The following is a 54,712-nucleotide window of genomic DNA, read 5'->3' as shown; positions in this document are numbered from 1 at the left end:
TTGGTCACGTCCAAAGATTACCCTCGGCGCGGAGGGCAGCGGGATAAGCTCGTCGAGGCCACCCGTTGACATCACGCACGAAGGACATCATGCCGACCGACGCTACTCCCGAGGCGACCATCGATCAGGGCTCCGAGGCCGGTTCGGGCGGCCGTCGAGCCGCCCTCATCATCAATCCGATCAAGGTCACCACCATCGACGTGGAGGGCGCCGTCCGGCGCATCTCCGCGGAGGACGGTTGGGACGAACCCCTGGTCATCGAGACCACGGAGGACGATCCCGGTCACGGCCAGGCCCGCCAGGCGCTGGATGCGGGAGCGGACCTGGTGATCGCCGCCGGCGGGGACGGCACGGTGCGGTGCGTCGCCGAGGAGCTCGCCGGGAGCGGCACCATGATGGCCCTCGTCCCGCTGGGCACCGGGAACCTGCTTGCACGCAACCTCGATATCGCCGTCGACGATCCGGACGCCGCCGTCGAAGCCGCCTTCCGTGGCACGGAGCGCAGCATCGACGTCGTGCACGTGACCGTGGACCGCGCGCAGGATGCACACGTCTTCCTCGTCATGGCCGGCCTCGGCTACGACGCGGCCATCATGTCCGACACCCGCGACGACCTGAAGGACAAGGTGGGCTGGCTGGCCTACGTCGACGCCGGCATCAGGAACCTGCCGGGCCGGCCCGCCCGTACCACCATCTCGGTGGACGGCGGCAAGCCCTTCGAGCGCAGGCTCCGCAGTGTCATGGGCGGGAACTGCGGCAAGATCATGGGTGGCCTCGAGATCTTCCCGGGCGCCAGGATCGACGACGGCCTGATGGATCTCATGACCGTGGCACCCAAGGGCAAGCTCGGCTGGCTCGCCGTGGCCGGCAAGCTGTTCGTCAAGGGCAGGGGCTCGAGCAAGGACCCCTCCCTCGAGTACTTCCAGTGCCGCACTGCTGAGGTCACCTCGCGGGAGCCGCTGGAGGTCCAGCTCGACGGCGATCCGCTCGGGAAGGCGAGGCACATGGCCTTCGAGGTGAAGCCTGATTCACTGCGGCTCCGGATGCCTCTCGGCTACAAGGATCCGGCCGTCGTGAGCGAGCCCCTGCCCTAGGAAGCGCGCGAATCCCGGCAGCGCGGGTGCCGGACCAGCGGGCGCCCGGGTGCCCGCTGGTCCGGCCTGCTGCTGTAGGGCGAGGCGCGCGCTACAGCCAAGGCTGCGGGTCGACCTTCTCGTCATTGACCAGGACCTCGAAGTGCAGGTGGCAACCGGTGGAGTTGCCCGTGCTGCCGACGGCGCCGAGGAGATCGCCGCGCTGCACCGCCGCGCCGACCGGCACCTCGAGGGCGCTCAGGTGGTTGTACGTGGTCTTGAGGCCGTCGCCGTGGTCGATAACGATGCGCTGGCCACCCCCGTACGCGTGCCAGCCGGAATCGGTGACCGTACCCGGGTCGGCGGCCTTGACCGGGGTGCCGCAGGCGCTGGCGTAGTCCTGCCCGGTGTGCAGCTCCGAATCGGGCCCGCCCATCGGGTTGACGCGGTACCCGAAGGTGGACGCGACGACCGGGCTGTCTACAGGAACGCCGAAGGCCTTGCGCTCCTGCGCTGCGGGTTCAAGGGAGGCAGAAAGAGCCCTGGCGGTGGCAATGCCCGGTGCGATGCCCTCGGCCGCCGGCCCAGCGCTCTCGAGGCCGAACGCGACCGTCGCTCCAGCGGGAGCGGTCACCGCCGGCGCGATCGCGGAGGCACGGGTGTGGGTGGGTGGCCCGACGACCAACTCAGGGGCAGCGGTCGACGCCGCGGGGACCACCGCTCCCATCAGCAGTCCGGCGGAGGCGAGCACCATCCCGCCGGTCGCCGCGTTCTCGCGCAACCGCTCGAACGGCTTGGGGACGCGTCCTGCCCGGCGGGCCGGCGCGGATCGGCGCGCACCGGGTGCCGCCTCGCCGCTCGCGGCCTTCTCCTGCTCGCGTAGCTCACGGCGCGTCAGGGACGGCGGAGTCGGTGACACGGCTCCGTCCTTCGACCGGGCAGCAGCGGACGCTGATGTGATCTCCGCACAGGAGTGCTCGACGAAGGAGGGAAGCTCCCGCTCGCGGAGTGATCGGCGGCTCGGCAGGAGGGTCTGGACCGAGGCGGAGGGGGCCGAAGGGGCGTGGATCGCCGATGCGTGGGCAGGGCGGTGTGGCAGCGGGTGCTGCTGGTGAGCGCGATCTTCGGACGCTCGACGGCGCCCCGACGTAACCGTCTGGGTCAACTGCTTACCTCTCTGAGGACGCCCGCGAAGTTAGCTGTCGGATTCGAGCAAGAGTTGACTCGGCCCCCTCGGCGCGGCCGAACTGCGGCAGACCGCAGGAAGACCGTGCTGATAAGCAATGCGTGAGGGCTTCACCCCGAGGCGGCTCGCACCGCCGGAATGTGGATCCTCCACCCCTGTCACAGATTGTTCAGGCGGTCCGCTGACAGGGTTAAGCGTGCGGACCTGGTTCAAGAAACGAGCTTCGACTGCTCAAACCCTAGGCCACGGAACACGATGTAACAATTCCGTTATCCCAACTGTGGATGATCCGTGCCATAATCTCTTCCGTCATCGGGAACCTGCGGAAAGGCATGGGAAAACCTGCGCCAGGTTCTCCGTCCCCCATCAGGCGAGCTCGGCCCGGCCCTTGCGCCAATAGCCCATGAAGGCAACCTGCTTCCGGTCGACACCGACGTCGCGCACCAGGTACCGGCGCAGTCCGCGCACTACGGCTGCTTCTCCCGCGATCCAGGCGTAGAAGGGTTGGGTGCCGGCAAGGCGCCCCGGGTTGACCGTCGACTCCACGATGGCCGTCTCGAGGCGCTGGGGCGTCTCCCACAGGATGGTCCGGTCGATGTCGACATCCTCCGGTTCGCTGCCGCCACTCGCGGCCCCCGATCCCGAGAGCGAGACCCAGCCCGGTACGCGGACGGCGTCGCGGACCGCGGCCTCGAGCAGCTCGCCGTGCGAGCGGCCACTCCGCGTCAGCCAGGTGATGGCCACCGATGATCGCGTCGCGATCCGCTGGATATCCCGCTCGTGGGGCACCTCGAGGAACGCCCGTCCGCTGATGTCCTCGGGAAGCGCCTCGAGGATGGCGCTGATCGCGGGCACGGCCGTCTCGTCTCCCGCCAGGAGGACGTGCTGCGCGAGGCCCGGGCTCCACTCGATGCCACCGTAGGCGCCCGCCGTCGTGCATTGCGCCGCCGACGAGTTGGGGCCGATGATGCAGACGCGGTCACCTGGCCGGACTGCAGCAGCCCACTCCGCCGCAGGCCCGCCGCGGCCGTCGCCGTCCAGGTGCATCACGAAGTCGACGTCGATCTCCGGGTTCGCACCACCGCACCGGAACTCGCGCACGGTGTAGGTGCGCATGGAACCGCGTTCCTCGGCGTCCATGCCGAGCCACGCCTGGTACCAGCTCGAGCCTGGGCCGCCGCTCATGATGCCGGCGATGTCCGGGCAGTCGTGACCCGGGGACGGGATGACGATCTTGATCCGGAGGTCCAGGGTGTCCCCTGCGACGCCGAACGATTCGAGGCAGGCTCCCCCGAAGGTGATGCGGCGGAAGGTCGCCGTGAGGTCCTGGACGGCGGTGACGACGACGTCGAACGCAAGCACCATCGGCTCGGTATCGGCGGCGGTCCGCCTCGCGGTCCGCTCTGTCACGTCGGTCATGATGCTGCCTCCACTCGTGCAGGAACCGTGTCCTGCGGATTGGGTCGGTAGCCCCGCACCGCCGCAGCGGTGGGGGAGGTCGGGGAAGGCATGGCGGTCCCCGGCCCGTGGTGCCTGCCGATGGGAACAACCATCGGTGTACGGGACACGGGGTCCTCGATGACGCGGCACTCGAGGTTGAAGACTCCGGAGACCGTCTCCTCGGTCACGACCGCCGACGGTGGCCCCTGTGCCACGATCCGACCGTCGCGCATGGCGATCAGGTGGTCCGCGTACCGCGCGGCCAGGTTGAGGTCGTGCAGCACCATCACCACGGTGGTGCCCGAGCGCCGGTTCAGGTCCGTGATGAGGTCGAGCACCTCGACCTGGTGCGTCACGTCGAGGAAGGTGGTCGGCTCGTCGAGGAGCAGGATGCCGGTCTGCTGCGCGAGTGCCATGGCGATCCAGACGCGTTGGCGCTGCCCGCCGCTGAGTTCGTCGACGTTGCGGTCGGCGAGGCCCAGCGTGTCGGTTGCCTCGAGTGCCGTCGCGACGGCGTCGTCGTCCTCCGGTGTCCACTGGCGGAACCAGCCCTGGTGCGGGTAGCGGCCGCGGCCCACCAGATCCGCGACGCTGATGCCGTCCGGGGCCACGGGCGTCTGCGGGAGCAGGCCGAGGACTCGGGCGACGGCCTTCGTGGACTGTGAGTGGATGTCGGAGCCGTTCAGCACCACTGTGCCGTCCACGGGCTTGAGCAGCCGGGCCAGACCACGGAGCAGGGTCGACTTCCCGCACGCGTTCGCGCCGACGATGACGGTCACCTTGCCCGCGGGCAGCTCGACGGTGAGTCCGTCCACGACCGTCCGCTCGTCATAGGCGAGTGTCAGCCCCTCGGCAGACAGCGTGTTCGCCGCCGTCGGATCCTTGCGTGGACCCATTTCAGCCTCCCTGGCCTCTGCGGTTGGCGGTGGCGAGCAGCCACAGCAGGAATGGTGCGCCGAGTGCGCCCGTCACGACGCCGACGGGCAGCGAGGTCCCCGGCAGGACGTTCGCCGCAGCGAAGTCCGCGCCGAGCACGATCACCGCACCGACCAGCCCCGCCATGCCGAGCGAGGGCCGGTGGTCGAGCAGGCGCCGGGCGATGGGTCCTGACAGGAAGGCGATGGACGCGACGGGGCCCGCGGCGGCCGTCGCGAAGGCAGCAAGGGCGACGCCGGTGAACAGGAGTCCCAGCCGCGACGCCTCGACCCGGACCCCGAGCCCCGCTGCGGCGTCGTCGCCCAGTTCGAGGCCCTGCAGGCTGCGCGACAGGATGACGGCCGCGGGCAGCAGGACGACGAGGGCGGCGACGAGCACGGTGGCGCGGTCCCAGTTGCTCGAGTTGAGCGAGCCGTTCAGCCAGAGGACGGCCTCCGAGGCGGTGCGGAGGTCGGTACGGGTGATGAGGAAGCTGACCAGGGCGTGCATGACCGCCGCGAAACCTATGCCCACCAGGATGAGCCGGTACCCTGCCACTCCCCCGCGACGCGAGATGAGGTAGATCGCCGCGGCCACCACCACGGCTCCGATGAGCGCCGACAACGACACCGCGGTGCCCGCGGCTCCGAAGAGGACGATCGCCGCCACGGCCGAGGCACTCGCGCCGTAGCTGATACCGATGATGTCCGGACTGGCCAGCGGATTCCGCAGCATGGTCTGGAACACCGCACCCGACATACCGAAGGCCACGCCGATCAGGAGGCCGATGACTGCGCGTGGCAGCTTGTTCTCCAAGACGATGAAGCTCGCACCCGGGATATCGGCGCCACCGAGGATGCGCAGGAAATCGGGGATGGTGACCGTATAGGTGCCGAGCAGGACGTTCACCGCGAACAGCACGACGACGACGCCCGCCACCGCGCCCAGGCGGGTCGCGGTGGTGCGACGCCGTCGGGCCCGGATGGCGCCGAGCCCCTCCCCGCGGTCGGGCGAGCTGCGGGGCACAGCGGGAACGCTCCTGACCGAGGTGCTCACAGCTGGGCCATGTTCCGGCGGCGGACGAGCCAGATGAATACCGGCGCTCCGACGACGGCGGTCATGATGCCCACTTGGACCTCGCCCGGCGGGAGGATGACGCGGCCGATGATGTCGGCGCCCAGCAGAAGCACAGGCCCGAGGAGGGCGGAGAACGGGAGGATCCAGCGGTAGTCGGCGCCGACGACGAGCCGGACCATGTGCGGGATGACGAGCCCGACGAAGGCGATCGGACCTGCCGCAGCGGTCGCCGCGCCACAGAGGATCACGACTCCGAGGGCGGTCATCGCGCGTGCGAGGCCGACGTTCTGGCCGAGGGAGCGGGCGACGTCGTCCCCGAGTGCCAGGCTGTTGAGCACCTTGCCCGTGGCGAGCGTGAGCACCAGGCCCGCGAGGAGGAAGGGTGCCACCGCCCCGATGACGTCCCATCCCCGGCCGGAGAGGGTGCCGACCTGCCAGAAGCGGAAGGCGTCGAGCGTCTCCTGGCTGGAGACCAGCACCGCATTGGTGAGGCTCGCGAGCCCTGCTGCCAGGGCCGCACCGGCCAGCGCGAGCTTGACCGGCGTCGCGCCCTCGCGCCCGAGGCTCGCTACCGCGTACACGGCGAGTGCCGCCGCGCCGGCGCCCGCGAAGGCGAACCAGATATAGCCGGAGGCGCTGCTGAGCCCGAACAGGTAGATGCCCACGACGACGGCGAAGGAAGCCCCGGCATTGATGCCGAGGATGCCGGGATCGGCGAGCGGATTGCGGGCTACGCCCTGGAGAGCTGCTCCGGCCGTCGCGAGCGCAGCCCCGACGAGGAGTCCGACGATGGTGCGCGGGACTCGCGAGAGGACGACGGCGTGCTCACCGTTGGTGGGATCGAAGGCGGTGACGGCGTCGATCATGGTGCCGATGCCGACTGATCGGGCACCGATGATCAGCGAGGCGATGCAGAATGCGAGCAGGACGAGGGCCGTGATGGCGAGCTTCGCGAGGATACGTGGGTTGGAGGACCGACGGCGACCCACAGGCCGCCGGCCGGGGGCGTCCTGGAGGGCGGCGGCCTGGACTGCCACGGTGCCTCCCTCGGACGGATGATCGGTCTGAAGTAAGGCTAGCCTATGCTTTGGGCAATTACGAAACGAGTTTGTGGCCTAATACGGAAGGGGGTCGGGCCATGAAGGGGCTGTCACGACAGCTGCGCGACAGCCCTTTCGCGGCTACGCGGCGGCGGGCGGAGTGCCGTTGCCGAAGGGCCGGCCCCCCAGGGATTCCCTGCCGTGCGGAGTGGTCCACCCGGCGAGGTCCGGGCCCTTGGGCACGATCCCCGTGGGATTGATGTCCTCGTGGACGATGTAGTAGTGCTGCTTGATCTGGTCGAAGTCGATCGTGTCGCCGAAGCCCGGCGTCTGAAACAGGTCGCGGGCATACCCCCACAGCGCCGGCATCTCCGTCAGCTTGTTCCTGTTGCACTTGAAATGGCCGTGGTAGACGGGGTCGAAGCGGACCAGCGTCGTGAACAGACGGACATCCGCCTCCGTGATGGTGTCCCCCACGAGGAAGCGCTGGGCCGTGAGCCGCTCCTCTAGCCAGTCGAGCGCCGTGAACAGGCGGTCGTAGGCGGCCTCGTACGCCTCCTGCGAGCCGGCGAATCCGCAGCGGTACACTCCGTTGTTCACCTCGGTGAAGACCCGCTTGTTCACGAGGTCGATCTCCTCTCGGAGCGCCTCCGGATAGAGGTCCGGCGCACCCTCCCGGTGGAATTCGGTCCATTCGCTGGAGAAGTCGAGGGTGATCTGGGGAAAGTTGTTGGTGACGACCGCCCCGGTGGTGGTGTCCACGACGGCGGGCACGGTGATGCCCCGTGAGTAATGGGGATCCCTTTTGAAGAAGGCTTCCTGCAGGCGCTCGATACCGAGCACCGGGTCACGCCCGTCAGGATCGAGGTCGAAGGTCCAGGAGCGGCTGTCGTGCGTGGGACCGGGGGTGCCGAGGGAGATCGCGTCCTCCAGCCCGAGAAGCCGCCGGACGATGATCGCCCGGTTCGCCCAGGGGCACGCGCGGGCGGCGATCAGGCGGTAGCGTCCAGCCTCGACGGGAAAGCCGTCCGCGCCATCACGGGTGATCCTCGTCTCGATGTACTGGGTGTCCCGCGTGAATTCTTCGCCGGTGGTGACGTAGGCCCCCTTGGTGCTGTGCCCTGACGTGTCGGCCTGCTGCGTATCGGTCATGCTGCAAGTCTAGGTCCGCCGGCAGACAGGAGGCCCGGCCATTGACATGGCCGGGCCTCCTGGTGCATCTTGTCGGTCGGGCCTACCGCTGGCCCGAGTCACGCCCGTACTTCTCGCGGAGTTCGCGGCCCTCCCTGATGAGCTTCAGCTTCTTTTCCTGCTTCTTCTCCGCAGCCTTCGTATCCCGGGGCGGAAGCTGGATGGTCTCCTCCGCTTCGATACCGCCCTGCAGCTGCCGTCCGCGTTCCATCTCGGCGTCGAACTCGACGCCGAACAGGAGCGAGAGATTCGCGAGCCAGATCCACAGGAGCAGCACGATCACGCCGGCGATGGCCCCGTAGGTCTTGTCGTAGCTGCCGAAATTGGCCACGTACAGGGAGAACGCCGCCGTGGTGATGGCCAGGACGATCAGGGCGATGAAACCGCCCAGGCTCATCCAGCGGAACTTGGGCTGCTTGACGTTCGGGGCGCCGTAGTACAGCACGGCGATCATGAGGACCGCGAAGATGACCAGGACAGGCCACTTGGCGATGTTCCAGATGACCAGGGCGGTGCCGCCCAGGCCGATGGTGTTGCCGACGGCCTCGGCGACGGGGCCGGACAGCACGAGCATCAATCCCATCGCCACGATGAGGACGAGGACGATGACGGTGATGAGCAGCATCTGGGGGCGCAGTTTGATGAAGCCCCGGCCCTCCTCCACCTCATACACGCGGTTCATGGCACGGGAGAAGGCATTGACATAGCCCGACGCCGACCAGATGGCGCCGAGGAGGCCGATGACGAACGTCAGGCCGGCGGCCTGGTTCGAGGCGAGCCCCTCGATGGTGGGCTTGATCGTCTCGAGCGTGTCCGGCGGGGCGAACTGCCCGATGATGTCCAGGACCTGGTTCGTGGTGTTCTGGGCCTGCCCGAACAGCCCCAGGAGGGACAGCAGGGCCAGGATACCGGGGAAGATCGCGAGGACCGCGTAGTACGTCAGGGCCGCGGCGAGGTCCGTGCACTGGTCCTTGCCGAACTCGCTGATGGAGCGCTTGAACACGTACTTCCACGCCGGCTTCTTGACGTCGTTGGGATCATCCGGCTTACGGGGGTCGTTCGGATCGGGCGCGGTCTGGGCCTTCTTGCCCGCTTCACTTCGTGGTTCGTTCTGGACCCTGCTGTTACTGCTCACGGAAACCTCCCGGTAGAGCCCTGGAATCGGTGTCGGGCAATTACTACGTCTGTACGTCTGCTTCAACTGCACCATAAGCTTACTTAGTAGTCCAGTCCCGATCGGTGCGCGTCCGCGTCCCCCGAACCACCAGGCCCAGGAGTAGCGCATGCGCATCGCCGTCATCGGCGCCACCGGAAACGTCGGCACCGCAGTCCTCACCCGACTCCAGCGTGCAGCCTCGGACCGCGAGGCCATCCAGCGCACGGGTTACGACACCGCCGAGGACACTGGCGGCATTTCGATCACCGGTGTCGCCCGCTCCGTCCCCGATACGGCCACGGCACCGTACGACGACGTCGACTGGCATGCCATCGACATCGGCACCGACGAAGGCCGGACGGCGCTGACGGTCGCACTGGCCGGCGTGGACGCCGTCGTGCACCTTGCCTGGGCCATCCAGCCGAACCGCGACGAGGCCTTCATGCACAGGACCAACGTGACCGGCACGGCCAATGTCCTGGCGGCCGCCGCGGCGGCCGGTGTCCGCCACGTCGTGTGCGCCTCTTCGGTGGGCGCCTACTCCCCCTCGGACAAGGAGACCCGTAAGGACGAATCCTGGCCCACCGGCGGCATCGACACCTCGCACTACAGCCGTCACAAGGCGGAGCAGGAACGACTGCTCGACGCCTTCGAGCACGACTACCCCGAGATCCCGGTGGCTCGCCTCCGTCCCGGGCTCATCTTCCAGCGCCAGGCCGGCAGTGAGATCGGCCGTTACTTCCTGGGGCCGCTCGTCCCCAAGATCCTCCTGGGTGGCCTGCCCCTGCCCCTCCTCCCGATACCGGCGGCCTTCATCTTCCAGGCCGTCCACGCCGAGGACATCGCCGACGCTTACTGGCGTGTCGTGGCCAGACGCGCTTCCGGTGCCTTCAATATCGCCGCCGAACCGGAACTGACGCCTGAGCGGGTCGCCGACCTGCTGGGAGCACGCCGCGTCATCGGGTTCCCGGTGCGCCTGCTCCGGTGGATCGTCGGCGCGAGCTGGGGGGTGGGCGTCCAGCGGACGGATCCGGGCTGGATTGATATGGCCTCCCAGTGCCCTGTGATGGACACCTCGAGGGCACGGACGGAGCTCGGTTGGGCGGCCCGGCACTCCTCACGCGAGGCGATGGCCGAGGTGCTCGCGGGGCTCCGCGGGGGCAAGGGCCACGGCGGCTCGCCGAAGCTGTACCCGCGCTCCGGGAGCTAACCGGTCGCGAGCCGGATCAGGATGCCGGGACCTTCGGCGCCTCCACCTCGCCCACCTCGGCCAGGGGAATGCCCTCCGGCAGCTGGTCGGGTGCGCCCGGCAGGCTGACGGTGAACTCCGCGCCGCCCTCCTCGACGTTCCGCACGCTGATGGACCCTCCGTGGCTCTCGGCGATGCGGCGGCAGATCGCGAGCCCGAGACCTGTTCCCGAGGCCTGGCCCAGGCCGTTCTCGGAACGGTGGAACTCTTCGAAGACCCGCTCCAGATCGCCCTCGGGGACACCGATGCCGTTGTCCCGCACGTGCACGAGGGTCCTGCCGGTGCGCGCGTCCACCGACGTCGTCACCGTCACCTCGCCCGTACCGTCGGTCTTCCCGTACTTCATGGCGTTGCCCACGAGGTTCTCCATGAGCTGCAGGAACAGGCGCTCGTCGGCGTAGACCGGATGCGGTGCGTCGACCTCGAAGTGCACCTCGGGCAGTTGTGTGCCCGGTAGCGCGGTACGGAGGTCGATGATGCCGTCCACCATGCGGCCGACGTCGATCCTCGATGCCGTGGACCGCTCCTCCTTGGCGAGGCTGTAGGCGAGGAGGTTGCGGATCAGCGTCCGCATCCGGAGGCTCGCCTGCTGGAGCCTTCCGATACTGGCCTCGCGTTCGGCGGGCGGCAGGTCAGGGTCCTCGAGCAGTTCGAGCCAGCCGTCGAAGACCGTCAGGGGCGTCAGGAGGTCATGGGCGACGACGGACGCGAACCTGCCGAGGTCCCGCTGGTACAGGCGCTCGTGCGTCACGTTGCGGAGGACCACGACGGCGCCGCGGTCTCCGGGAAGCGGAAGTGCGTCCACCGACAGGTGCATGACCTCCCCGGAGTGGTGCGTGAGGTTCAGGTCCATCCGCTCGGTGACCGTCCCCTGCAGCGCGAGGTCCAGTGGATTGTCCCCCTCTGCCAGCCGGCGGCCGCTCGGGGTGGTGATCTCGTAATCCCGCGTCAGCACCTCGCCGGGACCGGCTGCCATGACGCCCAGCCACCGCTCGCTGGTCGAATTCTGGAAGATCAGGCTCCGGTCCGCTCCCACGACCAGGACGCCGTCGTTCATCCTGCCGATCACGAGGTCGCGGAGTTCCGCTGCGGCCTTCGCCTCCTCGTTGGCACGGTAGAGGCGGTCGATGAGGCGACGCCGTTCGTCCATGCTCAGGGCCAGGACGGCCGAGAGCGAGAAGGCGATGAACATGAAGGATTGGGCGACATAGGCGGCGATGCCCGGATCGAGGTCCTGGAACGGACCCCGCCGTTCCAGGGTGAAGTAGACGAGGAACGCACCACTGGCCAGCCCGTGCAGCATGGCCCAGCCCGAACGGAGCCGGAGCCCGGCCCACATGTGGGCGGGGATGGTGGTGTACGCGATCGGGAGGGCCGAACCGGAACCGAACGTGGCGACGTAGAGGATCACCGAGATGACGATGAGGAACGCGTACTCGCCCCGCCGCGCCACCGAGAGCGGCGCACGCGTCTGCCCCTCGGCACGGGCCGTGATGCTGGCGGCGACGACGATACCGAGCGAGCCGAGCGCGGTCAGCGACACCGCGTGGCGGACGAGCCACGGGATGAAGGCGGCGAGCGGCTCGGCCGACCCCTCGATGGCGCTGCCGACCACGATGAACAGGGCGCCGACCGAGCAGGCGACGAGCGCGACGGCGCCGAGACGGAGATAGTCGCCCACGGTGCGCACGCTCATGTCCGGGACCAGCCGGCGGAAGAACGCGACGGCCACCGCCGTCTGTGCGGCGCTTCCGAGGGCCACCGCGAGTGCGAGCACCACGCTGAGGCCGGTGACCAGGTTGACGACGGCGAGGATGGGCAGGCCGGCGGTGAGGGCGATGAGGAGATCCCGCCGGGTCCGGGACGCCCAGAGGCCCCACAGGAAGGCGATACCGGCTGCGGGCCACACAAGGGCCAGTCCGGTCGATTCGAGGTTGGTGTGCCGACCGAAGACGGCGGCGGCAGCGAGCAGGAGGCCGAACAGGATATGCAGGGACGCCGGGGACAGCGCTGCTAACCTACCCGCGACCGTGTGCATCCGCGCCTCGCCCATCCCACTACCCATCAGAAGAATCGCTGTCCTCCCGCGCGGCCGGACCAGGACCGTCGGAACGCCGCCCTGAGACAGGCCACGTGATGCACAGCATATCTGCTGGTCGGTTGCGCCCTCGCAGGGGCGGAGCACCCGGGAAGTATTCCGCCCCTGAGGTAGATCGCGGACCTACGCCAGGGTGGCCGCGTCGATCACGAACCGGTAGCGCACGTCCGAGGACAGGACTCGCTCGTAAGCCTCATTGACGGCGTCCGCCGAGATGACCTCGATCTCGGGTGCGATGCCGTGCTCGGCGCAGAAATCGAGCATCTCCTGGGTCTCGCGGATTCCGCCGATGCCGGAGCCCGCGAACGAGCGCCGCTGGTTGAACAGCGTGAACACGTGCAGGGGAAGGGCGTCCGCCGGCGCTCCGACGTTGACCATCGTCCCGTTGAGGCGGAGGAGGGAGAGGTATGCGTCCAGGTCGATCTTCGCGCTGACCGTATTGATGATCAGGTCGAAGGTCATGGAGAGCTTCGAGAACGTTCCGGGGTCACTGGTGGCGTAGTAGTCCGTGGCTCCGAAGCGCTTGCCGTCCTCCTCCTTGCTGAGGCTCTGCGACAGGACGGTGACCTCGGCACCCATGGCGTGCGCTATCTTCACGGCCATGTGGCCGAGACCGCCCAGTCCGACGACGGCGACCTTCTTGCCCGGGCCCGCGTTCCAGTGGCTGAGGGGCGAATAGGTGGTGATCCCGGCACAGAGCAGGGGCGCTGCGGCCTCGTAGGGGATGCTCTCGGGAACGGACAGCACGAAGTTCTCGACGACCACGACGTGGGTGGAGTAGCCACCCTGCGTGATGGTGCCGTCGACATCCTTGGCGCCGTAGGTCCCGATGTTGCCCTCGAGGCAGTACTGCTCCTCGCCCTGTCGGCAGTTGGCGCACTCGCCGCACGAGTTCACCATGCAGCCGACACCCACGCGGTCGCCGACCTTGTGCCGGGACACCTCGGTGCCGACCTCCTCGACGACGCCCACGATCTCGTGGCCCACCGTCAGCGGGTACTGCTGCGGACCCCACTCGCCGCGCACCGTGTGGATGTCGGAGTGGCAGATGCCGGCGTAGGCGATCTTGATCAGCACGTCCTTCGCTCCGACGTCGCGACGTTCGATGGTGGTGGGGATGAGCGGCTCGGTGGCGGACGGCGCTGCATAGGCATTGACGGTCTTCATAGGGTTTCTCCTGGGGAGTTCTCGAGGGCGGCCGGCGGTGTGCAGGCCGTGGGTCTGGGGGTGGCACCACGATGGTGCCGGGTCGGCATCGGGAGGTCCGGCCCTTGTCCCGGCCCGAGCGCCGGACAGGGCACCCGACGGCGCGGACGTCCTACCGGTTGTCGGCCGGCACGTCGGAAGGGTAGGCGGAGGCGGTGGGGTGGGGGTCGACTGTCGCCTGCAGCCCGTCGCGGTTCCCCCCGCCGCCCACCCCTGCCGGCAGATCGGTGTGTGTCGATTCCAAGCTTCGATCCTAGGCGCAAGGACGGCCGAGGGACACCACTCCGCCGCTGGTGGAGGCACGTTGCGGCCCTGGCCGTATACAGGTGCAGGATGGGTGGAGCCACCGGTGCACGGACTGAAGGAGCTCTTCCATGGATTACACGTTCGACGTCCTCGTCATCGGTGGTGGACCCGCCGGCATGGCGGCAGCCACCCGCGCCGCCGAACTCGGGGCGCGAACCGCCGTCGTCGAGCGGTCCGCCCTCGGAGGTACCTGCGTGAACTCCGGCTGCGTGCCCACCCGCGTGCTCGCGAAGACCGCCCGCCTGTTCCGTGAGGTCCGGACGGCCTATGACTATGGAATTGTGGTCGCCGAACCATCGGTCGACTGGCAGAAGACCGTGCAACGCGTCCGCGCCACGGTGGCGAAGGTCCTCGAGGCGAAGGGGTACGGCCCCACGATGGAGCGCCTGGACATAGAGCTGATCGAGGGCGATGCGGAGCTGACGGGTAAGCACTCCGTCGTCGTGGACGGACGCGAGGTCACGGCCGCGTCGATCATCCTCTGCATCGGAGGAAGCGGGCGCCGCCTGCCCATCGAGGGCGCGGAGTTCGCCGTCCTGCCGCATGAGGTCCTGGACCTGGAGCGACTGCCGGGTTCCGTGGCGATCATCGGCGGCGGACATACCGGCGCCCAGATGACCACCATCTTCGACGCCCTGGGGTCGGAGGTGCTCCTGCTCGATCTCGCGCCGCGCATCCTGATGACGGAGGACGAGGACGTCGCCGCCGCCGTGACAGCCAGCTTCGCCGGCAAGGGCGTCCAGGTGGAGACCGGGATCGGCGGGATAGACAGCATCAGCAGGGAGGGGGACGGCCTCGTCCTGACCTGGAAACGCGACGGCCGACCGCAGTCCCGGTCCGTCGATGCCGTCATCATGGCGGCGGGCTGGCCCGCCAACCTCTCCGGGCTGGGCCTCGAGGTGGCAGGCGTGGAAACCTCCCGCTCGTTCATCCCGGTCGACGGGTACCTGCGGTCCAACGTCCCACATATCTTCGTGGCGGGTGACGCCAACGGCAGCAGCATGCTGGTGCAGGCCGCCGTGTTCGAGGGAGAGACGGCGGCGGAGAACGCCGTCCTGGGCGCCAACCGCACCACGCCCCACCACCTCCTGCCCGAGGGCGGCTTCACCGATCCCGACTATGCGGGCGTGGGCCTCACCGAGACGACGGCGCGGGAGCGCGACGCCGAATGCCACGCGGTCACGGTGCCCTACGCCGTCGTCGAGCGCCCCATCATCGACGACCGCGAGCAGGGCTTCCTGAAGCTCGTGGTCGATCGCCGTCGCGAGCTGATCCTCGGCGCGCACGCCGTCGGCGAGAACGCCGTCGAGGTCATCACCGCCGTGGCTTCCGCCATGGCGGGCGGCACGGACCTCGCCACGCTCGCGCGCGTGAAGTTCGCCTACCCGACCTACAGTGCGGCCATCGGGCATGCCGCACGGGCAGCCCTGCGCGGCTAGGGTCCGCCGGTCGCCACTCAGCTCCGCAGGAGCACGAGCTCCTCGAGCGGCAGGCGCGTCCGCGGAGCCGTCTCCCGTTCCGCCAGCGCTTCCGGAAGCTTGTCCGCGTCATCCACTGTGCCGACAGCCGTGATCGTGATGGGCTTGAGGTTCTCGGTGAGGTCGAACGCGGCGACGATCCTGTCCCACTCGACACCCGCCATCTGGTGGGTCGCGAGACCTTCGTTCTCTGCCTGGATGCTCAGGTGCGCCACGGCCTGCCCGAGGTCGTACTCGGAGTAGGGGCGTGGGTCGCCGTCGACCGTGGATGTCTCGGCGATCCCCAGGATCAGCGCCGAGGCCTGGTGCGCCCATGCTGCATTGAAGCCCATGAGCGCTGACACCATCGCGTCGAACGCGTGCGTCCCCCGCCGGGCGACGATGAAGCGCCGTGGCTGGTTGTTGCTCGCTGACGGCGCCCAGCGCGCAGCCTCGAGGAGCGCGTCCAGCTGGGCGTCGGAGACGGTGGCCTCAGGATCGAAGGAGCGTGGGCTCCAGCGCCTGGCGAGCTCGTCCACGATGGGGACGCGCGTATCGGCGAGACGGGCGGTCGTCAGTGCAGGACTGAAGGACATGAAGGTGCTCCTGTGCTTGTTCGGGAGGAAACGGCGCACCGTTGAGCCTCGTTCCTCACAACAACCGGACCCGGAAAGTCATTCCGGTGACGTCGATCGGGAAAGGATCCGGCGTTCCGGCAGGATGCTCAGCGCTGCACAGCTACGGCAGGAGCGGCTGCGCGCGCATCGCGGCGCCGCCAGTACGCGGCCAGGGCAGCCCCGGAGACGTTGTGCCAGACGGAGAAGATGGCCGCGGGCAGGGCCGCCTCCGGCGTCAGGTACGTCCGGGCCAGGCCCGCGGCCAGTCCGGAGTTCTGCATGCCGACCTCTATCGCCGTCGTCCTCCTCGCCGCGACGGGAAGCTTGAACAGACGCGCGGCACCGTATCCCAGGGCGTAGCCGAGGCCGTTGTGCAGGATCACCGCGGCAAGGACGAGGAGCCCGGCCGAGAAGATGATCCCGGCACTGCCGGACACCACGGCGATCACCACCACCGTGATGGCTCCCACCGAGATCCAGGGGAGCGCGGGGAGGAGGGTCGCGACGAGCCGGGGCAGGAAGTACCGGACGGCGAGGCCCACGATGACCGGGATCAGCACGATCTGGAGGATGGACAGGCCGATGGCGGCGGCATCTACGGGCATGTACTGACCCGCGAGCCAGAGCGTGAGCAGCGGCGTCAGCACCGGGGCGAGGATCGTGGACACCGAGGTCATCGCGACGGACAGTGCCACGTCGCCGCGCGCGAGGTAGGAGACCACGTTGGAGGCCGTCCCGCCGGGGCAGCACCCCACGAGGATGACGCCGGCGGCGAGGGCCGGCGGAAGCCCGAGTGCCATCGAGACGACCCACCCGATCGACGGCATGATCACGAACTGCGCCACCACCCCGATCACGACGGGGATGGGGCGCTTTCCGATCAGTGCGAAGTCCACCGGCGTAAGGGTCAGGCCCATCCCGAACATGATCACTCCGAGCAGCGGATTGACCAGTGGACCGAGTCCCGCGAAGGATGCGGGCGTGAGGACGGCCACGAGTCCGCCGGCCAGGATCAGCAACGGGAACAGCGTCACGGCGATCCTTGCGCTGCGTTCTTCGGCGGCCTTCGGCTGCGGGGAATTGTTACTCATGGTTAACGGAATATCACGTGCTCCCCCGCGGCCCGCACTGTTACAGTGGCTCACACCCCGAAGGCAAGGGTACTTAGTTCCTCACTGACGGCAGGTAGGACAATGGCGACGACCGACAGGAAATTCACCGCTACCGAGGAGTCGACGAGCAAGCATCCCCACGACTGGGGCCGGGCGATGTCCGTGGCGATCTGCCGCCTGACGGACATGGCGCGGGAGGCAGGCGACCCGGTACACGACGAAGCATTGATCGGCGAGGACCTCCACCTCTTCGTCGAGGACACCCACGACGGCGTCAGCATCACGATGTCGTGGACGCCCCGAGAGCGGGCCGCCCTTCCCCCGGCGACTCCCACCTCCGAGGACAGCCCGGAGCACGGCGCATCGGGCGAGCGGTTCGATCCGACCGGTGGCAGCACCGCAGGGTTGGGTCAGTAGCGAAAAGCAGCCGGCCTCGCATGCCCCTGAATCAGTAAGCAGACTTATGATTTCCGGCGTAGTGTTGCAGGGAATTACACGGCGAACCACGTGGAGGACAGTATGAGTGAGAAGCGCCCGGATCCCTCGAATGCGGGAAACCCCGATCCGATCGAAAACAACATCACCGGCCTCGAGCCAGGAGGCGGCGTGCCACCGGGCGAAACACCTCCGGGCGAGGCCAGCACCACCTGGCAGCAGGGACATGCCGACGATGAAACCCCGTCACGCGGCCTTCAGGGAGTGTGGCTCGGCATGATCGGGCTGATCGTGCTGCTCGTGCTGGTATTCATCGTCGGAAACATCGTCGGCCTCTTCAACATGTTCTGATCTCTTGGTAAGCGAAAGCCCCCACCCGCCGGCCGGCGGATGGGGGCTTTCGTCCGTGCGGCGGAAATCCGCGCTAGGACGCCGCTTCGTCGCGCAGGCGGTAGTAGTCGATCAGCGCCGACTCCTCCTCTGGCGAGAGCTCGACGCTGCTGACGGCGTCGGGCGCGTCCGTGATTATGCTCTTCGTCCAGGCGAGGTGCAGGTCATCGCCCTCGAACCGGGAGTTCGCCAGGGGCACGTAGTGCTTGCGCGAGTTCAGCAGACCCAGTGACACCGTGACCCAGGCGGGGATACCCGATTCCTTCTCGAGGTGCACGTCGTTCACGTCTCCGAGCTTCTTGCCCTTGCTGTCCCAGGCGACAGCCGCCTGGAGCTTGTTGATTTCTGCCTGAGACATCGGCTTCCCTTCGGTGGAGGAGGATCGGTTCGCTTCCCATTCCAGCCCAGATACTGCCTGGGGGCAATCAGGATCCGGCGTCAGGCCTTGTCCGCGGCTTCACCGAGCATCGGCAGGAAGCGGTCCAGCGCCCACACCAGGCTCAGCGGATTGGCCGCGGAGATGGAGAGGGTCAGCGTGTTGTCACTGTCCGCGACGAGTGCGCCCTTCGAGACGGCGGGGATCTGCGCGAGCAGCGGATCGGCGGAGATGGCCTCCTTGGTGGCCTCGTCCGGCACCCAGGTCACGAAGATGTCCGAATCCAGTTCATTGGCACGCTCGGCCGACCACGGGATGAAGAACTCCTCGGAGCCCGTGGTGTTGTCGGTGACGACATCGGCCTGGACCATGCCGAGCTCGGTCAGGAAGCGGGGGCGGTTGTCGTTCGCGGTGTACACGCTCACGCCGTCCGCACTGGCCGGTTCGAGGTTGCCGTAGATGAAGGTCTTGCCCTCGAGCTGCGGATACTCGGCGGCGGCGTCCGCGATCGCCCCCTCCGTCTCCGACACGAGCTGCTCGGCATCCTCGGACAGGCCGAGCGCCTCACCGATGATGCGCGTCGAATCCTGCCAGGCCGTGCCGTAGGCCACCTCAGGGTAGGCGACGACCGGCGCGATCTTGCTGAGGGTGTCGTAGTCCTCCTGCGACAGACCGGAGTAGGCGGCAAGGATCACGTCCGGGTTCGTGGCTGCGATGTCGTCGAAGGCGATGCCGTCCGTCTCCGAGTACTGCGCCGGCGCACTCCCGGTCCCGATGGCGGCGCCGAGCTCCTCGAGCTTCGCGTCCTTCCACGGAGTCGACTGGTTCTCGTTGCCACCATAGGTGTCGGCAGGCATCCCGACGGGCACGACGCCGAGGGCAAGGGACACATCCGCGTTCACCCACGAGACGGTGGCCACGCGCTCGGGCTTCTCGGCGAGGGTGGTCTCGCCGAAGGCGTGCTCGATGGTGACGGGGAAGGCGTCCGCATCAGCGGAGGCGCTGCTTCCTCCACCGGCCGCCGTGCCGCTGTCGGCGGGGCCGGTGGAGCAGGCGGAAAGGGAGAGGACGGCGACGGCGGCAGCGGCAATCAGGCCGCGCAGGCGTGGGGGGGCCATGAGGCTCCTTGGCTTCGACGGCCTCGCACGAGGCCATGGGGACGGATAGAAGTAAGGGTAGCCTAAGGCGAGCGAATTACGAAAAGCTTTCGTTACGTAATAGCTACGACTCGCGGGCCTTGCGCGTCTCACGGTCGTTCGCCTTCTGCAGGGCGTCGATGAGTTCACCCTTCGTCATGGCCGAGCGGCCCGGCACATCGAGCTTCTTCGCAAGGTCGTAGAGGTGCTTCTTGCTGGCGTTCGCGTCCACCCCGCCTGCCGTAGGGCGCCCGTCGGCGCCTCCGCCTGCCGCCTGATCGTCGGACGGCCCCTTCGACTCCTTCGGCTCCCAGTGGTCCCCCACCTTCTCGAAACCGTGCTTGAGCGAGGCGAATGCGGTCCGACGTGCGCGCTCGCCGTCGCCGTACTGTTCCTCCGCGGCGTCGAGGGTCGCGGCGAAGGTGTCCTGCGCCTTCGCGTCGGAGCGCTGGAGCGTGCTGGGAAGCGTCTCGGCCTTGACCTCGCCGTCCTCGGTGAATCGCGACATCCGCTGCATCCTCTCGTGGGTTCGACCCCGCCTCCCCAGAGGCGGCCCGGCCGGGACGGGCGCTACCCGGACTCACTCGAGCATATCCGGCACCCTGTCCATCGTCCCTCCCGCACGGTACCGTGAACCGCACCAGCCATTGGGTAAGGCCAACCGCAGCGGGGACGCGGTGGCCCTGCCTGGCCGGCCGGCCACTACTCACGCGCCAATGGAGGACTTTCGTGATCAGGAGCAACACCACCGCACCGGAACGGCCCAGAGCTGCCCGGACCCGGACACTTGCACTCGGCCTTGCTGCGCTCATCAGCCTGCCGCTTCTCACCTCGGGGCCGGCACAGGCCAAGGGCAACTTCCCCTCACCCGAGGGCAACACCAGCACCGCCAGCATCCTCACCTACGCCGACACCGTCAAGGAACTGGAAAGGATCGAGGAGACCTCCCGCTACGGGGTGGACGTCTTCACGCTCGCCGAGGCGGGCACCGGGGTCGACACCAGCGAGCAGGGCCGGGACCTGTACGTGGCAACCGTCGGTGACGGACCGAAGGACGTCTGGGTGCAAGGGCGCATCCACGGGAACGAGCCCTACGGCGCCGAAGCCATCCTCAGCCTGCTCAAGGACCTCGGAACCAACGGCTCCCCCGAGTACGAGGAGATCCGGGACGCCTTCACCATCCACTTCATCCCGATGTACAACCCGGACGGCAGCGAACTGAACATCCGCCAGACCGTCCTCTGGGATACCGCCGCGAACGCGCCCCGCAAGGGCGCCAACGGACAGGACCTCATCGTGGACCTCAACCGCGACTGGGTGGCAGACAAGTTCCAGGCGCGGGAGTCGCTCGCCTTCTACGAGTACTGGACCATGGTGGATCCTGAGTACGGCATCGACATCCACCACCAGGGTCTCAAGCAGCAGTACGGCACGGGCGACGACGTCACCCTGTCCCTCGGCATCTCCCTCGCTCCGGGTGGACCGACACTGCCCACCCTCAAGGGTGGCGCATACGACGTCCTCACCCGCCAGATGCACGGGTACGTGTACGAGGAGCTGAAGGGCACCGGCTTCATCACGATGGATCGGTACCAGGTGGGCAACAGCCTGGAGATCGACATCAAGGGCGGGGTCGTTTCCGCCATGATGCTGGGGTTGAACCACCAGAACCTCAACCCCGAGGGCCACTCGAATCCCGTGGTGTTCTTCGAGACCTCCGGCAACACCAGCGACGGGTCACTCGGCCAGAAGGCACGGGGGAAGAGCATCCAGCAGAACATCCTGGCCATGCGGACGCTGCTCGGCGGCCTCGCCAGTGGCGAGGTGCAGCAGACGGATCCCGAGGTGTGGGAGGACATCCCCCACGCACCGGTCACCGGCTACAGCACGGACTACGCGGGCACCATCCCCGTCACGCCGTAGGTCCTTCGCCAGGCTCGACGACGGCGCCTCCGCACTCGGCGGAGGCGCCGTCGTCGTTTGGTACGGGCCGTCGTCGTTCGGTACGAGCCGCCGTCGTTCGTGATGAGCCGGGATCGGGCTGGCGCAGGGAGATCCCTGGCGCCCGATCGGCGTTTCGCCTCGCCCCGGCTCAGCCGCGGGCGGTGAGGAATGCCTCGAGCGCCGGAAGGTCATCTGTGTTGATGTGGTCGACACCCGCGTCGTCGAGTTCCGCCCAGACTGCCTCGCGGGCGGCGCCGGGGAGGTCGGGGGTGGCCCAGAACCTCACGCGTGCTCCCTGCTGGTGGGCTGTGGCGACATAGTCCCGCAGCTTCGTCCGTTCAGCCGGAGGCATCTCCCCGACACCCAGCCAGGTGAACAGCTGCGTCCAGTTGTTGCTGACCAGGGGCATGAGGCTGGATGGCAGGGCCGAGCCGAGATCCGTCGCGCGGCCGTCATAGAAGCTCAGGCGCTGCCGATCAGCCTCCATCGTGGCCAGGGGGCGGTTTCCGCTGACAACCACGCTCACGGCACCCTGCAGAACCTTGCCGTTGGAGAAGCGGCTGAGCATGCTTCGGTGCTCGCCGAGCTCGGCCTCGATGGCGGCCCACGTCTGTTCGGCGTCGCCCTTGATGTCCACGAGGAGCTGGAACCCGCCTTCCCAGCCCGAATAGACGCTGCCCGCCCTGCCGCTGACGAGGTCGTCGAGCGGATCGAGGTACAGGCTTTCGAGTGTCACGCCGGGCCTCACGTCCTCGAGATCATGGGCCACCAGGAGCTCGCCGTCGACGAGCCAGACGTCGGCCTCGACGCTCGTGAATCCGTGCGCGAGCGCGTCGTACAGCGGGCGGTCCTGCTCGTAGTCGTTGTGCGCATGGGCCGCCGCCTGCGGGGTCCCGAGCAGGGTGTTGTCATGGGCCGGGGCGGCCGACGCCGGCAGTGCGGCGACGAGAGTGGCGGGCAGGGCGAGCGCGATGGCGGCGAGGATGGCGGCGAGGGGGCGTGCGACGGGCATGGGTGTTCAGCTTCCTTCGAGGTGCAGGGACGGCACCACGCTAGGAAGCGGACATGAGCAGGAGGCCGACGCCGGTTGGCCTCCCGATGAACGCAGGCGGACGGCCCGACCCGTCGTCGGTCCCCTGCCCGCCCGGAATCCGCGCCGGAGCAGCGCACCTGTCAGCCCAGGGTCGCGAGGTACCTGACCAGCTCACGCGGAGCAGAGGTCGGGGCCACTGCTTCCACTGCCGCGTTGTAGTTCGTGTTGGTGTTGACGTCGTAGGTCAGCACGCGGCCGTCGGCGGTCTCGATGAACTCGATGCCGCAGACCTCGAGCTGGTTGCGCCGCGCGAACTCCTCGAACGAGGCGATGACCGGGTGGTCGAAACCCTCGCGGAGGCTGAAGAGCTGCTGTCCGGGCTCGGGGGCGATGGTGGCGCCGGGCGGCATGATGGGCCTGCCCGTCTCGGGGTCGATGGCGCACGCATCCGCCGGGCACAGCTGGAACCCGCCGCGGGCCGTGTCCGCCTTGATCGCGTAGACGAACCTGCCGCCCACGATCTCCGCCCGGGTGATGAAGGGCTCGGCAGCCTGGATGAACTCCTGCACCAGGGTGATGCCGTCCTGCGGCTCCTCGAACTCGTTCGAGGCCACGTACGCGGCCAGCTCCTCGTGCGAGTCGAACTTCCGGACGCCGAGGCCCTTGCCGCCCTGGTTGTGCTTGATGATGAAGGGGACATCGAAGCCCTGCGCGGCTTCGAGGATCCGGTCCCGGCCCACGGCGGCGACCGTCCGGGGAGTGTCGATACCGGCGGCCTTCAGCGCGGTCAACTGGTCCACCTTGCTCATCTCGAGCTCGAGCACGCGCCGGCCGTTGACCGTCCGGCGCCCATGGGCCTCGAGCCAGGACAGGACGGAGCGGGCGTAGTCCTTGGACAGGCCATGGTCCCGGGTGTGGGCCGAGGCGCTGATCCGGGACCAGAAGATGCCCTCCGGCGGGACGGAATCGAGGTCCAGGACACCATCCGTGAGCAGCCATTCGACCACTTCGACGCCTTCGGCCTCGAAGGCGCGGGCGAAGGGCGGGAACCATTCAGGGTTCTCATGCAGGGCGTAGACCGTGGTCACGGGGGTCCTTCCGATCGGCAGAGTGCAGGTGGTGCTTCGATCCGCATAACCGGAGCCGCCGGGCACCTATTCCACGCCGACCGCCCCGCAGGTGGTCAGGAGCCGGCGTCGGCGTCGTGCCCGCCACCCCTGAACAGGCTGCGCCGAATCGCGTACACCTGGGCGCCGGCGAGTGCGGCGCTGATGAGGAGGGCCAACGGCCAGGACAGATCAGTGGCATAGACGAGGACGAACGCTATCGAGGCGGCGAGGACGACGACACCGAGGGCCAGGGCCACCCTCAGGTGCCACCGGAGTCCGACGGACCCCGTCGGTGCAGGCCGCCGTACATTCTGGTCGCCGTGCCCGTCACGGTCCACGTCTCCCCCGTCCATCGTCGTCGCGGTTCCCTTCTTCGTTCAAGGATCGCATCGAAGTCCCCCTACTGCTGGATGAAGATGCCGTTGCCCGGGCCCAGTGGCAGGTCGAGGTAGAAGAACACCGTCAGGATGGCTACCCACGCGAGCCAGAACGGCACCACGAAGGGCAGCATGCGTGCCATGAGCGTCCCGAGGCCGGCTTCCGGCTCGTACTTCCGCAGCATGGTGAGGAGCACGATCATGTAGGGGTTCAGCGGGGTGATGACCTGCGTGGCAGAATCGCCGACGCGGAATGCGCCCTGGATGAAGGCCGGCTCGTAGCCGAGCAGCGCGAACAGCGGGACGAACACCGATGCCATGAGCGTCCACATCGATGAGCCCGAGATGATGAAGAGGTTCAGCACCGAGGCGAGCAGGATGAAGGCGATGACCGCCGGGTAGCCCGTCAACCCGATGGCCTCGAGTCCCGATGCGCCCGCGACGGCGATCCAGGACCCGATGCCGGACCAGTTGAACAGGGCGATGAACTGGCCGAGGATGAACGCCAGCACCAGGAAACCCGCCATGTCCCTGATGGCCTCTCCCATGACGCGCGGTACATCCCGGCCCGTGGTGATGGTACCGACGATCCGCCCGTAGACGAGGCCGGGGATGGTGAAGAGCAGGAACACGATGAAGACGATCGAGCTGAGGAGCGGCGAGCGCGGCAGGAACCCGCCGGCCTCGTTGCGCCAGGGCGAGTCCGGGATGATCACTGCGACCAGGACCGCCAGCGCGACGGCGGCGCCGACGATCATGGACCACCTCAGGGCACGGGCCTCCTGGGGCTCCAGTTCGGCCTTGAGGACCACGGGCGCGGACGCGTGCTCGCCGTCCTCGGCGAGTTCGTCGACCGGCACGTTCTGCCGGGAGAGGCGGGGCTCGAGGACCTTGTCGATGATGAACCCGGCAATGAGGATCAGGACCACCGAGGACGCGATGTTGAAGTAGTAGTTGGACAGCGGCGTCACCGGCGACCCCGGGTTGGGGAGATTCTCCGTGACCGCCGTCGTGATGCCGGCGAACAGGGCGTCGAGGCTGGTGACCAGCAGGTTGGTGGAGTACCCGGCTCCGGCGGCCGCGAAGCCGCCGAGGAGGCCCGCGACCGGGTGGCGGCCGGCAGCCTTGAAGACGAGTGCCGCGAGCGGCGGGATGATGACGAACGCGGAGTCGGACATGACGGATCCGACGACGCCGACGAAGCCCACGGCGTAGGGCAGGGCCCAGCGCGGAGCCGAACCGAAGACACGACGGATCAGCGCCCCGAGCAGCCCGGACTTCTCGGCCACGCCGACGGCGAGCAGGATGGGGAGCACCGTGGCCAGCGGCGGGAAGCCGAGGTAGTTGGCCCCTAGGTTCTCGGTGAGCCAGGTCAGGCCCTCTCCCGTGAAGAGGCCCTTGATGACCGTCGATTCCTCCGCACCGGGTACCTGGACGGTCACGTCGGCGAGCGCCATGCCCGTGGTGACCACGGCGGTGATGCCGAAGAGGATCAGGAAGAGCATGAAGGGATCGGGCAGCTTGTTGCCGACCCGCTCCACTCCGGTGAGGAACCGGTCCGCCAGTCCCGGGCGTGTTGCTGCTGTGGATGACATGCGTTCTCCTGGGCGGTCGATGCTGCGAATTCTGCGTGGGGTGCTGATCGTGGAGTGGCTGATCGTGCAGTGTCAGGCGAAGTAGGACGGCACGTCGATCGCGCCGCCCTGCGCCTCGAATTCCTCGTGGACGGCGGTGCGGAGGGATCCGTCGGACAGGTAGTCGAGCGCGGTGAGCGCCAGCCCGACGGCGCCGTCCAGCGCTCCCTGCTCGGCGGCCCCACTCCGAGCCGCTTCAGCGAACCCGCGCGTGTGCAGGGCCGTGGACGGTTCGGCCACGCGGATCAGCGGGTGCATGCCGGGGATCCGGTAACTGACGTTACCGAAATCCGTCGACGCGGCGAGGGTCTCCGAGACGACGCCGAGCGGGAGTGGTGAGCGCCCACGCCGCTGCTGGGCGGCGACCCACCGGCCGGTGAGTGCACTGTTGGTGCGGATCGGGAGCGACGGCGGATGCTCGTCCCACAGCAGTTCCACGCCGGTGCCCGTCATGAGGGCGGCTCCGTGTGCCACGTCCTCGAGGCGGGCGCTGAGGTCCCGCAGGGTCGCGGGCTGCTGCGAGCGGGCGTAGAGCTTGAGGACAGCGCGGCCGGGGATGATGTTGGGGCTCTCGCCGCCCTCGGAGATATTCGTGTGCACCCGGTCCGACGGCGGCAGTTGCTGTCGCAGCAGGCCGATGCCCTGGTAGGCGAGGTTCGCGGCGTCGAGCGCGTTCCGGCCCATGAAGGGTTGCGCGGACGCGTGCGCCTCCACACCGGTGAACGTGATGGTGAGCAGCCGCCGGCCGAGCCAGACCTGGTCCGCGAGGTCGTAACCGTAGGGGTGCACCATGATCGCGGCGTCGATACCGTCGAAGGCACCGTTTCGCGCCATGACCTCCTTGCCGGAGTGGCCCTCCTCGGCGGGGGTCCCGAGGAACACGACGCGCCCCGGTAGCCGATCGGCTACGGAAGCCAGGGCCAGGAAGGCACCCAGCCCGGCCGCCGCGATGACGTTGTGCCCGCACGCATGACCGATCTCCGGGAGGGCATCGTACTCCGCGAGGATCGCGATGGTGGGACCCCGGTCCGCGCTGCCGATCTCCGCCCGCACCGACGTCTCGACGCCGTGGACGCCGAGTGTCGCATCGAGGCCCTGGCGTGTGAGTTCCTGATGCAGCAGCATCACGCTCCGGTGCTCCCTGTACGCCGTTTCCGGGTGTGCGTGCAGGGACTGGACCACGTGGCGAAGGCGCTCCGCGACAGCCTCCACACCCTGCTCGACGTCGTCGGACAGGTCCGGGGAGGCCCCGCCGAAGGGCGAGGGATCCGGCACCGCTTCTGCGAGCAGCCTCCGCGTGCGCTCGTCGATCGACTGCAGGTATGCGTGGTCGGGCTCGGTGGGTCGGCTCATTCGAGTAGCTTAGGCAACGATCAGGGTGCCGTGCTGTCCCCTATGTAAACGCTGGGTAACAGTGCGACCGGGCTCCTGAAAGATAATCTTCCGGAAATATCCCTGCAACACCGCTCCCGAATCATGGAGGGAGCGGCTCGCCAGTCTCAACGGGCCGCATCCTGAACCGTCAAGGAGCACCATGACCGCAATCGCCACTCCCAGCACCGCCCGCATCCTCGATCTCGGTGCCCTGAGCGCCGGGACCGTCGTCGAGGCGCGCCGCAAGAACGAGGTGCACTACCGCGGCTGCGTCGAGGATGCCGCTCCCGGCCTCGGCGTCGTCTGGATCCGTGATGACCTCGCCGGCCACCGGGCCCTCCTCCACCTCGACGAGTACAGCATCTGGCGGATCAGCGCCTGAGCCCCGGGCCTGCATCCCACCCCTCCTAGACTGGGGGGATGACTGCAACCCTCGTGGCGAAGGACCTGTCCGGGGGCCATGCCCACCGAACCCTCTTCTCGAAGCTGGACCTCACCGTCGCACCAGGCGACGTCGTCGGGGTGGTCGGGGCTAACGGTGCCGGAAAGACCACGCTCCTGCGCCTGCTCGCCGGAGCGGACACACCGCTGGCAGGGACCGTCCGCACCACGCCGCCCGACGCCTTCGTGGGCTGGCTCCCGCAGGAACACGAGCGGCTCGAGGGCGAGACCGTCGCCGCCTACATCGGCCGCCGGACCGGCACGACGGCGGCGACCTCCGCCATGGAGGACGCTGCGGCTGCCCTCGGCAGCGGTGAGAAAGGCGCCGACGACGTTTACGCGGTAGCGCTGGACCACTGGATGTCCTCCGGCGCCGTGGACCTCGACGACAGGATGCCGGCCGTTCTGGCCGACGTCGCCGGCGCCCTGGACCCCGCAACCCCGACCACCGCCCTGTCCGGCGGACAGCTCGCCCGTGTCGCCCTCGCGGCCCTGTTGCTCAGCCGCTTCGACATCGTCCTCCTCGACGAGCCCACCAACGACCTCGACCTCGAGGGTCTCGAGCGCCTCGAGGCGTTCATCCAGAACCTGCGCGGAGGCGTGGTCCTCGTCTCCCACGACCGCGAGTTCCTGGCGCGGTGCGTCACCACCGTCGTCGAACTGGATTTCGCCCAGAACAGGGTGGCCGTGTACGACGGCGGCTATGACGCCTTCCTCGAGGAGCGCGCGGTGGCACGGCGCCACGCCCGCGAGGCGTACGAGGAGTATGCGGAGAAGAAGCAGGACCTGGTGGGACGTGCCCGCACGCAGCGCGAGTGGAGCTCGCAGGGTGTGCGAAACGCGATGAAGAAGAGCCCCGACAACGACAAGATCCGCCGGAAGGCCAGTGCCGAGTCCTCCGAGAAGCAGGCGCAGAAGGTGCGCCAGATGGAATCGCGCATCGCCCGGATGGACGAGGTGGAGGAGCCGCGCAAGGAGTGGCAGCTCCAGTTCACCATCGGCTCGGCGACGCGCTCCAGCTCCGTCGTCGCCACCCTCAACAACGCGTCCGCGACGCAGGGCACGTTCACGCTCGGGCCGGTCTCGCTGCAGGTCAACGCAGGCGAGCGCATCGGGATCACCGGACCCAACGGCGCCGGGAAATCGACCCTGCTGCGGCTGCTGCTCGGTCACCAGCAGCCCGACGACGGCGCTGCCGCCCTCGGTTCCAGCGTCGCGGTCGGCGAGATCGACCAGGCACGCGGTCAACTCGATGAGACCCTGCCGCTCGGCACGGCCTTCGAAGCGCTGGTCCCCGAACTGACGCAGGGCGAGGTGCGGACCCTCCTCGCGAAGTTCGGGCTGAAGGCGGACCAGGTGCGCGCCGTCGTCGGTTCCCTCTCGCCCGGGGAGCGCACCCGCGCCGGGCTGGCCCTGCTCCAGGCCCGCGGCGTGAACCTCCTCGTCCTCGACGAGCCGACCAACCACCTGGACCTCCCCGCGATCGAGCAGCTCGAGGATGCGCTCGAGTCCTACACGGGCGCCCTGCTCCTCGTCACGCATGACCGCAGGTTGCTCGAGAACGTCCGCCTGGACGAGCGCTGGCAGGTCGACGGCGGCCGGGTCTCCGTCGGCTAGGACTGGCGGGCGGGTATCACCTGCGCGTGGCACCATGGAAGCCGAGGCGGGGGCGACCCGCTTCCCGGACGATGGGTGCCGTACCCGGTGTGCGACAAGACGGCCCGTGGGAGTGCATCATGGCCTGGCTCGTCCTCGTAGTCTCCGGCGTCCTCGAAGCGGTCTGGGCGACCGCCCTCGGTAGGTCCGAGGGCTTCAGCAAGCCGGGACCGACGCTCGTGTTCGCCGTGGCCATCGTCGCCAGCATGGCGGGCCTGGCCTATGCGATGCGCACCCTGCCCGTCGGCACGGCCTACGCCGTCTGGGTGGGCATCGGAGCATCCCTCACCGTCATCTACGCGATGGTCACGGGCACCGAGCCGGCCTCCCTGCTCAAGATCGTGTTCGTCCTGATGATCGTCGGCGGCGTGATCGGGCTGAAGCTCACGCAATGACCTGCAGATGCCCGCCCATGCTGCCCAGGCGGGGAGATGTCCTGAATCCCCCTTCTTTCCTCGCACTGCCTTGAGACAGCGGCACGACCCTGCGTCAAAACTGAGGGCGTACCGCCGGTTCGGTTGAGGTCCGCGGGAGAGGATCGATACAGGTTCAGCCGGGAGCCGCGACGAGGAGTTCAGCACGATGCAGAATGACGACACCCTGACCGCGATGACGTTCGCCGGGTTCTCCGCCTATGAGACCTGGACGCGCTACTGCAGCATGGGCGGCTGCACCGGCTACTTCGAGGTAGACGCCTACCTCCACGGTCTCTACGGCGTGGGCCGCGAGGACGCCGACCTCGTCTCCCGGGCCGTCAACGGACTGATCGACGGTGCCTGCCCGGCCGACGAGGCCGGGTTCTGCCGCGCCCCCTACTCATGGACGTCGAACTCCGAACAGCCTTCCTACGACGCCGTGCTGGACGGCGCGATCGACGTCATGACCGGGGAGATGGCCGGCGACCTGGACTGGCTCGACGACGGGCCCATCCTGGTCGAGGTGGACGACCTCGTGGGCCCCCACTCGCCGGACACGTTCGGCTCGATGCTCCTCACCGGGCTGGATGTCAGCTCCCTGTCCGGCCGGCCCGGCATTCCGCTCCCGCCCGGCGCACCATTGGAGCTGCTGCGCGAGGTCCTGGACAGCGGGATCATCGGCCGGATCGTTTCCCGCGAGCGGCAGTAGCCCTACCTGCCCGGCTCACGCTCCAGGGCGGCGTCGTGCTCCTCGTGCGCCTTCCGGATCATCTCCATGAACTCGGTCTCGTTGCGGATGAGCCGCTTGAACTTCTCGGGGAGCTTCCTGAGGTCCTGTTCCTCGGCGCACAGCCTGGCGTAGATCTTCTCGCGCTCGGTGATGTCGGTCTCGTAGTTGAGGTCGAGGTATTCGGCGGCGTGGCGTTTGGCACCCGAGATGGCGTTCTTCGCCCTGCCCTTGGGGCTGAGGACCGACGCCAGGACTGTCACGACGAGCACGCCGAGGATCACGCTCAGCGAGAGGCCGGTGCTGATCTCGACGACGCTCACGTGCTCGCCGTTGTTGATGAACGGCAGGTTGTTCTCGTGCAGGGCGTGGAGGATGAGCTTCACGCCGATGAAGCCGAGGATCACCGCCAGGCCGTAGGAGAGGTAGATGAGGCGGTCCAGCAGCCCGTCGATGAGGAAGAACAGCTGCCGCAGTCCCATGAGCGAGAAAGCCGTCGCGGTGAAGACGATGAAGGTGTTCTGGGTCAGGCCGAAGATGGCCGGGATGGAGTCGAGGGCGAAGAGGATATCGGTGGCACCGATGGCCACCATGACGAGCAGCATCGGTGTGAGGACGCGCTTGCCGTCCTCCATGGTGAAGAGCTTGTCGCCGTCGTAGTGCTCCGATGCCGGCAGGAAGCGTTTCGCGAGCCGGATGATGACGCTCTCGCTGTCGTCGTCGTGTGAGCTGGGCTTCAACAGGTTCCCTGCCGTGATGAGCAGGATCAGACCGAAGATGTAGAACACCCAGGCGAAGCTGTTGATCAGCGCGGCCCCCAGGAAGATGAAGCCGGTGCGGGCGATCAGCGAGAAGACGATGCCGAACAGGAGCACCTTCTGCTGGTCCGCCCGGGGCACCTTGAAACTCGACATGATGATGAGGAAGACGAAGAGGTTGTCCACGGACAGCGCCTTCTCCGTCACGTAGCCGGCGAAGTACTCGGTACCCATGGTGGGGCCGCCGAAGATCAGCACGCCCACTCCGAAGAGGAGCGCGATGCCCACGTAGATCGAGGACCAGATCGCGGACTCGCGGAGGCTGGGCGTGTGGGCCTTGCGCACATGGAAGAAGAAGTCGAACACGAGCAGGCCCACGATGCCGATCACCGTGCCGGTCCAGACGTAGAGCGGTACTTCCATGCTGCGGGTCTCCTCGAGGATGGTGCCGGTGCGGTGCAGTCGTGCCGGGCCTTCGGTCGTGCTCGCAACGGTACCGGCCCACCCCTAGACTGGCGCAGTCCGTACCTTTACGTCGAGGGGATGCCATGAGCCCGATGATGCGCGCTGCAGTGCTTCGCGCCGCCGACCTGCCTGTTCCCTACGCAGGGAGCAACCCCCTCTCCCTGGAAATGGTTCCCGTGCCGGAGCCCCGGGCGGGCGAGGTGCTGGTCCGCATAGCCCGGGCCAGCCTCTGCCACTCGGACCTGTCGGTCATCAACGGCTCGAGGGTCCGGCCGCTCCCCATGGCCCTCGGCCATGAGGCGACCGGCGTCGTCGAGCGCGTGGGCGACGGCGTCAGCGACGTCCGGACAGGCGACCACGTGGTCCTCGTGTTCGTTCCGGCTTGCGGCTCCTGCCGCGCATGCTCCTCGGGCCGGCCGGCACTCTGCTACCGCGGTGCGGAGGCCAACGGGAGCGGTGACCTGCTGCACGGTCCGGCCCTGCTGAGAACTGTCGACGGCGAGCGCATCAATCACCACCTCGGCGTCTCCGCGTTCGCCGAGTACGCCGTCGTGGCACGGGAGTCGGTGGTCGTGATCGACGACGACGTCCCCTTCGACATCGCAGCGATGTTCGGCTGCGCGGCCCTCACGGGTATTGGCGCCGTCCTGAACACGGCCGCCGTCACGGAGGGCCAGTCCGTCGTCGTCTTCGGGCTGGGCGCCGTCGGGCTGATGTCCGTCATGGCCGCGGCCCAGGTGGCCGGCACAACGGTGATCGCGATCGATCCCCTGCCGTCCAAGCAGGAACTCGGCCTCCGGTGCGGCGCGCAGCATGCCGGCTCTCCCGACGACGCCGCCGACCTGGTGCGGCAGTCGACGGACGGAGGGGCGGACGTGGTCATCGAAGCCGTGGGCAGCGCGCGCGTCATGGAGGCGGGCCTGCAACTGCTGGCCCGCGGTGGGGCCCTGGTGTCCGTCGGCCTACCGCACCCAAACCAGGAGATCTCGACGCAGGCGCTGCAGTTCGCCGGCATGGGGCGCCGATTGCTCGGGTCCTACATGGGTGATGCCGTACCCGAGCGCGACATCCCTGCATACCTCGACCTCTGGCGGCAGGGACTCCTGCCCGTCGAACTGCTCCACACCGACAGCCGGCCCCTGGCCGACCTCAACGAGAGCCTCGATGCGCTCGCCGAAGGCCGCGTGGTTCGACGGATCTTCACCCTCGACGAGGGCCCTGTCACCGTTGGCACCGCCTCCTGAAGCCTGCTTACCATGTGGGCAGCACGTCTATCCAAAGGAGAACGACAATGCAGCAACGCTCACTCGGCGGAACCCACGTCAGCGCCATCGGCCTCGGTGGCATGCCCATGTCCATCGAGGGTCGTCCTGACGAGGAGCGATCCATCCGCACCATCCACGCAGCGCTCGAAGCAGGCGTCACCCTGATAGACACAGCGGACGCCTACCACCGCGACGCGAACGAGGTGGGCCACAACGAGACGCTCATCGCCAAGGCCCTCGCGAGCTACGGCTCGGATGCGACCGGCATCCTCGTCGCCACCAAGGGCGGCCACCTGCGCCCCGGTGATGGTTCGTGGACACAGAACGGCCACCCCGATTATCTGAAGGAAGCCGCGAAGGCATCGCTCAAGCGGCTCGGGGGCGACGCGATCGACCTCTACCAGTACCACCGCCCGGACACCGAGGTTCCTTACGAGGACTCCATCGGTGCCCTCAAGGACCTGCTGGACGAGGGCGTGATCCGCATGGCGGGTATCTCGAACGCCACCGTGGACCAGATCCGCAAGGCCAACCAGGTCCTGGACGGCAGGCTGGTCTCCGTGCAGAACCAGTTCTCCCCCGCCTTCCGGTCCAGCGAGGACGAGCTGCGGTACTGCGGTGAGAACGGCATCGCATTCCTGCCCTGGAGTCCCCTCGGCGGCATCCAGAAGGCAGGCGGGCTCGGAGAGCACTTCACCGCCTTCCAGCAGATCGCCGACAAGCACGGCGTGAGCCCGCAGCAGGTGTGTCTGGCCTGGGAACTGGCACTCGCCCCGACCGTCATCCCGATCCCGGGTGCCTCGCGTCCCGAGAGCATCCAGGACTCGGCGCAGGCCTCGGACCTCCAGCTCTCCGCCGATGAGATCGAGATCCTCTCGACCGCCGACTGATCCTTCGCCGCGCCACAACCGCAGGACGCCGGCCGGCGGAGTCGATCGCCGGCCGGCTAGCCGGTGGTGTCGATCGCTACGGCGCGGACGGGCGAGCCGTCCGCGCCGGCCAGGGCGAGTGGGAGCACCGAGACCAGCGGTCGCGCCCAATCCACGGCTGCGAGGTTCGTCAGGTTCTCGAGGATCAACCCGCCCGCGCCCTGGAAGAGAGCGTGGAACGGCAGGACGCCATCGTTGTGCAGGGTCGAATCAGGATTCAGGGTGTCCGTGCCGACGACGGTGATTCCGGCCGCCAGCAGCCCCTCGGCCACCTCGGCGGCAAGCACCGGGTGGTCGAGGTACCGCGGTGTCCCGAAGTGCTCGGACCAGCCCGTCCGGAACAGCACCATGGCGATGCCTGCGACGTCGTCCATCCGCTCCCGTACGGCGTTCCACCCGATCACCGCCCGTTGTTCCAGCCCGGAGCACTCCACGATGAGCGCCGTCCCCACGAGCCGTGCGAGATCGAGGTCGTCGACGGACTGTCCCGTCACCACGGAGTGGAGGGGCGCGTCGACGTGGGTGCCCGTGTGGGATCCGAGGTGGAGCGACGCGACCTGGTAGCCGTCCTCGGCGACGGTCGCAACGGTGGTCACCAGGACCTCGGGATCACCGGGGTAGACCTGCATCCCGGTGCGGATCGGCTGGGTCAGATCAACGATCCGCATGAGCCCTCTGTGTATCCGGCAGGTCGAGGAGGTGGACGTGGGGTCGCTTCGAGCGGTCGATCCGCCCGGCAGCCGCCGCCCAGCCCAGATAGAGCAGCGCGGACAGGATGAAGGTGGGGATGGTGGCTCCGATCGGGCTCGGGACCACGTAGGTCAGGAGCAGGGATCCGCCCGCACCGATCAGCCAGACCAGGACTGCCGCGATGTTGACGCCCCCGCTGTACCAGTACTCGCCGCCCTTGCCCTGCAGGATGTCCCGCCCGTAGTGGCGCGACCTCACCAGGTAGTAGTCGACGATCATGATGGCGAAGACCGGGATGAACAGCGAGCCGATGACCACGAGGAACGCGGTGAACTGGTTGAGGAGCGCGAGCCACGTGGAGCCGAGGATCGAGATCGCCCCGAGGACGATCGCCGTCGGTAGGAAGGTGACCCTGCGCGAGGGCGCCATGTTCACCACGGACGCGACCATGCCGTAGACCACCATGGTGTTGGTGGCCATGACGGACAGGAAGATCACGACGGCGAGCGGCACACCGAACGCCGCGACGATCACCGTGGGGTCGAAGGCCAGAGCCTCACCGCCTTCGAGCACCACGTAGCCGATGGCCGTGGCGCCGAGGGTCATCGCGAGCACCGTGGACAGCGCGTATCCCACACCGCTACCGACCATTCCTGCAGCCTGCGTCCGCGCGAGCCGGTTGAACTCGGCGGACAGGACGGTCCACGAGATCGCGGTCGCGATGACGACGTCGAGCGCGGCGACGGGCGTCCAGCCTGCCTCGGCATCCTGCGGGATCCCTGCGAAATCGGCGGGGCTGTGCGCGAGGAAGGCCGTTGCGAAGATGTAGGCCATGAAGGCGAGGATCACGAGGGCAAGCCACGGCTCGACCCGCGCGATGCCCGAATGCCCGAAGATCGCAAGGCACACCACGAGCAGCTGGCACAGCACGGAGAACAGGACGGGGCTCGAGAAGCCGGTGGCCTGCTCCACCAGGAAGTTCACGGTGACACCGGCGAGCATCGCCTGCACCCAGCTCCAGCCCATGAGCGTCACGACGTTCGCGGCCACCGGGAGAAAGGACCCGCGCAGCCCGAACGAGCCCTTGGTGAGCGACATGGTGGGCAGTCCGGTTCGCGTGCCCATGTTGCCGACCAGCACCAGCACGGAGCCGCCGAGCAGCGTCCCGAGGACGATCATGGCGATCGCGAGACCCCAGTCGATGCCGGGGACGAAGAGAGTCCCCGTCAGCAGCGTGGTGACCACCAGGTTCGCCGCGAGCCAGATCATCCCCATGCGCGCCGGTCCGAGTGTGCCCCGCAACGGGCCATAGCCATCGGAGTGCTGGTCGAGGTGCTGTGCCAGGCGCCGATAGGCGGAGGGGGTCGTGGTCATGGTGCACTCTCTTCCGGGGAGTCGTCGGGGGTGGGGCTGAGGTGCTCATGGACAGCCAGGATGCCGGTGGGGAGACGACGGAAGACGATGGTCTCCCGCTCCTGCGTCGTCTCGGGGACCCCTCCGGTGGAGGTGGTGGTCTGTACGTCGTGGGTGAAGACGGCCACGGGCCCCATCAGCTGAACCCGTTGATTGCTGCTGACGCACGCGGTCACCTGCCAACCGTCGTCGAGCCACCCTGCCCACAGCTGCTCGTAGTCCGCCCGGCTGCCGAGCCGCCGCGCCTCGGTGTGGAACACGAAGGTCGCGTCCTCGGCAAAGCAGTCGAAGTAGGCGCGGGTCCGCGTTGCGCCGAAGGCCGCGACGACACCCGCTGCTGCCGTGAGGACCTCCTCCTCTGTCAGCTCTGTCCCTGTCATCCGGTTCCTTCCAGCCGTCGAGTTGCCCCCCAGTCAACTTCTGTTGTCATGCGATTGTGTGTGATGCATGCAACACAAGTCAACGGTCCGCTACTGCTGGACGGATCGGGTCGGTCTTCCAGACCGGTGGTCGGGGAGGCGTTGCTAGGGTGGCACCATGTCCGCCAACCCCGTCGCCCTCATCACCGGTGCCTCACGCGGCATCGGCCGTGCCATCGCGGCCGAACTAGGTGCAACACACCACCTGCTGCTCGGGGGCCGGGACCAGGCCGCCCTGGCGGACCTGTCGTCGTCGTTCCCCTCTGCCGAGCCGTTCGCTGCCGAGCTGCGTGACGCGGGCCAGGTGGCGGCCGCGGTCGCCGGGATCCCCCGGCTCGACGTGCTCGTCCACTCGGCGGGGATCCTGCGGATGGGCACGGTCGCGGACCTGTCCGATGCAGCCTGGCGCGAAAGCTTCGAGGTCAACGTCTTCGCAGTGGCCTCCCTGACGCGCGCGCTCCTGCCGGCCCTGCGCGCTGCACGCGGGCAGGTCATCGCCATCAACAGCGGATCGGGCTACAGCTCCGGCGCCGGCTCCTCCGTCTACAGCGGTACGAAGTTCGCGCTGCGTGCCCTCACGGATGCCCTTCGCGAGGAGGAGAGGCCGCACGGCGTGCGGGTCAGTTCCATCCATCCCGGCCGCGTCGCCACCGACATGCAGGAGGAACTGCATGCCTGGGAAGGCAAGGACTACGTGCCCGACGCCTGGATCCAGCCGGATCAGGTAGCGAAAGCGGTGCGGCTCGCGGTCGACGCCACGCGCGAGTCCACCATCGAGACGCTGAGCATCCGCCCGTCGGGCATCACGCTCGACTAGTCCTTCTGCCCAGGACTTTCCCGCACCACGCGAGGCTTCCCGAACTGGGTCTGCACCCCGGGTGAGAACAGGACCGACGACGGCGGACCCTCGACGCGGATGCCGGCAGCACCCAGCAGGCCGTCGTCGAACTCGGTCAGGGTAGCGGGGTGGAGCGGCCAGGGCGTGTGGGTGTTGGGGATGTACAGGGTGCGGCCCGCCAGCGTGCTGTGCAGTCCGAAGCGCGCGGTGAGTTCCAGCGACACCGTATCGTCCGCCGTCCGCGCCGTATCCGGCCGGACCACGAAACGGGACGTCGCCTGCCGCCTGAATCGCACGACGTCGTACCCGTACTCCCGCCGATCGCCGCCGCCGCGTGTCACCGGTGAGCACCGCGACCACACGTAGGGGATTCCCCCCGTGCGCGCGGCGAGCACCACGGCCAGACGGGAGGCATCGAGCGTCACGAAGACCACGCCGCGCGTACCATCAGGACCGCGCGAGTAGAGCCGCACGTTGATCTCGGTGAAGGAGCCGAAGTAGGGAACCGGCAGGCCCCGACCGAGGCCTGCACCGAGCATGCGGAAACCGATCAGGCCCACCCATGACGAGCCGTCGACCTCGTCGGGCACGACGCCGGGCGGCATGAAGCGCGCCACCGCTTCCGCCTCGACGCGCCAGTGCAGGAACACGGCATCCGCCCAGAACTGGTCCATGATGATGGGCCTGGGCAGCTCGGGCGCGAGGTGCCAGGTGTCGTCGTGCTGGTGATCGTCGGTCATGAGAGCTGCTCCCCGCAGTCGTCGGGTTCCTCGGCGAAGCGGTACCAGTCGGGCAGCGCGGCCGTGAATTCGGAGCGGACGGCCGGATCCTCTGCCACGGTCCAGTCCACGGCGGCCCCCACCTCGGGTTCCACCTTGTTCCACTCGAACCAGTTCACCATCTTCAGCTGCGGGAACCGCTCGTGCACGGCTGGGTCGAAGACCTGCTCCCACCACGCACGCTTGATATTGAGCGTCCGCAGGGTACCGATATCGTCCGTGACGAGGGCCGCGGTCTCGGGAATCGCCAGAGGCTTGCCGTGACCCACGCCGTAGTCGGCATAGAAGTCCGGCAGCATGGAGTCGTCACCGTTCTCTCCGTCATAGGTGCCCGTGAGCTGGTCGACGAATTTGCCCTCCTCAGGCATCTCGCTCTCCCCCCAGGGGTAGGTGCTGCCCCAGTGGTACAGCGACATCCCCACCCAGTCGACGGCGTCGTCGCCGGGGTAGTAGGGACCGTAGGGATCGTCGAAGCTTGTGAGGACGCCGTCACCGGTGGTGTCGAGGTCGGCGAAACCGGCCGCCCCCGGCAGGGCTTCATGAACGCCGCCCGAGAAAGGGTATCCACCCGCATAGTTCGGCGCCCACATCATCGCCGAGCCCGGAGCGGCCCGATGGACAGCATCGGCCATGCGGCGGAATGCCTCGACGTACTCGCCCGGCTGCTGACCCCAGGGATACCAGGATCCGTTCATCTCGTGGGCGAAACGCACGATGACCGGGACGCCGTTGGTGTTGAAGCGCGCGAGCATCGCTGCCAGCTCGTCGACCCGGTCATCCGTGACCATCGCCAGCCCCTGGTGCGGTTCGAGCGTCAGGAGGAGCGTCCCGCCTTCCTGGCGCACCTGTTCGGCCGCCGCCGTGACGAGCCCGGGGTCCTCCGTCGAGAAGGGGAAGTCGGCGAAGGACACCGCCAGCGCCGGGCGCCCACCCAGCTTGTCGGCGTACTCGGCCAGCGTCTCCTTGCCCCACTCGAGGTTCACGCCCATCAGGGTGCCGTCCTCCGGCGCGAGGTTCCGCCCGTCGATGGCATCGCAGGATGCAGCCGGATTGATGTTGCAGGCGCAGAGGGTCAGGAGGAGCAGCGCCGTGAGTGCGCGTGCGAGTTGAGAGACCACAGCGTCAATCTACAACCGCCACGGCGTTACGGAGGGCGGCCGTACCGCAGCATCAGAAGGCGTAGCGGATCCGGCAGTAGGGCAAACCTGCAGCTGCCAGACCGAGGAACTCGTCGAGGTAGCCCCGCTTCTCGTAGGCGATGTAGCGCACATTGGCGAAACCGTTCTGCGACCGTTTGGTCTCCTGCAGGTCCGGCCGCCACAGGATCTCCTCCGCCTGCGGGTGCCAGCCCAGGTTGATCTCATGGAGCTGCTGGTTGTGCGTCAGGAAGATGACCTCGGCCGCGAGTTGCTGCTTGGCCGCGGGCGAGAGGGCCGCATCGAGCTGCCCGAAAAGCTCCCGCCAGTCCTCCTGCCACCCTGGTGTGACGATGACAGGGGAGAAATTCACGTGGACTTCGTAGCCCGCCTCGACGAAGTCGTTGATGGCGGCGATCCGCTCGGCGACGGGCGTGGTGCGAACGTCCACGGTGCGAGCGAGTTTCTCCGGCATGAGCGAGAAGCGGATGCGCGTGCGTCCCTGCGGATCCCAGGTGAGCAGGTCCCTGTTCACGTACTTGGTGGCGAAGGAGAGCTTTGCGGTAGGCAGATCCCGATAGAGGTGCACCAGGTCCTGCACGTTGTCGCTGACGAGCGCATCCACCGAGCAGTCGCTGTTCTCCCCGATGTCGTAGACCCACGCCGAGTCATCGCACTGGTTGGGTTCCAGCTTCATACCCTGCCGGGCCACGTGCCGCTCGAGGTAACCACTGATCTGGTCGATATTCGCGAAGACGGTGATCGGATTGCTATAGCCCTTGTGGCGGGGGACATAGCAGTAGGCGCAAGCCATGGCGCACCCATTGGCCGTCGAGGGCGCGATGAAGTCCGCGGAACGGCCATTGGGCTTCGCGGTCAACGACTTCTTGACTCCGATGATGAGTGCCTCGGTCTTGATGCGCACCCAGCGGCGCACGTTGGCCTCGTCCCCGTTCAGCTCTGGAATACGCCAGTGGCTCGCGACCTCGACGACGTCGGCATCCGGCCAACGGGCGAGAATCTCCTGACCCCTGGGAAGCGCGGCCGCGGCCGGTTCGACGTAGATACGACTTATCTGGAGCAGCTTGCTGGCCTGGAGCATGTAACCCTTCGTAGTGCCGGTCTGGGATCCAGAATATCGATTGCCACCGACACTTTCCCGGCTCCTCGGGATGGCCCCCGGTCTGGTCGCAGGGCTCTTTCGAGGGGCGGTGGCGGGGCTACGGCAACCGACCGCCGCTGCCCCTCGGCGCTCCGAGGACCCTGGTGCCCCATGCAACGAGACGGAAGCCGCGGAGGCCCTGCTGGTGACCAGGGCCTCCTGAATGGTTCAGCGGTCAGTGGCGGCCGCCGCCGAGGATGCCGAGCTCGACTGCTGTGGCGGCACCGTCGGCTTCTGCCTGGGTGAGGGTTCCGTCTGCCACTGCTGCGTCGAGCTCGTCCTGCACCGCTGCGGTTCGCTCGGCCTGTTCCTCGGCTTCGAGGTCGTCCACGGCGGTCTGGACGGTCGCTTCGTCGGCGCCGAGGGTGTCGGCCAGCGAGGCGACGACGGCGCTCTCGAGCGCCGCGCGGTCGGGGTTCTGTCCCTCGGCGGTGTCGACGCTGTCCCGTGCGGCGTCCTCGGCCGCCTCGAGTGCGTCGCTCACCGTCGTCTCATCGAGGCCGAGGTTGGTTGCAAGGTCCGCGGCGTCGATACCTTCGCGGTGCCCAAGACCGCCCCTGCCCTCGCGGGTGTCCCTATCTGCGGTCACGTCCCCACTGTCGGCCTCAGCAGTAGCGGAGGACGTGGGTGCGGGGGTGGTCGTCGCCGCAGAGGCCATCGAGGTAGCGCCGAAGCTGAGTCCGAGCGCGACGGCTGCTGCACTGACGCCGAGTGCGATCTTCTTGGAAGTGAACATGGTGTCTGGTCCTCGCTCGCCGCAATGCGGCATTGGTGATTGTCCCTGGTAGTTGTCGTCCCTGTGGTGGACTGCTTCAACTCTCGGGCCGCAAGGTAGGCGGGTGCTGTCGCGCACCTGTCACCGAGCTGTGAGACTTCCCCCGCGAGGCACGTGGCTGAACAGAAGGTCGGGATACGGCCCGAGCACCCTGCGGTTGATGCTCGCGAGGTTCACAGGTCGGTACCGAGTGCGGCAAGGACCGACCGTGCGCGGACGAGAACAAGTTGGAGTGGCCCGATACCGCAATAGTTAGGGCACAAATTGTTGCTACACTAGTCATGCAAGCCAGGCCTCAGGAGGATCCATGGATAGCACCACCGACGACGATCTGCTGCTCGAGCGGCAACTCTGCTTCGCCCTGTCCGTTGCCTCGAGGAGCGTGGTCGGCGCGTACAGGCCGGTTCTCGAGAAGCTCGACCTCACGCACCCGCAATACCTCGTGATGCTCGTCCTCTGGGAGCGCAGTCCCCGGACCGTGCGCAGCATCGGCTCCGCCCTCGCCATGGAGTCCGCCACTCTGTCACCGATGCTCAAGCGCCTCGAGGCGATGGGGCTCCTGACCCGCACCCGCGTTCCGGGTAACGAGCGCGCCCTCGCCGTAGACCTCACGGCCGCCGGCCGGCAGCTGCGGTCCAGGGCGCTCGAAGTACCCGTCACCATGTTGAAGCGCCTCGGACTGACACGCGAGCAGGTGGACACGCTCAACGAGGCGATGCACGCCATCATCAGGGCCACCGGGACCGAGCTGCCGGCGTCGACCCGCCCTGAACACCAGCCGTGACCCCTCTTCCCCCGCCCCCATCACCCCGAGACAACCCAGCCCCAGCACCCCGAGAAAAGGATCCACAGATGAGCAACAAGGACCCGCTGTCGACACGATTCATGGCCGCGACCGGCAAGCTGCGCATGTTTTTCGGACCAGCTCAGCGCGGATCCACGGACGGACCGATCGTCTATCTCGATGACGAGGCACAGCGGCAACGGCAGGCAGAACTGCAGCAGTGGACCGTGGTACGGAATCCGGACGGTTCCACCTATCTGACGCCGAAGCGGGAACAGTAGGGGGGGCACGCCTCGCCGACGCGCTGCCGGCTGAAGCTGCATATTCATGTCCGCCGAGTCCTGCGGCGCCGTGCGAGACCGGCAACGTGGGCACTCCGTCCGAAAATTTGCGGATATCCTGCGTCCCGAAGCATAGGGAAGTAGCACGGCGGGTGGCAGACTGTTCGAGTCAATCTATCGCCGCCCATGGGGACGTTCGGGCGCCAGCGCACGTCAGAAGAGGTCTCACAGTCATGAGTACAACGCGCCCGCCTGGGACCATGCTTTCCGACGGCTCCGGACTGCCCCGGACCACGCTCCTCGTGATGTCGGGCGGCCGGGACGCCCAGGGCATCGGACCCTTGGCCGAGCAGCTCGCACGGGAGACGAACGACCTGCTCGACACCCTCGGGGGTACGATCGCGCGTCTCGCCCTCGCGCACCGGTCCTGCACGCCGGACCCCGAGGATCAGGTCATGGACGACGACGCCTTCGCGTGGGTCCAGCAGTCCCTCGAGGACATCTCGGCTACCCTCCGTGGGCTGTCGCTCGGACGCGCGACCGAGAAGTCCGCTCAAGCCGACGCGCCGCGAGCGCTCATCGGGCTGGGCTGAGCCGCAGCGCTCATCGGGCTGGGCTGAGCCACAGCGCGGCTGGAATCGTCACCACACATGGCAACGCCGTCGTCGTTCCGGAGAACGACGACGGCGTTGGCTGTCTATAGGGCCTGAAGCAGCTAGATGGACTGGCGAGCGCGGATCCCGGCCCTGCCCATTGCGTCCGTGTAGGCGGACTGGATGTCCTTCAGCCACATCTCCTGGTTGGCCGGGGTGCCCTTGAAAGCGCGCTCCCCCGGTGACCGGACCTCGTAGATCTTGAAGCCGCGCTTGGCGATAGCGCGGTTCTCGAGCTTCATGAGCCTGCGTGCGGCCTTGTGGGCGTCCGCTCCGTGTGCCACGAGGGCCGACGCGCGGGGAACCTGCTGGAGGAACGTGAGCAGCGGCTTCACGCCATCGGCGATCTGATCCATTGTCAGCGCCCGCTCCTTGCCCTCGGGCAGGTACCACGGGTGGGCGTTCCACGGCATGAAGGCGTCGGGCCGCAGGCCCACCGTCTCGTAGATCTCGGCCATGCGCACGGAACTCGGGTCATCGTTCTCGAACGAGACGAATCCCGAGGGCAACGATGCTCCCGGGTTCGAGAAAAGACTGACGATCTTGCAACCATCGACATCATGGATGGGATCGATGTACGGAACCGCTGATCCGGGCTTCGACTCGGCTAGTGTGTCGCAGAGTCGGTTCACGTCCTCGATCTGCGGATCGTAGCGTTGTTCCCACTGCTGGGCCCTATACGTGGGGTCTGCCATGCGCTGTACCAATTCCGCCTCCTCGCGAACGGCGCCTGAGGTGGCGCGAACGTGTCCGCAGGTTTCCAGCCTACGCCAGTCCGCCGTGGACTCCTCGGATCGCGGCGCCGCCCGTATGTCCACCGGCCATCGGAGGACGCCGTTGCAAGGCGTGAGGGAGCACTGCAACGGCCTTCGGACAGGGCAGGCACCAATCCCTGCGGACGCCCCGCCGCGGCTCGGCGGGGCAGCGCGTCAGGGTTCTCCGGGAGCCGGGCGGGTAGCCGACGCCCGCGAGGACGGGTGCGGGAACAACGGAATCGGCATTGTCGATCCGCTATCCCTCGAGGGCGGCGGCCCAGAGGTTGATATCGGATTCGACGGCGAACTCGTCGATGGTGTGCAGTTCTTCAGAGGTGAAGTCGAGGTTCTGGACGGCAGCCAGACTGTCCTCGAGCTGGTGGACACTGGACGCCCCGATCAGTGCCGAGGTGACCGGGGTCCCCTTGGTCCGGTCCCGCAGGACCCAGGCGATCGCCATCTGCGCCAGGCTCTGCCCACGGCCCTCGGCGATACCGCTCAACCCGCGGATGCGCCGCAGGTTCTCATCACTCAGTTGACCTGCATCCAGCGACTTGTTCGCCGCAGCACGCGAATCCTCCGGGACGCCGTGCAGGTACTTGCTGGTCAGCAGACCCTGGGCCAGCGGCGAGAACGCGATCGAGCCGGCGCCGACCTGCTCCAGCGCCTCGTAGAGGTTGGGCGTCCCGTCCTCCGTCCACCGGTTCAGCATCGAGTAGGACGGCTGGTGGATCAGCAGCGGCGTACCCAGGTCCCGGAGGATGGCCGCGGCCTCGAGCGTACGCTCGGGTGAATAGGAGGAGATACCCGCGTACAGGGCACGCCCGGACCGGACGGCGGTATCCAGGGCGCCCATCGTCTCCTCCAGCGGCGTACCCGGGTCGGGCCGGTGGCTGTAGAAGATATCGACGTAATCAAGGCCCATGCGCTCGAGCGACTGGTCCAGGCTCGCCAGCAGGTACTTCCTCGAACCCCATTCACCGTACGGGCCCGGCCACATGTCGTAGCCGGCCTTGGTCGAGATCACGAGCTCGTCGCGGAACGGCCGGAAATCGTCCTTCAGATGCCGGCCGAAGTTCGTCTCCGCGCTGCCGGCGGGGGGACCGTAATTGTTGGCCAGGTCGAAGTGCGTGACACCGAGGTCGAAGGCCCGGCGCAGGATGTCCCGCTGGATCTCGAAGGCCTTATCGTCCCCGAAGTTGTGCCACAGGCCCAGGGAGACAGCAGGCAGGTGCAGCCCACTTCTCCCCACACGGCGATACGGCATTCTCTCGTAGCGGTCATCGGCGGGCAGATACGTCATCGGTATTTCCATTCGTGATAAGGCGGGTGCGACGGGTGAGTTCGGGCGGTTCCGACGGTACCGGAGGTAGGCGCCGTCGGGCCGTGAACGAGAGGCACCGCGTCATGCCCGCGGCGCCCCCTGTGATCAGGAGAGGGTGGAAGCCTGCGGATCCCAGTCCTCCGGCAACGGCTCGGCGGCAGTTGCACTGCTGGACAACGAGACGAACTCGCCGGTGTCGATGCTCTCGGCGATCGAGACCATGGCATCGAGCACGTGGTACGCCATCTCGCCCTGCGCACGGTGCGGGCGGCCTTCGCGGAGGGCCCGGGCCATCTCGAGGACACCACTGCCGCGCGTCGACGTCGCACCGACGGCGGGAATCACCTCGGGCTCGTCGGACCCGCGTCGGGTCAGCGTGAGGTCTCCGGTGAAGTTGTTGGGATCCGGGAACGCGAGCGTGCCCTCCGTGCCCGTGACCTCCACGAATCCCGCGCGTTTCAGTGGTGAGTCGAAGCTGAAGATGCTTTGCGAGGACTCGCCGTTCGCGAACTGGGCGATAGCGCTGACGTGGGAGGGAACCGTGACGTCGAAGACCTCGCCGGCCTTGGGACCGGACCCGATGGTCCGGGTCTGACGGGATGTCGACCCGAACCCGGCCACCTTCGTGATGGCGCCGAAGGTCTGCACGAGGGTCGTCAGGTAGTAGGGGCCGATGTCGAACAGCGGACCGGCGCCCTCCTGGAAGAGGAACGCGGGGTTCGGGTGCCAGGACTCGGGACCCGGGGACTGCATCAGGGTCAAAGCCGTCAGGGGTACACCGATGTCACCGCGGGCCACGAGGCGCAGCGCGGTCTGCAACCCGGCACCGAGGAAGGTGTCGGGGGCGCAGCCCAGGCGGACCCCCGCGGCGTCGGCGGTCTTCAGGAGGCCGATTCCGCTCTCGCGGTCGAGGGAGAAGGGCTTCTCGCTCCAGACGTGCTTGCCCGCAGCGACGGCGGCCGTGGCCACCTCGACGTGCGCGGCGGGGATTGTCAGGTTCACGACGATTTCTACGTCGGGATGGTCCAGTGCGTCCTGCACGCCACCTGACGCGGGGACGCCGAACTCGGCAGCGCGGGCCGCTGCGACCTCCTCGAACATGTCGGCGACGATGTGCACCTTCACGTCGGGAAAGCTCGTCAGGTTCGTCAGGTATTCCTTGCTGATGACGCCCGCGCCGATGATGGCGACGCCGACGGGCCCGGTTCGTGGGCTTCCAGTGGTGCCGGTGCTCATTTCTTTCCCTCGTTCAGGTACGTCAGGCTGTCCGCGACGGCGGTGAAGACATCGCCGTCGAAATCATCGAGTTCCACGACGGCAGCCTCAAGGCCGGGAACGGCGTCGAGGATGTCCCAGACGCGCATGGCGCCGTGTCCGACCGCCACCTGCTCCTTGTCGTTCTTGGTGAGCGGACCGTCCTTGATGTGGACGAACCGCACACGGTCGCCGAGGCGGCGCAGCAGTTCGGCAGGATCCTCACCGCCGACGGCGGCCCAGTAGGTGTCCACTTCGAGAATGACCTCGGGATCGAGGTAACCCGCGAGGACCTCGAGGGCGGACGTGCCGTTGATGTACTCCTCGAGCTCGAACTCGTGGTTGTGGTATCCCACGGTGATGCCGTAGCCGGCGCCCTTCTTCGCGGCTGCGTTGAGGGCGTCCGCCGTGGCCTTGATGTCTGCGTCGGTGGTCCAGTGGGAACGCTCGACGTGGGGGTCGATCACGGTGCCGATGCCGAGCTTGCGGGCCGCCTCGAAGATCTCGTCCTGGTCAGCGCGCAGGAGCGGAGCGTGGCCGGAAGGGGCTGTGAGTCCGTTGGAGGTGAGCGCCTCGGCCAGCTCGTCCGCGGTGGCCACGAAGTTGTAGGGCTCCACGGCGGTGTAGCCGAGTTCCGCGACCCGCTTGATCGTTCCCGGCAGGTCCTCCCCCATGGCCGTCCGCAGTGTGTAGAGCTGGATTGAATACGTCACAAGGATTCTCCTCGCTGAGAATGTGGAGTTACTGAACCGGTTCAGGTACTACGTCGAACCTAAGGGATACCGCGAAATCGGTCAAGCAGAAAGGGCCGCTAGTGTGTAGCCATGGCCAAGGAAACCATCGCCGGACTGGCGAGGCGGTTGGGCATCTCGAAGGCATCCGTGTCCTACGCCCTCAACGGCCAGCCGGGTGTCAGCGAGCTGACCCGGCGTCGCGTGCTGGATCTGGCCGAGGAACTCGAGTGGTACCCCAGCTCTTCCGCCCGCGCCCTCTCGCGCTCCCGCTCCGGAGCCGTGGGGATGGTCCTCTCGGCGGACCCCCTCCTGATCGGCACGGAACCGTACTACATGGGGTTGCTCGCCGGCATCGAGACCGCCCTCGCCGAGGGTGACATGGCGCTGATGCTGCGGATGATCGGCAAGGACCCGGCACAGGAGCGGGCCACGTACGAGCGGTGGGCCGGTGAGCGGAAAGTGGACGGCGTCCTGATATTCGACCACCTGCATGACGATCCGCGACCTGCTCTGCTGGAGAGGCTCGGCCTCCCGTTCGTGCTGCACGGCGCGACGGGAATGGAGGCGCCGCCCGCCTTCTCGGCTACGACGACGGAGAACGCAGCTGATGCCGCGACGATCGTCGACCATCTCCACGAGCGCGGGCACCGGCGCGTGTCCCACGTCTCGGGTCCGCTGACCCACAGGCAGGAGGAAGAGCGGATCAGGGGCGTGCGGAAGTCTTCGGCACGGCACGGAATCGACGTGGTTCAGTACGAGGCGAACTACGCGCTCGAGTCGGGACGCGAAGCCGTCGTGGCCCTGTTCGGCACCCGCTCGGCCGAGTCGGCGACCGCCGTCGTCTTCGGGAACGACCTCATGTCCATGGGCGGACTGCTCGCGCTCCGCGATCTCGGCCTGCGGTGTCCCGAGGACGTGGCAGTCATCAGCTGGGACGACTCGTTGCACTGCCAGCTGGCCTCACCGTCCGTCACCGCCCTCTCACGGAACCCGACCATGCAGGGTCGCGTCGCCGCCGAGCTGCTCCTGTCCCTGCTCGATACCGGGGAAGCCCGGGTCCGGTCGCTTCCGCGCACTGAACTCCTGGTGAGGGACAGCACCGCGATCCTGTGAGCGTGGGCACCGGGCGGTTCCGGTCGGCGCGGTCCCCGCTTTCTTCCCGGGTCACGTCAGACGCGGAGTTCCGGCAGAACGCTCGTCCCGAAGGTTTCCAGGAAGGGGCGTTGGTCCTGGCCGACGTGGTGCAGGTACAGCTCATCGAACCCCAGCTCGGCATACTCGTGGAGCCATTGGGCGTGCTGGCCCGCCGAGGAGGAGATGTTGACCGTCTGGCCGACCTCCTCCAGGGAGAGGTTCTCCGCATCGGCGTACTCGTCGAACTCCTGCGCGGTGGCGATGTCCCACGCAGCAGGCGGGCCGACCGAGTTGGTCCGCCACTGGTCCATGGCCAGGGCCGCCGCCTCGTCCTCCGTGGGCGCCCAGCTGAGGTGGACCTGGAGGACTGTCGCACCCGTGCCACCCTCGTCGCGGTAGGCACCCACGAGCTCCTTGAGCCGCTCGGGCGGCTGGTTGGTCGTGATGAGGCCGTCCGCCCACCTGGCTGCCCGCCGGGCTGTCTCCACGGACATCACCGGACCCAGCAGGGCCGGAGGAGTCTCCGGCACGTCCCACAGCCTGGCCCGGTCCACCGTCACCAGCCCCCGGTGGGTGACCTCCTCACCTGCGTGCAGGCGCCGGATGATTGAGACGCACTCCTCCAGTCGCTGTTGCCGCACCGCCTTGTCCGGCCACGGATCGCCGGTGATGTGCTCGTTCATGTTCTGCCCACTGCCCAACGCCATCCAGAAACGCTGAGGGAACATCGCTGACAGGGTCGCCGAGGCCTGCGCGGTCACGGCGGGGTGGTACCGCTGGCCCGGGGCGGTCACCACTCCGAAGCGCAGGCCGGTGGTGGCGAGGGCAGCACCGAGCCAGGACCAGGCGTACCCCGCGTGTCCCTGGGTGAGGGACCACGGTTCGAAGTGGTCAGAGCACATCGCGGCCCCGAATCCCACCGACTCCGCACGCTGCACGTCCATCAGCAGCTGGGAGGGTGCGATCTGCTCGTGCGAGGCGTGGAAACCTATGACACTCACGGTCTGCTCCTGCTTTCCCGGGCGCTCCGTCCTCGTCGCCTGTCGCCAAGCACAGGTCAGGGACGCCCACCATGACCTCTTCGTCGCTGTTCGACGACACTCAGTGCACTGTATTACGCGCGGCCTCCGGCCCTCAGCACCGGAATCGAGTGACTTCACATGGCCCGTACCAGCCCTCACCCGGTATAAGGGCAACCGCCCCACTCACCCGTCCCGGCCCGTCGGCGGCTCACCGTGCCGGTGATCCTTACACCCCGTGGCGTACGTCCGGTTCGGCCTGCTGCGCGTTGCGGAGCACCTCCGATGCATGCCGGCTACAGTGCCACCAGTGCGTCGATGACGTCGCAGGTCTCCGTCCGCGTGGTGTAGTCCACCCTCGCGTCGATCAAGCGGATGGTTCCGGTCGCATCAGCGACGATCACCGTGGGGAAGGGGATGGCAGCGGTCTGATCCATGTTCGATCCGGCGACGTCGATGCCGAGGGCAGCCCGAGCCCGAACCGACTCGGCGCTCGGTGTCGCCACGATACCCAGGCGCGTGGCCAGGGCATTTCCCTCGTCGGAGTACAACGCGAAATGCAGCCCCAGCTCCTTCGCCGCTTCCCTGGCGATATCGGGGCTCTGGGGACTGATCGCGATCAGCCTGGTTCCGAAGGCTTCGACTACGGGCCGCAATTCCCGCTGGTAGGTCTGCAACGTGATGCTGCAGTAGGGGCACCACGAACCACGGTAGAAGACGATGATCGCGGCGGCGCCTCCGAGAATGTCCGTCAGGCGTTCCCTGCGTCCATCGGTGTCGTACAGGTCGGCGTCAGGAAGCCTGTCACCGACGCGGGCAACCCCGCTCGGAAGCCCGACGCGTCGAAGATCCGCCTGCTCCCTGGCGAAGACCGCCGCGAGTTCAGGGCCTACCCGCGCTTCGAAGTTCGATGTGAATGCATCGAACTGCGTCGCTATGGTGTTCGTGAACATTGGTTCTTGCTTCATTCGTTCCCCTCAGCACACCTGGCGCGGGAGCCTCTGTCGGCAATAGGACCATTGTGGTCCAGACCACACTAAATTCCCAGCGACACGAGCATCCGTCTCTGCCCGGATTCGGGGCCCGTCCGCGCTCGCTGGGAGTCCTGCGGAAGACCTGCACCAATACTTGGTCAGCCTTCGGTGCAACCCGGCCTCCGCGAAGTGGAGCGCGCAGGACAATGGACAGTGGCTTCCCCTTCGGGGAAACCGACAGCGCTCGGGTAACCGCTCAGCGACAAAGGCAAACCCGGTGCGAGCCGGCGACGCAAAGCCACGGGACCCGTCGGGTCAGCCGGGCTACCGAACCAGCTAGGTGCCGCTCATGCTTCACGTTCCCTCCGTCCCCGTCCCGGTCAGTGCCGTCCGTGGCACCGCTGCCCGGCTCCTCCTGCTCCTCACCGCCATCGCGGTGCTGACGATCGGCCTGACGCCTGCTCCCGCACAGGCAGCAGCCGGCATCGCGCTGAGCAGCGCCTCGGGGGTGGCCGGCACCACGGTCACCGTGACCGGAGCCGGCTTTCCCAAGCGGACGAAGGGGACCGTGGTAGCAGGCTCTAACCGGGTAGCAGTGACGACCACGTCGACGGGCGCCTTCCAGGCGTCGATCATTCCCACGGGTTCCGGAACCGTGACCGTGACGGCAACGGTCGGCAGCTCCGTCGCGAGTGCAAGCTTCACCGTCGTGCCACCGGCTCCCGTTCCCGCCGCTCCGAAGGCCATCCGATTCGGGATCGGCACCAATGGTGGTCCGGCGGCCGGCCTCGAGCTCGACGAGGTGTCCACACTGGCCGGCGAGGCACCATCCATCGTCCTCTCCTACAAGGATTTCAACCAGCCGGTCCCCATCGCAGAGCTGGATGCGGTCCGCGCGCGCGGTGCCGAGACGCTGCTGACCTGGGAGCCCTGGACGTGGGGTGGCGGAACCGAGCAACCCGCGTTCTCGCTTGACCGCATCGCTGCAGGTGACTTCGACGCCTATCTCCGCGAGTGGGGTACCGCCCTCGGGCAGTGGGGCCAACCGGTGTACTTGCGGTTCGCGCACGAGATGAACGGCGACTGGTACCCGTGGGCGGAGGGCGTCAACGGCAACGACACCGGTGACTACATCGCCGCCTACCGCCATGTCCACGACGTCGTCCAATCCACCGGCGCCACGAACATCAGCTGGATCTGGAACCCGAACGTGCCCTACTGGGGCTCCACCCCCCTGGCCCAGCTCTACCCGGGCGAAGGCTACGTCGACAGCGTTGCGCTCGACGGCTACAACTGGGGCACCTCGCAGTCCTGGAGCACGTGGCAGGAGCCTCAGGCCCTGTTCGGGGAAGGGATCGCCCAGCTTCGGCAGCTCGCACCCGGCAAACCGATCGTCATCGCGGAGACGGCGTCCTCCGAGCTGGGCGGGTCCAAGGCGCAATGGATCACCACTCTCTTCAGCTACGTCTCGGCCCAGCCGGATGTGGTGGCACTGGTCTGGTTCCACATCGACAAGGAAGCCGACTGGCGTATCAACAGCACGACGACGTCGGCGGACGCGTTCGCGGCAGGAGTGGCCGCGCGCCGCTGATACACCCTGCCTGCGTGGGGACAGGAGGGAATCATGGGCCCGGGGCTTCGGTGCGCCGAGGGCTGCGTCAACCAGCGGGCAGGGACGGCTGGCACCGGGGGCACCACCAGGTCCGACGACGGCCCGGGTCGCCGGGCACCTCGGCCCTGACCCGCACGCTCGTGCCGCATCGCAGGCAGGGTTTCCCGGCCCGGCCCGCCACCCAGTGCTGTTCGCCCTTGCGCGTGTTGCCGGTCGTGACCTGGTGAGCCCCGGGATGCGTGGCGGAGAAGCGCAGGCACCGCGCGCCGAGCGCCACGAGCGCCGGCACGTCGACCTCGCCCAGTTCCGTGTCCGGGTGGATACCGCGCAGGAAACAGAGTTCGTTGGCCCAGAGGTTACCGAAGCCGGCGACGTTGCGCTGATCGAGCAGGGCGGCCGACACGCGTTCGCCTGGCTCTCGCTGCAGCCTTCGCACCGCCTCGTGCGCGGACCAGTCGGACCGGAGCGGATCGGGTCCGAGGTGCCCGACGACGTCGTGCTCCGCGCGCGTGGGCAGCAGATCCACCACCGGGAGGTCGAGCCCGTAGGCCGTGGGCCCACTCCGGACCCCGAGGATCACCCGGGCGTCCGGCAGCAGTGCCCGGGGAAGCTTCCTGCCAGGCGCCGTCACAGTCCACGAACCCTGCATCCGCAGGTGGGTGTGAAGGGTCAATCCACCGTTGAACCGGGTCAGCAGGTGCTTGCCGTGGGTCACATGCTCCACCACCTGCATACCGTCGAGGACATCGGTGGCATGGGCCGGGACCCGAAGGTCACCGCGCTCGAGCGTGCGGCCATCGAGCGACCTCCTCAACCGCGCCGCGAGGCGGAAGACGCTGTCGCCTTCGGGCATGAAGCCTCCCTGCTGTGATGTGTGTCGAAGTGAGGCTAGCGTCCGGCACCGACACTCCCGGCGCAGTGTCGACACCGTGTGGTGATTCCGACGTTGCCGTTGCGTCACCGATGAAGTCCTCGGCACCAAGCGCACGCCGTCCCCGATGAGCAACGCCGCCGGCCGCTGGGCCGGCTTCCGTTATAGCCGGGAGACCGATATCCTGATTCTGCGCCGGGCTCTGCCCGGCCAGCGTGGTCCAGAAGCGGGCCCTTTCCTATGTCCGCGTCGAACCACCGAACAGGCCCCCATGAGCACCAGACTGTCGCCCGCCGAAGACTTCCCGGAAGATCTCACCACCCTCGATCTGCCCGCCGTCGAGGTGTTGAACAGCAAGATCCACCGCGAACTCGACTACGAGTACGCGCACGACGGCGAACCGTCCCTGGAGACGGAGATCCGGCACGAGGAACTGACCGAGGAACTGGACCGGCGTGACAAGCAGCCGGAGTCCACTCCCGTTCGTCCCGACGTCGCCGAGCCGGCCCGCCGCTTCTCCTGACGCGTCCGTCCCGTCGTTCGGGACTGCTGCTGACACCGTTCCGCGGACACGGTTGAGCGGGACGTCCTTCCACCCCTGCTGCACTCGCCGGCGCCGGCCGCTCCCGGGCGCCCGCGCCGTTGTCCATGGGAATGTCAGTAGGTACTTGCCCTCTGGCTGGAGCGCAGGCCGGGAAGCGATTCACCGTGCGTCGTCGATGGAGCTGATCCGGCCATCCGCACCCCGGTCACCAGCAGAAGGTATGCCACCACCGCGCACGACAGCATGACCACCGCAGTAGGCACGGGCGAGGACAGCCCGAAGGCTCCCGTGACGGGGGCGAGCACAGCAGCACCGGCCATGTTCGAGGCACCGAGCAGCGAAGCAGCGGTACCCGCGCGAAGGCCATGGTGCTCGAGTGCCGTGGCTTGCAGCGCGGGATTGATCAGGCCGTACGACATCGTGAATCCCATGATGGGCGCCATCAGCCCCCAGAGACCGATCTGCGGCGCGAGACCGACGCTCACCAGCAGGAGCGTCGCAGTTCCCACGAGGGCTGCAGCACCGACGCGCACGGCGAGCGCCGGGCCCGCACGTCGGGCCACGTAGCCTCCCAGCTGCGCACCGACCACCATCAGCGCACCCTGTGCGCCGAAGATCAACGCGTACCCGGTAGGGGTCAGTCCGAATACCTCCTGAAGGAGGAAGGCACTGCCGGCCATGAAGGACATCATGGCCGCGAAGAGCAGGCCACCGCCTATCGCCACGGATCTGAACTGCCGATCTGTGACGAGCGCGCCGTAGTCGTCGCGGAGGCGCACACCCTTTCGCAGGAGACGCCGCTCCGCCGTATGGGTCTCGTTGCGTAGCAGGAGGACCCCAGCAACGCAGAGCAGTACCAGACCGTAGCCGAACAGGATCCAGAAAAGACCTCGCCAGCCGACGACGCCCAGCAGTTGGGCGCCGAGGGCGGGCGACGCGACCACGAAGACGCCCGAAACAATCGACAGCCGAGCGAGCAACACGAGGAGCTGCCTGCCTGAGTAGAGGTCGCGGACTATGGCGAGGGCGATGACCGCGCACGCTGCGGAGCCCATACCCTGGACCGCCCTGCTCGCGATGAGCCATCCCATGGAAGGCGCCCACGCACAGGATGCCGTTGCCACGCAGTACACGGCGATCATCATTGCAAGGGGCCGTGCTCGCCCGATGGCATCCGACACCGGACCCGATGCGAGCTGACCCATTCCCATCCCGATGAATGCCGCAGTCAGCGTCAACTGCACGGCGGACTCATCCGAGCCGAACTCGCGACGGATCGCAGGGAACGACGGCAGGTACAGGTCCATGGTGAGGGGCCAGATCACCTGCAGCATCGCGAGCGCGGCCATGACGGACAGGGCCCGGGCGTGGGGCGGGACAGGTGACGCCTCCACCCCTCGTCGATCGGTCGCATCACGGGGCTGTTTCACGTCGGAACCCTTCTGGTGGATAGCGCTTTCCAGCTTATCCTCCTGCAGCATGCCGCCGAGTGGAAGCCTCCCGCCTGGTTCTTCCCGACTGCAACAGCATGATTCGGAAAACTTCCCTCGCCTGCCCTGCCGCGTTGGTCTAGATTCAGTAGCAACGCAGTCGACCAGAGGGAGAACAGCATGAAGAACAAACTCGTGTTCACAGCGGGTATGGCTGCCGGTTACGTCCTGGGAACGCGGGCGGGCCGGGAGAGCTACGAGCAGATCAGGACCAAGGCCCAGCAGCTCTGGAACAGCCCGAAGGTGCAGGACAAGGTCAGCTCGACCACCGGCGCCCTGAAGAGCAAGGCTCCCGGGTTGCAGAACTCCCTCAAGGGCGCCATGAAGAAGGGTGGCTCGGGGAACTCGGACGGCGCGAAGGCACCCCAGGATCCGGGCAAGGATGTCGGGGCCAGCGGTGACCTGCCCCTGGACGTGCCGCCGGTCATCACCATAATGGACTCGGGCAGCAACAGTCCTACCGGTCCGAGCGGCGGAGATCCG

57 protein-coding genes and 3 riboswitches (2 of these 60 only partly in view) are annotated in these 54,712 nt (G+C 67.9%); of the genes, 20 read left to right on the top strand and 37 right to left on the bottom strand.

Annotated features, from left to right (window positions below):
- Window positions 1-8: the 5' portion of an SGNH/GDSL hydrolase family protein gene (locus RCH21_RS04480; protein ID WP_120147596.1), read on the bottom strand. 775 nt of this gene lie to the left of the window's left edge; 8 of the gene's 783 nt are visible here — the first part of the coding sequence; the start codon lies at window positions 6-8; its stop codon lies beyond the left edge, outside the window.
- Window positions 9-89: 81 nt separating this feature from the next.
- Here RCH21_RS04480 and RCH21_RS04475 point away from each other — a divergent pair, with 81 nt between their 5' ends.
- Window positions 90-1,094, top strand: a complete 1,005-nt coding sequence (locus RCH21_RS04475) for a diacylglycerol/lipid kinase family protein (protein ID WP_326963373.1) — start codon at window positions 90-92, stop codon at window positions 1,092-1,094.
- 91 nt (window positions 1,095-1,185) lie between these two features.
- Here the strand turns inward: RCH21_RS04475 and RCH21_RS04470 are convergent, their stop codons facing one another.
- From RCH21_RS04470 to RCH21_RS04440, 7 genes are all read right to left on the bottom strand, one after another.
- A complete protein-coding gene (locus RCH21_RS04470) occupies window positions 1,186-2,238 on the bottom strand; it encodes a M23 family metallopeptidase (RefSeq protein WP_326963372.1) in 1,053 nt (350 codons plus the stop codon).
- 3 nt (window positions 2,239-2,241) lie between these two features.
- Window positions 2,242-2,445, bottom strand: a riboswitch (cyclic di-AMP (ydaO/yuaA leader).
- Window positions 2,446-2,625: 180 nt separating this feature from the next.
- Window positions 2,626-3,678 (bottom strand): siderophore-interacting protein, encoded by a 1,053-nt coding sequence (locus RCH21_RS04465; protein WP_326963371.1) that lies wholly within the window; start codon window positions 3,676-3,678, stop codon window positions 2,626-2,628.
- The gene (locus RCH21_RS04460; protein WP_326963370.1) at window positions 3,675-4,595 is read right to left on the bottom strand and encodes an ABC transporter ATP-binding protein; all 921 of its coding nucleotides are present in this window, start codon (window positions 4,593-4,595) and stop codon (window positions 3,675-3,677) included. Before RCH21_RS04460 ends, RCH21_RS04465 begins: the two co-directional genes overlap by 4 nt.
- Window position 4,596: 1 nt before the next feature.
- Complete coding sequence (locus RCH21_RS04455; RefSeq protein ID WP_442784663.1) at window positions 4,597-5,640, bottom strand: FecCD family ABC transporter permease; 1,044 nt, start codon at window positions 5,638-5,640, stop codon at window positions 4,597-4,599.
- 26 nt (window positions 5,641-5,666) lie between these two features.
- A complete protein-coding gene (locus RCH21_RS04450; protein ID WP_326963773.1) occupies window positions 5,667-6,650 on the bottom strand; it encodes a FecCD family ABC transporter permease in 984 nt (327 codons plus the stop codon).
- A 222-nt stretch (window positions 6,651-6,872) separates the two neighbouring features.
- Window positions 6,873-7,883 carry a glutathione S-transferase family protein gene (locus RCH21_RS04445; protein ID WP_326963369.1) on the bottom strand — a complete coding sequence of 337 codons (1,011 nt, stop codon included), beginning with the start codon at window positions 7,881-7,883 and terminating at the stop codon, window positions 6,873-6,875.
- Between the two features lie 82 nt (window positions 7,884-7,965).
- Window positions 7,966-9,057: a YihY/virulence factor BrkB family protein gene (locus tag RCH21_RS04440; protein WP_326963368.1), complete on the bottom strand. Its 1,092-nt coding sequence runs from the start codon at window positions 9,055-9,057 to the stop codon at window positions 7,966-7,968.
- Window positions 9,058-9,205: 148 nt separating this feature from the next.
- Here RCH21_RS04440 and RCH21_RS04435 point away from each other — a divergent pair, with 148 nt between their 5' ends.
- A complete protein-coding gene (locus tag RCH21_RS04435) occupies window positions 9,206-10,288 on the top strand; it encodes an NAD-dependent epimerase/dehydratase family protein (RefSeq protein ID WP_326963367.1) in 1,083 nt (360 codons plus the stop codon).
- Window positions 10,289-10,304: 16 nt separating this feature from the next.
- Here RCH21_RS04435 and RCH21_RS04430 read toward each other — a convergent pair whose 3' ends face one another.
- From RCH21_RS04430 to RCH21_RS04420, 3 genes are all read right to left on the bottom strand, one after another.
- Window positions 10,305-12,392, bottom strand: coding sequence for a sensor histidine kinase (locus RCH21_RS04430; RefSeq protein WP_326963366.1), 2,088 nt, complete (start codon window positions 12,390-12,392; stop codon window positions 10,305-10,307).
- A gap of 156 nt (window positions 12,393-12,548) precedes the next feature.
- Window positions 12,549-13,592, bottom strand: a complete 1,044-nt coding sequence (locus RCH21_RS04425; protein WP_326963365.1) for an NAD(P)-dependent alcohol dehydrogenase — start codon at window positions 13,590-13,592, stop codon at window positions 12,549-12,551.
- Window positions 13,593-13,743: 151 nt separating this feature from the next.
- Complete coding sequence (locus tag RCH21_RS04420) at window positions 13,744-13,875, bottom strand: hypothetical protein (RefSeq protein WP_326963364.1); 132 nt, start codon at window positions 13,873-13,875, stop codon at window positions 13,744-13,746.
- A 130-nt stretch (window positions 13,876-14,005) separates the two neighbouring features.
- Here RCH21_RS04420 and RCH21_RS04415 point away from each other — a divergent pair, with 130 nt between their 5' ends.
- The gene (locus RCH21_RS04415) at window positions 14,006-15,376 is read left to right on the top strand and encodes a dihydrolipoyl dehydrogenase family protein (protein WP_326963363.1); all 1,371 of its coding nucleotides are present in this window, start codon (window positions 14,006-14,008) and stop codon (window positions 15,374-15,376) included.
- 17 nt (window positions 15,377-15,393) lie between these two features.
- Here RCH21_RS04415 and RCH21_RS04410 read toward each other — a convergent pair whose 3' ends face one another.
- Window positions 15,394-15,990 carry a nitroreductase family protein gene (locus RCH21_RS04410; RefSeq protein ID WP_326963362.1) on the bottom strand — a complete coding sequence of 199 codons (597 nt, stop codon included), beginning with the start codon at window positions 15,988-15,990 and terminating at the stop codon, window positions 15,394-15,396.
- Between the two features lie 128 nt (window positions 15,991-16,118).
- On the bottom strand, window positions 16,119-17,102 hold the full coding sequence (locus tag RCH21_RS04405) for a bile acid:sodium symporter family protein (RefSeq protein WP_120147462.1): 984 nt from the start codon (window positions 17,100-17,102) through the stop codon (window positions 16,119-16,121).
- Between the two features lie 102 nt (window positions 17,103-17,204).
- On the opposite strand from RCH21_RS04405, the gene RCH21_RS04400 reads away from it, so the two are divergent.
- On the top strand, window positions 17,205-17,540 hold the full coding sequence (locus RCH21_RS04400) for a hypothetical protein (protein WP_326963361.1): 336 nt from the start codon (window positions 17,205-17,207) through the stop codon (window positions 17,538-17,540).
- 102 nt (window positions 17,541-17,642) lie between these two features.
- Window positions 17,643-17,909 carry a DUF6480 family protein gene (locus RCH21_RS04395; protein WP_120147464.1) on the top strand — a complete coding sequence of 89 codons (267 nt, stop codon included), beginning with the start codon at window positions 17,643-17,645 and terminating at the stop codon, window positions 17,907-17,909.
- 73 nt (window positions 17,910-17,982) lie between these two features.
- Here RCH21_RS04395 and RCH21_RS04390 read toward each other — a convergent pair whose 3' ends face one another.
- The 3 genes from RCH21_RS04390 to RCH21_RS04380 form a co-directional block, all read right to left on the bottom strand.
- Window positions 17,983-18,306: a PRC-barrel domain-containing protein gene (locus tag RCH21_RS04390; RefSeq protein ID WP_326963360.1), complete on the bottom strand. Its 324-nt coding sequence runs from the start codon at window positions 18,304-18,306 to the stop codon at window positions 17,983-17,985.
- Window positions 18,307-18,386: 80 nt separating this feature from the next.
- Window positions 18,387-19,442 carry an iron-siderophore ABC transporter substrate-binding protein gene (locus tag RCH21_RS04385; protein WP_326963359.1) on the bottom strand — a complete coding sequence of 352 codons (1,056 nt, stop codon included), beginning with the start codon at window positions 19,440-19,442 and terminating at the stop codon, window positions 18,387-18,389.
- A 103-nt stretch (window positions 19,443-19,545) separates the two neighbouring features.
- Window positions 19,546-19,968: a ChaB family protein gene (locus RCH21_RS04380; protein ID WP_326963358.1), complete on the bottom strand. Its 423-nt coding sequence runs from the start codon at window positions 19,966-19,968 to the stop codon at window positions 19,546-19,548.
- Between the two features lie 221 nt (window positions 19,969-20,189).
- Between RCH21_RS04380 and RCH21_RS04375 the strand changes: the two genes are divergently transcribed.
- Window positions 20,190-21,383 (top strand): M14 family zinc carboxypeptidase, encoded by a 1,194-nt coding sequence (locus RCH21_RS04375; RefSeq protein WP_326963357.1) that lies wholly within the window; start codon window positions 20,190-20,192, stop codon window positions 21,381-21,383.
- Window positions 21,384-21,552: 169 nt separating this feature from the next.
- On the opposite strand, the gene RCH21_RS04370 is transcribed toward RCH21_RS04375, so the two are convergent.
- The 5 genes from RCH21_RS04370 to RCH21_RS04350 all read right to left on the bottom strand — a co-directional run bounded on the left by RCH21_RS04370 (window position 21,553) and on the right by RCH21_RS04350 (window position 26,910).
- Complete coding sequence (locus tag RCH21_RS04370; RefSeq protein WP_326963356.1) at window positions 21,553-22,416, bottom strand: phosphatidylinositol-specific phospholipase C/glycerophosphodiester phosphodiesterase family protein; 864 nt, start codon at window positions 22,414-22,416, stop codon at window positions 21,553-21,555.
- Between the two features lie 161 nt (window positions 22,417-22,577).
- Window positions 22,578-23,525 (bottom strand): ATP-grasp domain-containing protein, encoded by a 948-nt coding sequence (locus tag RCH21_RS04365; protein ID WP_326963355.1) that lies wholly within the window; start codon window positions 23,523-23,525, stop codon window positions 22,578-22,580.
- A 95-nt stretch (window positions 23,526-23,620) separates the two neighbouring features.
- On the bottom strand, window positions 23,621-23,899 hold the full coding sequence (locus tag RCH21_RS04360) for a hypothetical protein (RefSeq protein WP_326963354.1): 279 nt from the start codon (window positions 23,897-23,899) through the stop codon (window positions 23,621-23,623).
- 47 nt (window positions 23,900-23,946) lie between these two features.
- Window positions 23,947-25,518 (bottom strand): AbgT family transporter, encoded by a 1,572-nt coding sequence (locus RCH21_RS04355; protein ID WP_326963353.1) that lies wholly within the window; start codon window positions 25,516-25,518, stop codon window positions 23,947-23,949.
- Between the two features lie 72 nt (window positions 25,519-25,590).
- Window positions 25,591-26,910 (bottom strand): M20 family metallopeptidase, encoded by a 1,320-nt coding sequence (locus tag RCH21_RS04350; protein ID WP_326963352.1) that lies wholly within the window; start codon window positions 26,908-26,910, stop codon window positions 25,591-25,593.
- Between the two features lie 181 nt (window positions 26,911-27,091).
- Here RCH21_RS04350 and RCH21_RS04345 point away from each other — a divergent pair, with 181 nt between their 5' ends.
- The 4 genes from RCH21_RS04345 (at window position 27,092) to RCH21_RS04330 (ending at window position 30,153) form a co-directional block, all read left to right on the top strand.
- Window positions 27,092-27,313 carry a hypothetical protein gene (locus RCH21_RS04345; RefSeq protein ID WP_326963351.1) on the top strand — a complete coding sequence of 74 codons (222 nt, stop codon included), beginning with the start codon at window positions 27,092-27,094 and terminating at the stop codon, window positions 27,311-27,313.
- A 38-nt stretch (window positions 27,314-27,351) separates the two neighbouring features.
- Window positions 27,352-28,989, top strand: coding sequence for an ABC-F family ATP-binding cassette domain-containing protein (locus RCH21_RS04340; protein WP_326963350.1), 1,638 nt, complete (start codon window positions 27,352-27,354; stop codon window positions 28,987-28,989).
- A 41-nt stretch (window positions 28,990-29,030) separates the two neighbouring features.
- Window positions 29,031-29,098: riboswitch (guanidine-III (ykkC-III) riboswitch) on the top strand.
- Window positions 29,099-29,108: 10 nt separating this feature from the next.
- The gene (locus RCH21_RS04335; RefSeq protein ID WP_326963349.1) at window positions 29,109-29,423 is read left to right on the top strand and encodes a DMT family transporter; all 315 of its coding nucleotides are present in this window, start codon (window positions 29,109-29,111) and stop codon (window positions 29,421-29,423) included.
- Window positions 29,424-29,610: 187 nt separating this feature from the next.
- Window positions 29,611-30,153 (top strand): hypothetical protein, encoded by a 543-nt coding sequence (locus RCH21_RS04330; RefSeq protein ID WP_326963348.1) that lies wholly within the window; start codon window positions 29,611-29,613, stop codon window positions 30,151-30,153.
- A gap of 2 nt (window positions 30,154-30,155) precedes the next feature.
- On the opposite strand, the gene RCH21_RS04325 is transcribed toward RCH21_RS04330, so the two are convergent.
- Window positions 30,156-31,352 (bottom strand): TerC family protein, encoded by a 1,197-nt coding sequence (locus tag RCH21_RS04325; RefSeq protein WP_326963347.1) that lies wholly within the window; start codon window positions 31,350-31,352, stop codon window positions 30,156-30,158.
- Between the two features lie 137 nt (window positions 31,353-31,489).
- On the opposite strand from RCH21_RS04325, the gene RCH21_RS04320 reads away from it, so the two are divergent.
- On the top strand, window positions 31,490-32,638 hold the full coding sequence (locus tag RCH21_RS04320; RefSeq protein ID WP_326963772.1) for an alcohol dehydrogenase catalytic domain-containing protein: 1,149 nt from the start codon (window positions 31,490-31,492) through the stop codon (window positions 32,636-32,638).
- Window positions 32,639-32,685: 47 nt separating this feature from the next.
- A complete protein-coding gene (locus RCH21_RS04315; RefSeq protein ID WP_326963346.1) occupies window positions 32,686-33,549 on the top strand; it encodes an aldo/keto reductase in 864 nt (287 codons plus the stop codon).
- 56 nt (window positions 33,550-33,605) lie between these two features.
- Here the strand turns inward: RCH21_RS04315 and RCH21_RS04310 are convergent, their stop codons facing one another.
- The 3 genes from RCH21_RS04310 to RCH21_RS04300 are packed head-to-tail and all read right to left on the bottom strand — an operon-like array spanning window position 33,606 to window position 36,071.
- On the bottom strand, window positions 33,606-34,256 hold the full coding sequence (locus RCH21_RS04310) for a cyclase family protein (RefSeq protein ID WP_326963345.1): 651 nt from the start codon (window positions 34,254-34,256) through the stop codon (window positions 33,606-33,608).
- Window positions 34,243-35,652, bottom strand: a complete 1,410-nt coding sequence (locus RCH21_RS04305; RefSeq protein WP_326963344.1) for a purine-cytosine permease family protein — start codon at window positions 35,650-35,652, stop codon at window positions 34,243-34,245. The genes RCH21_RS04310 and RCH21_RS04305 overlap by 14 nt, the downstream gene beginning before the upstream one ends.
- On the bottom strand, window positions 35,649-36,071 hold the full coding sequence (locus tag RCH21_RS04300) for a YybH family protein (RefSeq protein ID WP_326963343.1): 423 nt from the start codon (window positions 36,069-36,071) through the stop codon (window positions 35,649-35,651). Before RCH21_RS04300 ends, RCH21_RS04305 begins: the two co-directional genes overlap by 4 nt.
- Window positions 36,072-36,228: 157 nt before the next feature.
- Between RCH21_RS04300 and RCH21_RS04295 the strand changes: the two genes are divergently transcribed.
- A complete protein-coding gene (locus RCH21_RS04295; protein ID WP_326963342.1) occupies window positions 36,229-36,927 on the top strand; it encodes an SDR family oxidoreductase in 699 nt (232 codons plus the stop codon).
- On the opposite strand, the gene RCH21_RS04290 is transcribed toward RCH21_RS04295, so the two are convergent.
- The 4 genes from RCH21_RS04290 to RCH21_RS04275 all read right to left on the bottom strand — a co-directional run bounded on the left by RCH21_RS04290 (window position 36,924) and on the right by RCH21_RS04275 (window position 40,761).
- Window positions 36,924-37,688: a YqjF family protein gene (locus tag RCH21_RS04290; RefSeq protein WP_326963341.1), complete on the bottom strand. Its 765-nt coding sequence runs from the start codon at window positions 37,686-37,688 to the stop codon at window positions 36,924-36,926. The genes RCH21_RS04295 and RCH21_RS04290 overlap by 4 nt on opposite strands.
- Window positions 37,685-38,845, bottom strand: coding sequence for a glycoside hydrolase family 26 protein (locus tag RCH21_RS04285; protein ID WP_326963340.1), 1,161 nt, complete (start codon window positions 38,843-38,845; stop codon window positions 37,685-37,687). Before RCH21_RS04285 ends, RCH21_RS04290 begins: the two co-directional genes overlap by 4 nt.
- Window positions 38,846-38,897: 52 nt before the next feature.
- Window positions 38,898-39,965: a spore photoproduct lyase family protein gene (locus tag RCH21_RS04280; protein ID WP_326963339.1), complete on the bottom strand. Its 1,068-nt coding sequence runs from the start codon at window positions 39,963-39,965 to the stop codon at window positions 38,898-38,900.
- Between the two features lie 235 nt (window positions 39,966-40,200).
- Window positions 40,201-40,761: a hypothetical protein gene (locus RCH21_RS04275; RefSeq protein ID WP_326963338.1), complete on the bottom strand. Its 561-nt coding sequence runs from the start codon at window positions 40,759-40,761 to the stop codon at window positions 40,201-40,203.
- A gap of 346 nt (window positions 40,762-41,107) precedes the next feature.
- On the opposite strand from RCH21_RS04275, the gene RCH21_RS04270 reads away from it, so the two are divergent.
- The 3 genes from RCH21_RS04270 (at window position 41,108) to RCH21_RS04260 (ending at window position 42,458) form a co-directional block, all read left to right on the top strand.
- Entirely contained in the window at window positions 41,108-41,584 is a 477-nt protein-coding gene (locus tag RCH21_RS04270; RefSeq protein WP_120147485.1) for a MarR family winged helix-turn-helix transcriptional regulator, read from the top strand.
- A gap of 68 nt (window positions 41,585-41,652) precedes the next feature.
- The gene (locus RCH21_RS04265; RefSeq protein WP_120147486.1) at window positions 41,653-41,865 is read left to right on the top strand and encodes a hypothetical protein; all 213 of its coding nucleotides are present in this window, start codon (window positions 41,653-41,655) and stop codon (window positions 41,863-41,865) included.
- A gap of 233 nt (window positions 41,866-42,098) precedes the next feature.
- Window positions 42,099-42,458 carry a hypothetical protein gene (locus RCH21_RS04260; RefSeq protein WP_147394291.1) on the top strand — a complete coding sequence of 120 codons (360 nt, stop codon included), beginning with the start codon at window positions 42,099-42,101 and terminating at the stop codon, window positions 42,456-42,458.
- Between the two features lie 122 nt (window positions 42,459-42,580).
- Here the strand turns inward: RCH21_RS04260 and RCH21_RS04255 are convergent, their stop codons facing one another.
- From RCH21_RS04255 to RCH21_RS04240, 4 genes are all read right to left on the bottom strand, one after another.
- A complete protein-coding gene (locus RCH21_RS04255; RefSeq protein WP_326963337.1) occupies window positions 42,581-43,213 on the bottom strand; it encodes a uracil-DNA glycosylase in 633 nt (210 codons plus the stop codon).
- Window positions 43,214-43,529: 316 nt separating this feature from the next.
- Window positions 43,530-44,576, bottom strand: coding sequence for an L-glyceraldehyde 3-phosphate reductase (mgrA, locus tag RCH21_RS04250; protein ID WP_326963336.1), 1,047 nt, complete (start codon window positions 44,574-44,576; stop codon window positions 43,530-43,532).
- Between the two features lie 126 nt (window positions 44,577-44,702).
- A complete protein-coding gene (locus RCH21_RS04245; RefSeq protein WP_120147490.1) occupies window positions 44,703-45,833 on the bottom strand; it encodes a Gfo/Idh/MocA family protein in 1,131 nt (376 codons plus the stop codon).
- Window positions 45,830-46,564: a sugar phosphate isomerase/epimerase family protein gene (locus RCH21_RS04240; protein WP_326963335.1), complete on the bottom strand. Its 735-nt coding sequence runs from the start codon at window positions 46,562-46,564 to the stop codon at window positions 45,830-45,832. The genes RCH21_RS04245 and RCH21_RS04240 overlap by 4 nt, the downstream gene beginning before the upstream one ends.
- 111 nt (window positions 46,565-46,675) lie before the next feature.
- Between RCH21_RS04240 and RCH21_RS04235 the strand changes: the two genes are divergently transcribed.
- Entirely contained in the window at window positions 46,676-47,698 is a 1,023-nt protein-coding gene (locus RCH21_RS04235; RefSeq protein WP_326963334.1) for a LacI family DNA-binding transcriptional regulator, read from the top strand.
- Window positions 47,699-47,754: 56 nt separating this feature from the next.
- On the opposite strand, the gene RCH21_RS04230 is transcribed toward RCH21_RS04235, so the two are convergent.
- Entirely contained in the window at window positions 47,755-48,720 is a 966-nt protein-coding gene (locus RCH21_RS04230; protein ID WP_120147493.1) for a TIGR03885 family FMN-dependent LLM class oxidoreductase, read from the bottom strand.
- A gap of 314 nt (window positions 48,721-49,034) precedes the next feature.
- On the bottom strand, window positions 49,035-49,691 hold the full coding sequence (locus RCH21_RS04225; RefSeq protein ID WP_326963333.1) for a peroxiredoxin-like family protein: 657 nt from the start codon (window positions 49,689-49,691) through the stop codon (window positions 49,035-49,037).
- A 278-nt stretch (window positions 49,692-49,969) separates the two neighbouring features.
- Window positions 49,970-50,044, top strand: a riboswitch (cyclic di-GMP riboswitch).
- A 17-nt stretch (window positions 50,045-50,061) separates the two neighbouring features.
- On the opposite strand from RCH21_RS04225, the gene RCH21_RS04220 reads away from it, so the two are divergent.
- Window positions 50,062-51,303 carry a glycoside hydrolase family 26 protein gene (locus RCH21_RS04220; RefSeq protein WP_326963332.1) on the top strand — a complete coding sequence of 414 codons (1,242 nt, stop codon included), beginning with the start codon at window positions 50,062-50,064 and terminating at the stop codon, window positions 51,301-51,303.
- Between the two features lie 67 nt (window positions 51,304-51,370).
- Here RCH21_RS04220 and RCH21_RS04215 read toward each other — a convergent pair whose 3' ends face one another.
- Entirely contained in the window at window positions 51,371-52,177 is an 807-nt protein-coding gene (locus RCH21_RS04215; RefSeq protein ID WP_326963331.1) for a DNA-formamidopyrimidine glycosylase family protein, read from the bottom strand.
- Between the two features lie 289 nt (window positions 52,178-52,466).
- Between RCH21_RS04215 and RCH21_RS04210 the strand changes: the two genes are divergently transcribed.
- On the top strand, window positions 52,467-52,718 hold the full coding sequence (locus RCH21_RS04210; protein ID WP_326963330.1) for a hypothetical protein: 252 nt from the start codon (window positions 52,467-52,469) through the stop codon (window positions 52,716-52,718).
- Window positions 52,719-52,852: 134 nt separating this feature from the next.
- Here RCH21_RS04210 and RCH21_RS04205 read toward each other — a convergent pair whose 3' ends face one another.
- On the bottom strand, window positions 52,853-54,169 hold the full coding sequence (locus tag RCH21_RS04205; protein WP_326963329.1) for a multidrug effflux MFS transporter: 1,317 nt from the start codon (window positions 54,167-54,169) through the stop codon (window positions 52,853-52,855).
- Window positions 54,170-54,349: 180 nt separating this feature from the next.
- Here RCH21_RS04205 and RCH21_RS04200 point away from each other — a divergent pair, with 180 nt between their 5' ends.
- A protein-coding gene (locus tag RCH21_RS04200; RefSeq protein ID WP_326963328.1) for a YtxH domain-containing protein crosses the window boundary here: on the top strand, window positions 54,350-54,712 show its 5' portion. It continues 66 nt past the right edge of the window; the window shows 363 of its 429 coding nt (coding positions 1-363); its start codon is at window positions 54,350-54,352; the stop codon falls past the right edge of the window.

The organism is Arthrobacter sp. PL16 (assembly GCF_035985055.1).
Classification (GTDB): Bacteria; Actinomycetota; Actinomycetes; order Actinomycetales; family Micrococcaceae; genus Arthrobacter_D; species Arthrobacter_D cheniae.
Note: the sequence above shows the minus strand (reverse complement) of the source record. Positions and strands in the feature narration are given on the sequence as shown.

What these genes read in the sequence shown, in the direction of transcription:
- RCH21_RS04475 (WP_326963373.1), top strand. Translation starts at nt 90, where the DNA reads ATGCCGACCGACGCTACTCCCGAGGCGACCATCGATCAGGGCTCCGAG.
- RCH21_RS04465 (WP_326963371.1), bottom strand. Translation starts at nt 3,678, where the DNA reads ATGACCGACGTGACAGAGCGGACCGCGAGGCGGACCGCCGCCGATACC.
- RCH21_RS04460 (WP_326963370.1), bottom strand. Translation starts at nt 4,595, where the DNA reads ATGGGTCCACGCAAGGATCCGACGGCGGCGAACACGCTGTCTGCCGAG.
- RCH21_RS04445 (WP_326963369.1), bottom strand. Translation starts at nt 7,883, where the DNA reads ATGACCGATACGCAGCAGGCCGACACGTCAGGGCACAGCACCAAGGGG.
- RCH21_RS04435 (WP_326963367.1), top strand. Translation starts at nt 9,206, where the DNA reads ATGCGCATCGCCGTCATCGGCGCCACCGGAAACGTCGGCACCGCAGTC.
- RCH21_RS04430 (WP_326963366.1), bottom strand. Translation starts at nt 12,392, where the DNA reads ATGGGTAGTGGGATGGGCGAGGCGCGGATGCACACGGTCGCGGGTAGG.
- RCH21_RS04425 (WP_326963365.1), bottom strand. Translation starts at nt 13,592, where the DNA reads ATGAAGACCGTCAATGCCTATGCAGCGCCGTCCGCCACCGAGCCGCTC.
- RCH21_RS04415 (WP_326963363.1), top strand. Translation starts at nt 14,006, where the DNA reads ATGGATTACACGTTCGACGTCCTCGTCATCGGTGGTGGACCCGCCGGC.
- RCH21_RS04410 (WP_326963362.1), bottom strand. Translation starts at nt 15,990, where the DNA reads ATGTCCTTCAGTCCTGCACTGACGACCGCCCGTCTCGCCGATACGCGC.
- RCH21_RS04405 (WP_120147462.1), bottom strand. Translation starts at nt 17,102, where the DNA reads ATGAGTAACAATTCCCCGCAGCCGAAGGCCGCCGAAGAACGCAGCGCA.
- RCH21_RS04400 (WP_326963361.1), top strand. Translation starts at nt 17,205, where the DNA reads ATGGCGACGACCGACAGGAAATTCACCGCTACCGAGGAGTCGACGAGC.
- RCH21_RS04395 (WP_120147464.1), top strand. Translation starts at nt 17,643, where the DNA reads ATGAGTGAGAAGCGCCCGGATCCCTCGAATGCGGGAAACCCCGATCCG.
- RCH21_RS04390 (WP_326963360.1), bottom strand. Translation starts at nt 18,306, where the DNA reads ATGTCTCAGGCAGAAATCAACAAGCTCCAGGCGGCTGTCGCCTGGGAC.
- RCH21_RS04385 (WP_326963359.1), bottom strand. Translation starts at nt 19,442, where the DNA reads ATGGCCCCCCCACGCCTGCGCGGCCTGATTGCCGCTGCCGCCGTCGCC.
- RCH21_RS04380 (WP_326963358.1), bottom strand. Translation starts at nt 19,968, where the DNA reads ATGTCGCGATTCACCGAGGACGGCGAGGTCAAGGCCGAGACGCTTCCC.
- RCH21_RS04370 (WP_326963356.1), bottom strand. Translation starts at nt 22,416, where the DNA reads ATGCCCGTCGCACGCCCCCTCGCCGCCATCCTCGCCGCCATCGCGCTC.
- RCH21_RS04360 (WP_326963354.1), bottom strand. Translation starts at nt 23,899, where the DNA reads ATGGACGGGGGAGACGTGGACCGTGACGGGCACGGCGACCAGAATGTA.
- RCH21_RS04355 (WP_326963353.1), bottom strand. Translation starts at nt 25,518, where the DNA reads ATGTCATCCACAGCAGCAACACGCCCGGGACTGGCGGACCGGTTCCTC.
- RCH21_RS04350 (WP_326963352.1), bottom strand. Translation starts at nt 26,910, where the DNA reads ATGAGCCGACCCACCGAGCCCGACCACGCATACCTGCAGTCGATCGAC.
- RCH21_RS04345 (WP_326963351.1), top strand. Translation starts at nt 27,092, where the DNA reads ATGACCGCAATCGCCACTCCCAGCACCGCCCGCATCCTCGATCTCGGT.
- RCH21_RS04340 (WP_326963350.1), top strand. Translation starts at nt 27,352, where the DNA reads ATGACTGCAACCCTCGTGGCGAAGGACCTGTCCGGGGGCCATGCCCAC.
- RCH21_RS04335 (WP_326963349.1), top strand. Translation starts at nt 29,109, where the DNA reads ATGGCCTGGCTCGTCCTCGTAGTCTCCGGCGTCCTCGAAGCGGTCTGG.
- RCH21_RS04330 (WP_326963348.1), top strand. Translation starts at nt 29,611, where the DNA reads ATGCAGAATGACGACACCCTGACCGCGATGACGTTCGCCGGGTTCTCC.
- RCH21_RS04325 (WP_326963347.1), bottom strand. Translation starts at nt 31,352, where the DNA reads ATGGAAGTACCGCTCTACGTCTGGACCGGCACGGTGATCGGCATCGTG.
- RCH21_RS04320 (WP_326963772.1), top strand. Translation starts at nt 31,490, where the DNA reads ATGCGCGCTGCAGTGCTTCGCGCCGCCGACCTGCCTGTTCCCTACGCA.
- RCH21_RS04315 (WP_326963346.1), top strand. Translation starts at nt 32,686, where the DNA reads ATGCAGCAACGCTCACTCGGCGGAACCCACGTCAGCGCCATCGGCCTC.
- RCH21_RS04310 (WP_326963345.1), bottom strand. Translation starts at nt 34,256, where the DNA reads ATGCGGATCGTTGATCTGACCCAGCCGATCCGCACCGGGATGCAGGTC.
- RCH21_RS04305 (WP_326963344.1), bottom strand. Translation starts at nt 35,652, where the DNA reads ATGACCACGACCCCCTCCGCCTATCGGCGCCTGGCACAGCACCTCGAC.
- RCH21_RS04300 (WP_326963343.1), bottom strand. Translation starts at nt 36,071, where the DNA reads ATGACAGGGACAGAGCTGACAGAGGAGGAGGTCCTCACGGCAGCAGCG.
- RCH21_RS04295 (WP_326963342.1), top strand. Translation starts at nt 36,229, where the DNA reads ATGTCCGCCAACCCCGTCGCCCTCATCACCGGTGCCTCACGCGGCATC.
- RCH21_RS04290 (WP_326963341.1), bottom strand. Translation starts at nt 37,688, where the DNA reads ATGACCGACGATCACCAGCACGACGACACCTGGCACCTCGCGCCCGAG.
- RCH21_RS04280 (WP_326963339.1), bottom strand. Translation starts at nt 39,965, where the DNA reads ATGCTCCAGGCCAGCAAGCTGCTCCAGATAAGTCGTATCTACGTCGAA.
- RCH21_RS04275 (WP_326963338.1), bottom strand. Translation starts at nt 40,761, where the DNA reads ATGTTCACTTCCAAGAAGATCGCACTCGGCGTCAGTGCAGCAGCCGTC.
- RCH21_RS04270 (WP_120147485.1), top strand. Translation starts at nt 41,108, where the DNA reads ATGGATAGCACCACCGACGACGATCTGCTGCTCGAGCGGCAACTCTGC.
- RCH21_RS04265 (WP_120147486.1), top strand. Translation starts at nt 41,653, where the DNA reads ATGAGCAACAAGGACCCGCTGTCGACACGATTCATGGCCGCGACCGGC.
- RCH21_RS04260 (WP_147394291.1), top strand. Translation starts at nt 42,099, where the DNA reads ATGAGTACAACGCGCCCGCCTGGGACCATGCTTTCCGACGGCTCCGGA.
- RCH21_RS04255 (WP_326963337.1), bottom strand. Translation starts at nt 43,213, where the DNA reads ATGGCAGACCCCACGTATAGGGCCCAGCAGTGGGAACAACGCTACGAT.
- mgrA (WP_326963336.1), bottom strand. Translation starts at nt 44,576, where the DNA reads ATGACGTATCTGCCCGCCGATGACCGCTACGAGAGAATGCCGTATCGC.
- RCH21_RS04245 (WP_120147490.1), bottom strand. Translation starts at nt 45,833, where the DNA reads ATGAGCACCGGCACCACTGGAAGCCCACGAACCGGGCCCGTCGGCGTC.
- RCH21_RS04235 (WP_326963334.1), top strand. Translation starts at nt 46,676, where the DNA reads ATGGCCAAGGAAACCATCGCCGGACTGGCGAGGCGGTTGGGCATCTCG.
- RCH21_RS04225 (WP_326963333.1), bottom strand. Translation starts at nt 49,691, where the DNA reads ATGTTCACGAACACCATAGCGACGCAGTTCGATGCATTCACATCGAAC.
- RCH21_RS04220 (WP_326963332.1), top strand. Translation starts at nt 50,062, where the DNA reads ATGCTTCACGTTCCCTCCGTCCCCGTCCCGGTCAGTGCCGTCCGTGGC.
- RCH21_RS04215 (WP_326963331.1), bottom strand. Translation starts at nt 52,177, where the DNA reads ATGCCCGAAGGCGACAGCGTCTTCCGCCTCGCGGCGCGGTTGAGGAGG.
- RCH21_RS04210 (WP_326963330.1), top strand. Translation starts at nt 52,467, where the DNA reads ATGAGCACCAGACTGTCGCCCGCCGAAGACTTCCCGGAAGATCTCACC.